The organism is Bacillus cereus group sp. N21 (assembly GCF_016483395.1).
Classification (GTDB): Bacteria; Bacillota; Bacilli; order Bacillales; family Bacillaceae_G; genus Bacillus_A; species Bacillus_A pseudomycoides.
This window is the reverse complement of the sequence record NZ_JAEHBX010000004.1, coordinates 57,672-115,342: the sequence shown is the minus strand read 5'-3', so window position 1 is coordinate 115,342 and position 57,671 is coordinate 57,672. Positions and strand designations below refer to the sequence as shown.

Sequence of the window (57,671 nt, the reverse complement as noted above, 5' to 3'; positions counted from 1 at the left end):
AAAATTATTTACAACCAACAATACTTCATTATCTAACGTGCGTGTATACGCCCAAATATTTGGATGCTCTATATCTAAAACTGCATATTTACCTTCTGTAAGAACGTCATATGTTTTTCTAAGTTCAATTAGCTTTTTATAATGATAGAACACAGACTCTTTATCCTGTAGCGCTTTTTCCACATTTATTTCTTTTGCATTCTCCGCAACTGAAATCCAAGGTGTACTTGTTGTAAAACCACCATTCACTTCTCCATTCCACTGCATAGGCGTGCGCGAATTATCACGAGATTTTTGTTTCAGGATACCTATAATTTCTTCACCTGACATCCCTTGCGCCTTCTTCATCTTATAAATATTTAAAGATTCTACGTCACGATACTTACTAATATCATCAAAGTCCGGATTCGTCATCCCAATTTCTTCACCTTGATAAATATAAGGTGTCCCCTGTAACATATGCATCGCTGTTGCTAACATTTTTGCAGATTCATTTCGGTGCCGTTTATCATCACCAAAGCGAGAAACAATACGTGGTTGATCATGATTACACCAAAATAATGCATTCCACCCGCCACCCTCTTGCATCTCGGTTTGCCACTTCGACATGATTTTTTTTAATTTCAAAAAATCAAAATCCGCTTTCGTCCACTTGTCACCATTTGGATAATCTACTTTTAAATGGTGAAAGCTAAATGTCATACTTAATTCCTTCCGCTCTGGATTCGAATACTTGACACAATTCTCAATTGTCGTAGATGACATCTCTCCGACTGTAATCACATCTTTTCCTTCAAACACTTCACGATTCATCTCTTGTAAATATTCATGAACACGCGGTCCATCTGTATAATATTTACGTCCGTCGCTTGTAGCCGATGTTCCTTCATCATCTAAAAAATGCTGTTCTTTTGAAATTAAGTTAATGACATCCAGCCTGAATCCTCTAACACCTTTTTCAAGCCAAAAACGCATCATGTCGTATACTTCTTCTCGAAGTTTTTCATTTTCCCAATTTAAATCAGCTTGTGTTTTATCAAATAGATGTAAATAATATTGCCCTGTCTCTTCATCATATTCCCAAGCCGAACCGCCAAATTTAGATTGCCAATTATTCTTTTCATCACGCCATATATAAAAATCACGATACGGGCTATTTTTATCTTCACTCGCTTCTTTGAACCATTTATGCTCCGTTGAGCTATGATTTACAACGATATCAAGCATAATATCAATCTCACGTTTTTTCGCTTCTGCTAGTAGCTCTTCAAATTCCTCCATCGTTCCATAAGACGGATCAATAGAATAATAATCACTTACATCATAGCCATTATCATTTTGCGGTGATTGGTATACCGGTGTTAACCAAATGTAATCCACTCCGAGTTCTTTTAAATAATCTAGTTTCTCTGTGACCCCTTTTATGTCACCGGTCTCTGTGTTGTAGTAACTATTAAAGCTTTTCGGATAAATTTGATAGACAACGCTTTTATGCCAATCTTTCATACTAAGCTGCCTCCTACTTCTGTTTTACTCGTTTTGCAAATAACCTTGTTAAAACAAATGGTACCACTACTGCGATTATCATCCCAGCAACAAACATTGGAATCGATTTCGGAATGATAGAAATAAATGCTGGTAACCCACCAATTCCAATCGCTGGTGCTAATACACCATTTAACGTGATAAATACTGCTGCAATTGCCGATCCCGTAATAGCTGCATAAAACGGAAATTTTTTTCGTAAGTTTACGCCAAACATCGCTGGCTCCGTAATACCGAAGTACGCCGAAATCGCTGATGTAGACGCCATACTTTTATCATTTTGATTTTTGGAAATCCAAAACATTGCAAGCGCTGCACTACCTTGCGCAATGTTAGAAAGTGCAATCATTGGCCAAATAAATGTACCACCACTTTGCGAAATTAACTGTAAATCAATCGCAATAAACATATGATGCATACCTGTAATAACTAACGGTGCATATAATGCGCCAAATAATACTGCTCCCAAAGCAGGAACTGTTTCGTATACTCCCACTAATCCAGCTGTTAGTAAGTCTCCAAGATGACGTGTAACTGGACCAATGACTCCTAACGCTAATACACCAGTTACAACAATTGTTGTAATCGGAACAACTAATAATTGAATCGCATTTGGTACACGTTTTTTCAGGAAAATCTCAACTTTACTTAAGACAAATGCCGCTACTAAAATCGGTAAAATTTGTCCTTGATAACCTACTTTTTCAATTTGGAACAATCCTAAAATATTGAAGTACTCAATTTTTTGTCCCTCTAGCCCTGCAGCTGCTTTTCCATAATTCCATGCATTTAATAAATCAGGATGTACTAACATAAGTCCCATTACGATACCAAGTATCGGACTGCCGCCAAAACGTTTCGTTGCTGACCAGCCAACAAGTGCTGGTAAGAATACGAATGCCGTATTGGCCATCATATTAATTAAATCCCACAGTCCCCCTAAGTTTGGGTATACTTCTAATAAATTTTTGCCATCAAAAAATAAATCCTTTGCACCTAATAAGTTATTAATTCCCATTAATAAACCAGCTGTTATAATCGCCGGTAAAATCGGCATAAATACGTCAGAAAATACTTTTACAAACTTTTGAAGCGGATTTAATTTTTGATTCCCTGAATCTTTTACATCTGCTACCGTGGATTCTTTCATATCTGCAAGCGTTATCAATTCAGCGTATACGCGATCTACATCTCCTGGACCAATAACGATTTGAAATACCCCAGCGTTATGAAACGCACCTTTTACTAAAGAAATCGATTGCAGTTTTTCGCTATCTATTTTACTTTCATCCTTCAAAGCGATGCGTAGTCTTGTTACACAGTGCGCTGCTTGTTCAATATTTTCTTTCCCACCAATATATTGCAGCACTTCTTCTGCTATCTTACGATAATCCTTCCCCATATTCCGTCCCTCTTTTCTTTTTTTGATACCGTTTACAAATACATATTAACTCGTATATATAAGCTAGTCAACACTCGTATATACGAGTTGGTGAGTTTTTTTTAATTTGTTCTCAAAATATACAAAATAAAGAGATGAAACACTGCACTGTTTCATCTCTTTATTTTCTCCGCGCCACATCAGAAAAATGAAAAATATCTAAACGGTGACGTGATTCTGTATATTCAAATTGACTACCATCATAAAGATGCGTAAAGTTTTTTACAACAACAACATAATCTGTTCCATTCAAATCCAAATAATTCCGATCATCATCTGTACAAGGTTGCACTTCAATAACACGCTGTGCATAACTAATATGTAATCCTAATTCCTTCTCAATGTATTTATAAATCGATTTCTCAGCAATTTCTTTCGTTAATCCCGGAATATGTTCAGATACGAAATAGTTTACATCTAGAATCACGTTTTCCCCATCAATATTTCGAACACGTTTAATATGATCTACCTTCGTTTTCGTCTTTACATTTAATAATTTAGCCATTTCTTTCGGTACTAACAATTGTTCCATCTCTACAACACTTGTTATACATTGACGCCCTAAACGTTCATTTTCCTCTTGAAAACTCACAATACCACCAAAGTTAAATTCAATATTTTTTCGCTTTAAAACAAAAACGCCTTTGCCATGTATTTTCTGTACATATCCACGTTCCTGTAATAAATCGACTGCTTTCCTTACCGTCCCTCTACTTGCTTCATACTGCTTCATCAATTCTGTTTCAGATGGGATTTTACATCCCTCTTTTAATTTACGATTATCAATCGAATCACTTATCTCCGTATAGATCTGTTCATACTTACTCATCATTTTGAATAACCCCTTGTCACCTTCTATTTCTACTTGTATTATAGCATGACAGAAAATCATTCCAATCTCTCACTTATTTTCCAATACAAGAAAGTATATATAAATATTTAGTCATCAATCCGCATTTTTATAAATTTTTTTCATATTTTTCTTTTCATTCTAAAAAACATGTAGTATACTAACTTCAAAATCAGAGGAGAAAGGGAGCAAAGAACTATGCTTACAAATAATACAACTGTAGTTACATTTGCACAAAAACATCATCATCATACGTAAACCCTTGAAACCTAGCGGAAAAATTCACGCGTAGGTACAAGGGTTATTCCCATTGTACCTACGCTTTGGCAAAGAGCCATGTAGGTATTTTTTATCTACATGGCTCTTTTTTATTTTCAAAAAACGTTAGTAAAAAGATGATGAATAAGCAAAACTACTACAAAGGAGATAGACAAACATGGAAACGAAAAAATGGGGTTTATGGATTTTAACAGCATTTGTTGTGGGAAATATGGTTGGCGGTGGCGTATTTATGCTCCCAGCAAATTTAGCGCAAGTATCAGGTCCAATGGGATCGACGCTTGCATGGACAATTACAGGACTTGGTGTATTTATGATTGCACTTGTATTCGGAAACCTTGCAGTGCGTAAACCGGAGTTAAAAGCTGGCCCACAAAGTTATGCACAAGCAATGTTTACCTCTCAAAAGGCAGGTAAAGTTGCTGGATATAGCATGGCATGGGGATACTGGGCTGCTAACTGGGCTGCAACTGCTTCTGTTATTATTTCCTTTGCAGGATATTTGTCTACATTCTTCCCAGTTTTACAAAGTAAGCAAGTTCTTTTTTCACTAAACGGGTTTTCATTAGAACTTGGAAAAGGTTTAACATTTGCTGTATGTAGCATCATGCTATGGGGAATTCAATGTATCCTTTCTCAAAACATCGATAGAGCGGGCAACATGAATCTCCTTGCAACGATTGCAAAGATTATCGGATTTACAATGTTCATCGTCATTACATTATTTATTTTTAACGCCTCTAATTTTGGTGATGGCCAAACATTTATGAATGAGGCTGGACAATCGATTCCATTAGGCGGACAAATAAATGCTGCTGCTATTGCAACTCTTTGGGCATTTATAGGAATTGAGTCAGCAGTTATGCTGTCTAATCGCGCAAAATCACAGCGTGATGTGAAAAAAGCAACGATCTTTGGATTAATTATTGCACTTCTTATTTACATGGCAATTACCCTACTCACAATGGGTGCTCTTCCGCAAGATGCTTTAAAAGAATCACAAAAACCATTGGTGGATGCATTAAACCTAGCAATTGGTAATAAAGGTGCTTACATTATGGCACTACTTGCACTTGTATCATTATTCGGATCTACTGTAGGGTGGATTGTTGTTAGTTCAGAAGTACCTTATCAAGCAGCGAAGAATGGACTTTTCCCTAAGTTTTTTGGAAGAACAAATAAAAAAGGAAGCCCTTCAAAATCATTGCTTGTTACAAATATTATGACTCAAATTTTCTTATTTTCAACAATCTCTGGCACTGTTTCAGAAGCATATAATTTTGCCATTGTTGTTGCAACTTTAGCCTATTTAATTCCATACCTTGTTTCTACCTTGTATCAATTAAAACTAGTTGTTACAGGAGAAACATATGATATAACACCAGGATCTCGAGTAAAAGATGGAATCATTACCTTACTTGCATTTCTATATTCCATTTGGGTTATTAAAACTGGAACAGCTGATTTGAAAACATTTTTCTTAGGAATTGGATTATTTGTATTAGGGCTTATTCTTTATCCAATTTTGATGAAAAATTCGTCTACTCCCGTTTCAGAACAACCAAATAACAAAGCAAGCTAATACGAATACAAAAGAAGCTGTGAGAACCCTCCAAATACATTGGATTGTTCGCTCACAGCTTCTTTTATTTCTTGAATACTTATTAATTACTTTTATGTTGCTCCATATGATACTCTTTTCGAGTTAATAGAACCAAAGAAAATCCTCCCATTAACGTAAACCCAAGTAAAATGGTCGCTACTAATTGTTTATTTTTGAAATGTATTGTATATGCATTCCACATAGAGCGGACATGAAGCACTTTTTTCTTAGAGTTCATTGGAGTAGGTAATGTACGCCAAAATAAAATACTACAGATGACCGTAAGAATCCCAAGTAGTCCTAATGCGACTCTCCATGAAGATAAATCCGTTGCAATACCGATAAAAATATGACCAGTCATACCTCCAATCTCATTACCACAAATATAGAACCACAAAAACATTTAAAGAATCTATTATCGAATATTTTCAAAAACATACGATTTAATGATAAACGTCATAAAAATAAAAAAAGCAGACTGCAATCGTCTGTTTTTTACCATAGTTTTTTGTATGCTTACCTACGTCTTTTATTAAAATCCGCCATATGGATACTGCGTTGGATAGGTTACTGGGTAAGACACTGGATAGGATACCGGATATGGTGCTGGGTAATATCCGCCACCGCTCGTTAAAGCTCCTGCTGTAAGTCCCCCTACCAAACCACCCGCAAAACTTCCTGGAAAAAATGTGCTTCCTCCCCATGAGCTACCACCCCATCCGCCACCATGATGATGCCCTCCATCATGATGAGGATGATGTCCACCATGATGATGACCGCTATGATGATTGTGATGATATCCTCCATGATTTCTTATGTCATGCATTTTATCTTCATCCCCTTTTATACTGATTATTTACTACTATACGCAGAACAAATGAGGAAAACATGAGTACTTGTTCTTCCGCGTTCATCAATATGTGCTGTATGAATAATAAGGATAGTCCTGATAATCCGTATAGTATGGATAATCTGAGTAATATGGATAACCATATCCACCATGACCAAATCCGTCGACATGACCAAACCCACCAAACGGACGACTTACTCCGTTCATGTCATTCACACTCCTTTTCATATAAAAAATGGAACAATATACCTTATGTAGGACAAATGCGGAAGGCATGGGCAAAATGTCTAGATTGGTACAAAAAAATAAAACGTTTTATAATAGAAATGTTAGATTACAGCTTCCATATAAGAATCCTATATTTAAGAAAGAATAGGTGAGATTTATACAGATGAAAAATCCTATCGTTCAATTATTATTTGTATTTACACTTGTATCTATCGTACTTTTCCTTTTAGATACGTCCATTATTTCACTATACACCTTCGTTGGTGCTTTATGGTCTATCACAATTGTAGGAATTTCTTTCGTTATTTTTATTGAAAACCGTTCCCCACAAAGCACATTAGCATGGTTTTTAGTATTGGCTCTTCTTCCTGTTGTCGGTGTACTTTTATACTCTATTTTTGGCCGAAGTCGCTGGAGAAGAAAAAAACATCTTCATCGTTCAGAAGAGCAGCGAAAATTATTCCGTGAAATTTTAGAAGGAAGGCAGCTAGATGTATCATCTATTTCTTCATTAAGTGAACACTCTATGCATTTAACAAAAGTGGTACAAAAGTTTGGAGGTGGCCCTGTCGCCGATGCAACAACCACAAAACTTTTAACTAACGGTGAACAAACATTTCCAGAAATTTCACAAGCGATTGAACATGCAAAACACCATATACATATTCAATACTACATTTATCGAGCAGATGAAATTGGTACACAAATTCGAGACGCTTTAATAAAAAAAGCAAATTCCGGTGTAATTGTACGGTTCCTTTATGATGGACTCGGAAGCAATACGTTGCGAAAACGCTTCTTACAGCCTATGAAAGATGCAGGAATTGAAATTGTGGAATTCGATCCTATATTTTCAGCGTGGCTACTTGAAACAGTCAATTATCGTAACCATCGTAAAATCATCATTATCGACGGAGAAATTGGTTTTACCGGAGGGCTCAACGTTGGTGATGAGTATCTTGGTCGTTCTAAAAAATTCCCAATTTGGCGTGACAGTCACTTACGAATAGAAGGGAAAGCATTATACAAATTACAAGCAATATTTCTTGAGGATTGGCTCTATGCCTCTAGTGGTTTAAATACTTATTCTTGGGATCAATTTATGAATACAAAATACTTTCCAGGTAAAGAAAATTCTCATGCAGAAGGTGCTGTTCAAATTGTAGCAAGTGGACCAAGTTCAGATGATACAAGCATTCGCAATACTTTACTTGCTGTTATAGCTTCTGCTAAGAAATCAATTTGGATTGCGACACCCTACTTCATTCCGGATCAAGAAACATTAACATTACTTCGTTTAAGTGCACTGGCTGGAATAGATGTCCGCATTCTATATCCAGGTAAGAGCGATAGCATCATTAGTGATCAAGCATCTCAATCATACTTTACACCACTCCTAAAAGCAGGAGCTTCAATTTACAGCTATAAAGATGGTTTTATGCACGCTAAAATTGTACTTGTTGATAATACAATTGCAACAATTGGCACGGCAAATATGGATGTCCGCAGCTTTGAACTAAATTATGAAATCATTAGCGTACTTTATGAATCCAAGACAGTTCTTGATATTAAACATGATTTTGAAGAAGATTTTAACCATTCAACTGAAATTAGATGGAAATCATTCCAAAAAAGAAGTATTAAAAAACGAATACTAGAATCTCTAATGCGTCTAATTTCCCCTTTATTATAATTACAAAAAAGTAATCAAAGTCATTTTGGTTACTTTTTTCTTTTATTATGGTACATTCTTCTCCCTCTCCTTTTCTTTGCATACCATATTAAAACAAGTTATCATAAGATGTATTGTTTACTTTATGAAAATAATGTTAGGTGGGAAATACATGTTAGAACAATTTCATATACATGCTGATTTAAAGCAGCAACTGGCAACAATTCACGAAAAAAACAAACAAGCAGCTGGTGAAAATGGACATTTAATCGGTACAAAAATGTACAAAGCATCGGATAATAGCATTATTGAGGATGCAATTACAGCACTTCTGCTTGGTAAAAATATTCTACTGAAGGGACCAACCGGAAGCGGAAAAACAGTCCTTGCAGAAACTCTATCTTCCTTATTCCAAAAACCAATGCACAGTATTAACTGTTCGGTTGATTTAGATGTGGAAGGTATTTTAGGATACAATACATTAAAAACAAAAGACGGGGCATCTGAAGTTTCCTTCGTTGACGGTCCTCTTATGAAAGCAATGAAAAATGGGCATTTCCTATATATCGATGAAATTAATATGGCAAAACCTGAAACACTTCCACTTCTTCACGGTGCATTGGATTACCGTAAAATGATTACAAATCCATTTACACAGCAAGTTGTATATGGTGATGAAGAATACCGTGTAATTGCTGCAATCAACGAAGGTTATGTTGGAACAAGTGAATTAAATGAAGCATTAAAAAACCGTTTTGTTATCATTGAAGTTCCTTATATTCAAGGCGATACATTAAAACAACTATTATTATCTGAATCAAAATTGAAAGACATTGCAACAATTGAAAAGTTTGTGGCATTCGCAAGTGACCTCATGCCACTTGCTCGTGATGGACGTGTAAGTGAAGAAGCAGCAAGTATTCGTGGTATTATCGATGCATGTGATTTAGGCGTATATATCCCTGTTATGCGTGCGATTGAGCGAAGCATCATCGCGAAATTAAATGATGAAACAGAACAAATGACTGTCCGTGAATTAGCCGAAAGCTATTTCTTTGAGGGATAATTCATGAGACAAATTTTTAGTGACAAAAAAATTGATGCGTCGCTGTTTCTTCAAATGGAAAATTTAATGTATGCTCTTCTAAAAGAAGATGATGCTTACTTAGAGTATGGCTATAAAGCTTATTACGACGAAGTTGAAAAAAAGGTTGTCATTAGTCACTTTTGGGATGATCGCAAAGAAGAAGATACAGTAATCGGATTAAAAAGCGAAGTGTTTTTAAAAGCACTTGGCAATAAACATTACTCAGACATGAAGTTAATTCGCTCTTATGCGATCGAATTACAAGAGTCCCCTCTTAAAAAGTTTTTAACACAATTATTTGTTCTGTTAGAAGATTTACGAGTTGAAGAAATTGTAAAAAGCCTACGTCCTGGAACGAAACATATCTTTAGACGACGCAAGGAAATGTACCGAAATTATTTTGGCTCACAAAATGAAATAAATCGTGTTCGTAACTATCATGGAGATCGTCTATTTTGTCTATGCTATCTTTCACTAACAAGCGATAAATATGAAATGTTTAACAACGAATATTTTGAGCAAATTGAAGCTATTTTACATGAAGCATTTCAGGCTCGTAATACGGAAGATACAATGTATATTGTTGAAAAAATCCGTTATCGCTTAGAAGGTTTTCTTGAAAATGATATGATTAATAACTACTTTGGACATGCGCCGCTCTATTTATCTGTTATTGCAGAAGAAAAAGATGGGCGCGTAGAAGATTTAGCAAATGATGATGTCCAAATCGTAGATGATGACGATAATAAGAGCAAAATTAATGAAAGCTTCTCTACATGGCATCGTGAAAATAAAAATAATGAAAATGAAAACTTCTTACGTTTTGAATTAGAAAGTGGTACGAAAACAAATATGATGGGCGATACGGCTCGTGAGTCTGAAGATGGTGATCAAGCACTCGGTTCAGTACAAGGTACTTCGCAAAAAAGTACACAGTCGAATTTTGATGGCGCTGATACTGAAGATGCGAGAGCTTCCCATGCTTCTAGTCAAAATGAGGGCATATACGGTAAATATAACGTTGGTGCGTCACATACATTTAAAGAAGCTCGTAAGCCAACCCCTGACGATAAGAAAGACTATCAAGCCATCAAGTCAGTCATTAATAAAGACGTAAAAGAATTAAAGAAAATTATTGAAAAAACGATTGAAAACAAAACAAACGCGAATAGCGATAAATACTACGGAAGACTTCGTAAAAAATTTCTACGTATTTATACAGAAAAGCAACCACGTATGTTTTATAAAAAAGGACAAGAATCACAAGAGCTTGATGTTGCCTTTCAGTTATTAGTGGACTGCTCTGGCTCTATGTATAATAAAATGGAAGAAACAAAGAAGAGTGTTGTTCTGTTCCATGAAGCATTAAAATCGTTAAAAATCCCTCATGCGATTAGTGGTTTTTGGGAAGATGCTTCTAGTGCAACACCAGAAGATAAGCCAAACGTAATTCATGAAGTTGTAACATACAAAAATTCAACGTTACCAAACGTTGGTCCAGAAATTATGCAGCTTCGTGAAGAGGAAGACAATCGGGATGGTTACATTATCCGCATCGTTTCTGAAAAGCTTGCAAAAAGGCAAGAGAAACACAAATTCCTGCTCGTCTTTACAGACGGTGAACCATCTGCATTAGACTATCAGCAAGACGGTATTTTAGATACACACGAAGCGGTTAAACTTGCTCGTAAAAGCGGTATGGAAGTCATCGGGATTTTCATCGAAGAAGGCGAAGCAAAAGAAGCAACATATCAATTAATGAAAAATATTTATAACCATCACTTCTTAGTGGCGAATCATGCTGAAGATTTACGCTTAAAGATTAAACCGTTATTGAAAAAATTATTACTGAAGACGATTGAATAGGAAACAGGAGCTGATTTTAGCTCCTGTTTTTTAGTTGAAATATATCTACCGGTCGATATATTTGAAAAAGCGCTGATAAAAGGAAATGAAAAATTCATAGAAATCTTTTTGGGTATATTAAAGAAGAAGTCTACTATCAAATATACTTGAAAGGATGTTTCATTTGTCCCCAAAAAAGGATGAACAATATACAGATTTTACAGCTGCTGAAGCAAGACATCAATATGTCATTCCCGAAGAGTTTCCTGAGGGCCCTTACGGTTCTTCCACTAACAGAAAGTTAGGAAAATCGACTCCTTGGGAGAAAGAACAAAAAGCGCATAAAGCATTTAGCTACGAATATGAGAAACAATATGAAGAAACGGAACAACAATACCCTGAATCTAGCACCGAACCAGGAAGTCTAGATACGAATAAGGTAAAGTCTATATAACGAAAAAACTTATTTCTTCCCTAGACTATGTTTAGGTATGCTGACAAAAAGAGCCGATTCAAAAAATTGAATCGGCTCTTTTTTCATTAGCTAAGTACTAACTCAGCTTCTAATTTTTTTTTTAATTTAGCAAGCATATCAGCTGTCATTTTATCTAAATCATACTCCGCTTTAAAGCCCCACTCTTCTTTCGCTGCTGTTGCATCAATTGAGTTTGGCCAGCTGTTAGCAATGGTTTGACGAGCTGGATCCACAGCATAATCCATTGTAAACGTCGGAATATGCTTGCGAATTGCTGCTGCAATTTGTTCTGGCTCGAAGCTCATTGCGGTAATATTAAAAGCGTTACGATGTATCAACTTACTTGGATCTGCTTCCATTAATGAAACAATTGCTTGCAGTGCATCTGGCATATACATCATATCCATGTATGTGCCTTCCGCAATGTAAGAGGTGTAAGCACCTTTTTTAATTGCTTCATAATAAATTTCAACTGCATAGTCCGTCGTACCGCCTCCTGGAGGAGCCACATAAGAAATTAAACCTGGGAAACGGACCCCACGTGTATCAACACCAAATTTTTGATAATAGTAATCACATAACAATTCTCCTGCTACTTTGTTTACCCCATACATTGTAGTAGGACGCTGGATTGTATCTTGCGGTGTATTATCTTTTGGCGTTGTTGGACCAAACGCACCGATTGAACTTGGCGTAAAAAATTTACAGTTTAACTCACGTGCTGCTTCTAATGCATTTACGAGCCCACCCATATTTAAATTCCACGCAAATAACGGATTTTTTTCTGCAGTTGCTGAAAGTAAAGCTGCTAAATGAATAATTGTATCCACTTCATTCCGTTTCGCAATATCATGTAGTTTCTGACCATCAGTTACATCTAATGTTTCAAATGGACCAGATTTTACAACATCACTATCTGTTTCACGAATATCTGTCGCAATAACGTTTGATGCACCGTATACATCGCGAAGTTTCATTACAAGTTCAGAACCAATTTGCCCTAAAGAACCGGTTACTAGAATTTTTTTCATTTTCCCCACTCCTCATTTGCAAGCTTTCAAAAGATGTAATTGTGTTAAATGATTCCCATTTCTTTTCCCACTTTTTCATACTTACGAATTGCTTCATCAAGCATCTCTTTCGTATGAGCCGCTGTTGGCATGTTACGAACACGACCTGTTCCTTTTGCTACAGTTGGGAACACAATTGATTTTGCGTATACGCCTTCTTCATTTAAACGTTTACTAAACTCTTGTGTTAATACTTCATCGCCAATAATACAAGGTGTAATTGGTGTTTCACTTTCTCCAATGTTAAAGCCTAGCTCTTTTAAACCTTGTTTTAAATAACGGCCATTTTCCCATAAACGGTCATGTAGTTCTGTACTTTCCATTAAAATTTCAATAGACCTCATACAAGCCGCCGCATCCGCTGGTGTTAAAGCTGTTGAGAACAAGAATGGACGTGAACGAACTTTTAACCAATCAATTAAGTTTTGCTTCCCTGCTACATATCCTCCAATTACCCCAATTGCTTTTGATAATGTACCAATTTGGAAATCTACTTTATCAGAAAGGCCAAAATGTTTTACAGTCCCTGCACCTTGTCCAAGTACGCCTGAACCATGTGCATCATCTACATATGTCATTAAATCTAACTCTTCTGCAATCTCAACGATTTCTGGTAGTTTCGCAACATCACCATCCATTGAGAAAACGCCATCTGTAATAACCATTAATTTATTATAAAGACCGGATTCTTTCGCTTCGATTGCTTTTTTGCGTAAATCTTCCATATCAGAATGTTTATAAACGATAATTTTTGCTTTCGATAAGCGGCTACCGTCAATAATAGACGCGTGGTTTAATTCATCAGAAAGAATCGCATCATTTTTATCCATAACAGCTGAAATCGCTGCCATATTACAGTTAAATCCTGATTGATATGCAATCGCTGCTTCTGTATGTTTAAACTTTGCAATTGTTTCTTCTAATTTGATATGCAAATCAAGAGTACCATTAATTGTACGTACCGCCCCTGCACCAACACCATATTTATGAATTGCACCAATTGCTGCTTCTTGCAGACGATTGTCTGTTGCTAAACCAAGATAGTTATTTGAAGATAAGTTAATATATTCTTTCCCGCCAATTGTAATGATTGGTCCATTTGGACTTTCTAGCGGATCAATTACGTTATAAAGCCCCTTTGCTTTTAAATCCTCTAAATTTTCTTCTAAAAAGTTTGCGAGTGTTTTACTAGACATCGTGAAGCCTCCCTATCGTTCATGTAAGCGGATTATTATCTTAATAATGCTAATAATCCCTCTACTAGCTTAACACGTTTTCGAAATTTATTATAGAAAAATAGCTTAAAGAAAACGCTTACAACTTTTAATTATATAGGATTAAATACAAGAAATCTATGATTTACTTCAATTGTTTGATAGAATGAAAAAAATGTTTTTAGGAGCTAAGAAAATGGCATTTACAGAATCTGAAGTATATAATAACGATTCTTTTTTTGAACAGTACATGAAGCGTAGATATCGAAATGATAATCCAAATGATACAATCGAAAAACCAGCCTTATTGCAGCTCATTGGTGATGTGAAAGAAAAGACAATTCTTGATCTAGGATGTGGTGATGCCCAGTTCGGTGTAGAATTATTACAAAAAGGTTGTTTATCCTATACCGGTATTGAAGGCTCTCACCTTATGTATACAGAAGCTATAAAACAACTAGAAAATAAAAATGGAATCGTCCATTTTATAAACCTCAAAGACTATACATATCCCTCTTCTACTTTTGACCTTGTTACATCTAGACTCGCTCTGCACTATATTGAACATCTCGATATTATTTTTCAAAATGTTTATCAAACTTTAAAAAACGACGGCATCTTCACTTTTAGCGTTCAACATCCTGTTATTACTTCTTCATTCGAGAGTTTACAAACTAGCGGTAAGAGAACAAGTTGGCTTATCGACAATTATTTCAAAACTGGAGAGCGTATTGAACCATGGATTGAACAGGATGTCATTAAATATCACCGCACCATCGAACAATATTTTACACTCTTACAACAAGCTGGATTTACAATTACAGATTTACGAGAAGCAATACCAAAACGAAACCATTTTCAAAGCGAAGAAGAATATACACGCCGATTGCGTATTCCTCTTTTTCTCTTGTTTTCTTGTAAAAAATAAAAAAGCGATGAAATTTCATCGCTTTTTTCATTTCACTACCTGCGCTGCTTGTGGAAGTAAACATCTTCCTCTTCCCTGCGGAATACAAAGCGGCGTTCCAAATAACGGATCGGTTATGATTTGACAATCCATCCGAAATACATCACGAACTAATTTACAATCAACAATTTCTTCTGGTTTACCTTGCGCATAAATTTGTTTATCTTGAATGGCTACAATGTTGTCTGCATAGCGGCACGCTAAGTTTAAATCATGTAGTACCATAACGATTGTTCTTTGCTCTGTTTCATTTAATTCAAATAATAAATCTAGCACTTCAATTTGATGTGTCATGTCTAAGTATGTTGTCGGCTCATCTAACAGAATAATATCTGTATCTTGTGCAAGCGTCATAGCAATCCAAGCGCGCTGACGTTGTCCACCTGAAAGAGCATGAACATCACGTTCAACAAATTCCGTCATACCTGTTGCAGCAAGCGCTCTTTGTACCATTTCCTCATCTTTTTCTGACCATTGCTTCAGCCATGTTTGATATGGGTAACGTCCTTGTTTCACAAGTTGCAGTACAGTAAGTCCTTCTGGAGCTTGAGGTCCTTGTGGTAAAATTGCCATTTGACGCGCAATTTGCTTCGTTTGCATATTTTGAATTGCATTATCTTCTAATAAAATATCACCCGATGTCGGTTTTAATAAGCGAGCAAGCGAACGTAATAAAGTTGATTTTCCGCAGCCGTTAGAACCGATAAAAATCGTAATCTTTCCTTTTGGAATCTCTAGGTTTAACTCATTAATTATAGTTGTTTCACCGTAAGACAATGTTAACGATTTAGTCTCTAGTGCTTTTTGCATGTTCATCTTCCTTTACCCCGTTTTTTATAGACAGAAAATCATCTATGTATTTTTTTACCTTTATGAATTTCGACTTTTATAAAGTAAATAAATAAAATACGGAGCACCGATTGCTGATGTAAATACACCTGCTGGAACTTCAAGCGGAGCAAAGACTGTGCGCCCAATTAAATCGGCAGCAAGTACTAAAATCGCACCGACAATAGCTGCTACTGGAAGTAATGCACCATATAAAGAACCAACTAATCTTCTTGAAATATGCGGCGCCATTAAACCAACAAATCCGATTCCACCTGCAAAAGCAACCGCTCCCCCAATTAACGCCGTACTTAGGAGTAGCAGGAAAAAACGTGATTTTGTTAAACGAATCCCAAGTCCGGCAGCAATATCATCACCAAGTTCTTGTGCATTTAAATGTCTCGCCGATATAAATGCAACCACTGTTAAGATAAGAACCCAAGGTGCTAATACCCCTACGTTTTGCCAAGAAGATCCGTAAACAGTACCGGTAATCCATACATTTGCTTGGCTCGCTTGATAGATTGGCGCTAACAGCATAAATAATGTTGTCGCTGCCTTTGTCAGTGCCCAAAATCCGACACCTATTAAAATAAGACTAACTGCTGATAATCCATCATTTCTCCATGCGAATAAATATACAAAAAATGCGACGACAGTTGCACCAATAAATGCTGCTAGCGGCATATAATGAATGCTTACTGTTAATGCATTGTTCTTATCACTAAATAAAGCAAGAAATAATACAACCGCTACACTTGCACCACCTGTAATTCCAATAATATCAGGCGAAGCAAGCGGATTTCGAACGAGTCCTTGTAAAATACAACCTGCTACAGCAAGAGCTATCCCTACAAGAATTGCAATTAAAATGCGCGGCATACGGAACTTATTTACAACCATATTAGACATCGCATCACCGTTTCCAGTAATTGCTTGCCATACATCATATGGGGCGATCTTCATCTCCCCCATACCTGCGCTTGCAAAGAATAATCCTATTAAAACAACGAATAAACCTAACAAGACGAGACAAGCTCGTTTATACATTAAAAACGAGAGGCCGTCTTTTCCTATACGAAACGGAATATACTTCTTCATTTGCTAAGCCCTCTCTTACGTGCAATATAAATAAAGAATGGTGCACCAATAAATGCTGTCATAACCCCTACTGGAACTTCTTGTGGCATAATGACATATCTTGCAGCAATATCTGCAAGTAATAACAAAATGGCACCTAACAACCCACTATACGGAACTCTCCAGCGATGATCTACACCGACAAGAGCTTTTGCAAAATGAGGGATAATAATTCCAACAAAACCAATTGGACCTGCAACAGCAACAGATCCACCTGACAATAAAACAATAATAAGTAGTACAAATGCCTTCATCATCACTGTTCGTTGTCCTAGCCCTTTTGCTACATCTTCTCCCATCATGAGTGTATTCACTTTTCCTGCCATCATAAGAGAAGCAATCCAGCCAACTAATAAATATGGAAATACAGATTGTAATACTTCTAACTTTCTCCCTTGTACGGAACCAGCTTGCCAAAATAATACTTCTTCTAACGCCTGCTCATTTAATACAAGCAACCCTTGGGTTAAAGAAGAAAATAAGGCACTTATCGCTACTCCTGCCAAAGTCAATTTGAGAGGCGTTGTCCCTTCTTTACCTAAAGAACTAGAAGCAAATACAAGTGCTGCAGCAACTGCTGCACCGAAAAAAGCAATCCACGTAAACGCTGACAAAGATGAAATCGAAAAAACAACGATGGCTACAACGATGAAAAACGCAGCACCTGAGTTTAATCCGATAAAATCCGGAGCAGCAAGTGGATTCTTAGTTAAAGTTTGCATAAAACAACCAGCGATGGCTAAACTAGCACCAACACTAGCAGCGATAAGCGCACGTGGAAGACGTACGTTTTGAATAATAATATGTTCATTCGAACCATTAAAATGGAAAAAAGCATCCAATGCTAGTTTCCAACTCGTATTTGTATATCCGAAAATAATACTCCCCCAAATACAAGTAATAACTGCAATGATTCCAACAAATAATCCAACCCATTTTGCTTGATTTGTTTTTAATAACATGCAGCGTTTCTCCTTTAATGCATAATGATACGTTGTTAGTGTATTGTAACTTAATTTGCATTGTCAATGATAGTAATAATTATTTTCAGTTGTAGCGATAATGATTGTAAATTATTACTATTGACAATATATTCATAAAACCGTAATATCAATTTTGATAATGAAAACTATTCTCAATATGTAGGGGGATACATAATGAATTTCATCAAACAAAAATCGTTTGCGTTATTTGCATTCGTACTATCATTTTCACTCCTTTTAGGTGCATGTAGTAACTCATCTAACAAGGCAGAACCTAAAAAAGAAGAAAAGAAAGAAATGATTACTGTAGAACATGCAATGGGTAAAACAGAAGCTCCTGCAAATCCAAAACGCGTTGTTATTTTAACAAATGAAGGAGCAGAGGCTTTACTTACTCTTGGTGTTACACCAGTAGGTGCTGTAACGCCACCTACTACTGGCGACTCATGGTATCCACATATGAAAGATAAAATGAAAGATGTAAAATCTGTCGGTAACGAAAGTCAAGTCAATGTCGAAGCAATTGCCGCATTAAAACCTGATTTAATTATCGGTAACAAAATGCGTCAAGAAAAAATATACGAGCAGTTAAATGGCATTGCTCCTACTGTTTTCGCAGAAACACTACGCGGTGAATGGAAAGATAACTTTAAATTTTATGCAAAAGCATTGAATAAAGAAAAAGAAGGTCAAAAGGTATTAGCTGATTACGACAAACGTATCAAAGACTTAAATGGAAAGCTTGGGGATAAAGTAAATCAAGAAATTTCTATGGTACGCTTTATGCCTGGTGATGTTCGTATTTATCACGGCGATACATTCTCTGGTGTTATTTTAAAAGAACTTGGCTTCAAACGTCCTGGTGATCAAAACAAAAATGACTTTGCAGAACGTAACGTATCTAAAGAACGTATCCCTGCAATGGATGGCGATATCATCTTCTACTTTACTTACAATCAAGGAAATGAGAAAAAAGGCTCTGAACTTGAGAAAGAATATATAAACGATCCTTTATTCAAAAACTTAAATGCTGCAAAAAACAACAAAGTATATCAAGTTGACGATGTAATTTGGAATACAGCTGGCGGTGTAATGGCTGCAAACTTAATGCTAGATGACATTGAAAAACGATTTGTAAAGTAAACTCTTTATTCAAAACAGTTCCCCTTTTTGGGGAACTGTTTTTTATTTCATAAAAGTGTCACATTATTTCATTTTGTATTTTTATTCTCAATATGTTATATTATAATAACAAATAAAATATATTTTCTCTATATCAGAAGAATTGTTTTAATCTAAATTTTCTGATTAATCTTTATTTTATTTTCTTTTAGAATTCAAATACTACATTTGAAAACGCTTATTATCTCGTTTTCAGGGAAAAATACGATAACGGATAGAGATTCAATAGATTGTTTAAGAAATTTTCTTTCTATTTCCATATAATTCTATTGACTTCTAAATATTTTGTAAATTAAAATGATTACATAAATATCCGTTATACAGGATTAGGGGGAAGCAAAAATGGATGCAGCTTTAAAATTAAAAAAAGCTGAAGAACAACAATCACCAAAAAAACATCCACCTGGATTATATTTGTTGTTCTTAACAGAAATGTGGGAAAGATTTAGTTACTACGGAATGCGTGGCCTTTTAGTTCTTTATTTAACAACAACTGTTGTAAGCGGCGGTCTTGGATTCGACAAGGCTTTTGCAGTACAATTATACGGAATTTTTACAGCATTAGTATATTTCACACCAATTGCAGGTGGGTGGTTAACTGACCACTTTATTACAAGACGTCATGCAATTACCCTTGGTGGTATTATTATGGCAATTGGTAACTTTGTACTATTTTCAATGAATACAAAAACCGGTCTCTTTTTAGGACTAGGATTATTAGTCATCGGTAATGGATTCTTCAAACCAAATATTTCTACACTTTTAGGTGAACTATACGGTGAAAATGATTCACGCCGTGACAGTGCTTTTACAATCTTTTACATGGGTATCAACGTAGGGGCTTTCTTTGCACCACTAATTTGCGGATTCCTTGCAGAAGATTTCTTTAAAACAAGCGCTAATGGCGTTATGGTTATGGGTTATAAATACGGGTTCCTTGCAGCTTGTATCGGTATGATTGTTGGACAGATTTTCTTTAACCTATTAGCTCCTCGTTACCTTGGTAATGCAGGAACAACAGTTGTAGGTAAAAAGTCACAAGACAAAAATGCAAAAGTAATTGAGAAAAAACCTTTAACAAAACAAGAAAAGAACCGTACTTGGGCAATCGTTATTTTAACTTGCTTCGTAGTTTTCTTCTGGGCAGGTTTTGAACAAGCTGGTAGCTCTTTAACACTATATACAAACACATTTGTTGATCGTACAATTTTCGGATGGGAAGTTCCAACATCTTGGTTCCAATCTGTTAACCCAGCATTTATCGTACTATTAGCACCATTCGTATCTATGTTATGGATGAAACTATCTAAAACAAAAAATGGTGACTTAAAAGTTCCAACAAAAATGGCACTTGGTATGATTTTACTAGGCATTGGCTACCTTGTTTTAACATTAGCTGTTCTGAAAACTGGAAGCGATGAAGCACATATTGCTACTAAAGCAAACTTATTATTCATCGTATTCACATACCTGTTCCATACAATTGGTGAACTATTCTTATCACCAATCGGTCTATCAATGGTAAGTGCAATTGCTCCTGTAAAATTAGCATCCCTATTAATGGGAGTATGGTTAGCTGGTTCTGGTATGGCGAACTATCTAGCTGGCGCACTAGCTGCCTTCACACAATCTTTAGGATATCTAGAAGTATTCGCAAGCATTGGTATTATCGTAATCGTACTTGGGTTAGTACTTCTTATGTTCTCTAAAAAAATTGCACATATGATGGAATAAAAAAAGCGGAGAAAATTCTCCGCTTTTTTTATTGCTCTTCTAGCGCTGTAACATCTACTTGTACTGTTTCATTTGGTGATTTCACATCATGTACATTTGCAACCCCACGTCCCTCATCACAACTTTCAATCCAAACCGGTACACCATGATAAGTTACATCGATTCTACTCGAAGATGATAAAATTTGTTTTACGCGCTTTACATCCATCCTTCATTCCTCCTTTTACTTACTACACTCTTATTTATCTTCTCATTTCTCTTTGAAATATATTCCGTGAAAACTCCTGTCACTTATCTCCTTCAGATCTTAAAGTGGGGTTTTCACGCCTATTTTTATAGAAAAAAGACGTGCATTTCCACGTCTTTTTTCTATAATATTCAATTTTATGAAAATAATGTCTTTACAACTTCACTTACTTTCTCATTATGCACTTGATAATATACTTCTAAGCCGCGTCTTTCAAAACGAACAACTTTATTCTGCTTTAATTTCGTTAAATGCTGTGAAACAGTAGATTGCGGAATTTCTAATACTTCCTGCAATTGTGTTACGTTACAAGTTCCACGCCCCATAAGCTCCATTACAAGGCGAAGACGGAGCGGGTGAGCTAACGCTCGTAGCATTTGTACATCCTCTTCTGAAATACGACAATCAAATTGATTTTGATTCATAAAGTTCCCCTCATTTTTTCATTTTTATTTTCTCTTTATTTATTTTTATATATTTGTTTTTATATTTCCTGTTACGACACAACTTTATCAACCTAAAATAAAAAAAATATTTCCTCCTTTTATCAACATACAATTAAGGGCAGAAACCCCTGCTGATTTTGAATATTATACTACACAGCTTAGTGAAAAAGCAAAAAATACAGATCGGAATACTTTGCTTCTAAATGCTGTTTTCTCAACCTTTTTGTTATATTTTTTCACTCACAATATTTACCGTAATAATATTGTAAAATATTGTTCTTAAATGATATGTGAATGTAATCTTTTTAGTTATTCGACCTATAAAAATTGCTTTGTTACGATGAAAAGAGTTAAATTTTGGTAAAGAGGAGGATCCACAATTAAAAAGCGGTTAATAATAGTCTTAATTAATATTGCACTTGACTATACAATTATCCAAAACTTCCTCCTTTATTCTTGATGACAAAAGAATTATTCATTTTAAACATGTAGGACCAATGACATATGAAAATATGGTTGAGTATATGGAGAGTCCATCAGTGGGGTTTTCTTCATCCCCACCTATCTTCCTCATTTCCCTCTAAATCTTGAAGTGTGGATCTTACTGCCCGTTAATGCGGGATAAATTAGGAATCGTGTACTTTAATATACACGATTCCTCTTTTTGTCTAGTTTATGAACAAAATGTAACGGAATTTTTACAGTTAACACTATCATGGAATAATTATACTTTTTTACGTTGACAATAGTGTTGAAGAGGAATATACTAGGCAATGTAAGTTGATTGTGAATTTTTTCACAAATAATGTGAATGTCTTCACATATTATAGATAGGAGTTGTCATTATTATGAATACTTGGACACAAATTTATGACCCGTTGAACAACATTTGGTTATCAGCACTTGTCGCTGCTCTTCCAATCTTATTCTTTGTTCTTTGTTTAACAGTATTTAAGATCAAAGGATATTTATCAGGACTTTATAGCGTAATTTTAGCAATCATTCTTTCCATATTCGTTTACAAAATGCCTGCAACTATGGCTGTATCATCAGCTGCATTTGGTGTAGCAGCTGGATTTTATCCAATTTGTACAATTGTTATTGCAGCTATTTTCCTTTACAAATTAACAGTAAAAACTGAACAATTTAATGTCATTCGCGACAGTATTTCAAGTATTACAAATGACCGTCGCCTTCAAGTGTTATTAATCGCTTATTCTTTCGGTGCTTTCTTAGAAGGTGCAGCTGGATTTGGTGTACCAGTTGCAATTACAGCAGCATTACTTGTAGGTATGGGATTTAACCCATTAAAAGCAGCAGGTATTTGTTTAGTTGCAAATATTGCTGGTGGCGCAATGGGAGCAATGGGTATTCCAGTTACAGTACCTGCTCAATTAACACAAATAGATGCCTTAACTGTCGGTCGTCAAACTGTAACATTATTACCTTTCATTAGCTTTGTATTACCATTCTTACTTGTTGCAATGGTAGATGGCTTTAAAGGAATTAAAGAAACTTGGCAAGGTATCCTTGTAAGTGGTGGTTCTTTCGCTATTACTCAATTCGTTGTAACATACTACCTTGGCGCAGAATTAACTGATATTTTCGCTGCAGTTGTCAGCATGGTTGCACTTGCATTATTCCTGCGTGTATGGCAACCAAAATCTTCAGCTCAAACTGAAGAACAAGTAGAAAAACATAGCTACACAATGAAACAAATTTTATACGCTTGGTCACCATTTGCATTCTTAACTGCATTCGTAACAATTTTCAATTTAAAAGCAATCAAAAGTTTATTCGCTCCAAACGGTGCGTTAGCAAACTTAGTATTTAATATCCAGATTCCTGGTTTACACAATCACGTTATTAAAACAACACCAATTGTAAATGCGGATACACCATTTGCAGCAATCTTCAAGCTAGATGTATTTTCATCTACAACTACTGCAATTGTACTAGCAATTATCGTATCTTTACTTGTATATCGCGCAAAAGGCCAATTGGTTAAAGAACTAACTATTGAAACATTAAAAGAGTTGAAAGCTCCAATTTATACAATTTGTAGTGTAATTGCATTAGCATATGTAACAAACTACTCTGGTATGTCTTCTACTCTTGGACTAGCTTTATCATCTACTGGTAAGGCCTTCCCAATCTTATCTCCAATCTTAGGTTGGATTGGCGTATTCTTAACTGGTTCTGTAGTATCAAGTGGTTCATTATTTGCACCACTTCAAGCAGTAACTGCAGCACAATTAGATATCGTACCTTCTACACTTGTTGCTTTAAACGTAGTCGGCGGGACAATGGCAAAAATGGTATCACCACAATCTGTAGCAGTTGCTTGTGCGGCAGTTGGACTAGTTGGTAAAGAATCTGTCCTATTTAAAACAGCAATGAAATATAGTTTGATTTTCTTAGTCATAATTAGTTTACTTCAACTTAACTCTATATTTAATATCTTTTAAAAGATGAAAACGATCCCTCACGTGGGATCGTTTTTTTATCTTCTTCTTTCTAACCATTCACTCATTCTTATACTTTGGTATAAAAAAATCCTAATACACACAGTATCAGGATTTTTTATTCTCCAATAGCGACGCACCAGCAATTTCGGGATGTGTCATTTCATATGGATCCAAAATAATATCAAGTTCCTCTTCTGTTAACACACCATGCTCTAAGCAAAGCTCACGAACAGATTTACCTGTTTCAATCGCTTCGCGAGCAATGCGAGATGCCGTCTCATATCCAATATGAGGATTCACCGCTGTAATAATCCCAACGCTTTTCTCAACATATTGTTTTAACAATTCTTCATTTGCAGTAATACCTTTAATACAATACTCACGAAATACGCGGAATGCATTATTCATAATACTAATGGATTGAATTAAATTAAATACTAACACCGGCTCCATTACATTTAGTTCTAATTGTCCTGCTTCTGATGCTAAACATATTGTATGGTCATTTCCAATAACTTGGAAGGCCACTTGATTAATTACTTCTGCCATAACTGGATTTACTTTTCCTGGTATAATAGATGATCCTGGTTGACGAGCTGGTAATTGAATTTCAGCCAATCCGACACGTGGGCCAGATGCCATAATGCGCAAGTCATTTGCAATTTTAGACATATTCATCATACATACTTTTAGTGCTGCTGATACTTCTGTATACGCATCTGTGTTTTGCGTTGCATCCACTAAATGTTCTGCACCAACTAGTGGAAATCCGCTAATACTGCATAAATGCTTTACAACTTGCTCAATATAAATTGGATTTGCATTTAATCCGGTCCCAACAGCCGTTGCGCCCATATTCACTTCATACAAATGTTGACGAGACTGCTTAATGCGTTTTATATCACGCCCAAGCACTCGGCTATATGCTTCAAATTCCTGCCCAAGACGAATTGGAACTGCATCTTGCAGATGTGTACGCCCCATTTTTATCACATGATCAAATTCTTTTGCTTTATCGGTAAATGCACGATGAAGTGCATCCATTGTAATAAGAAGTTCTTCTAACATCATAAGCGCCGCAATATGAATTCCTGTTGGGAACGCATCATTTGTTGATTGCGCCATGTTCACATGTGTATTCGGGCTAATGATTGCATAGTTTCCTTTTTCATGCCCCATTCTCTCAAGTGCACGGTTTGCAATAACCTCATTTGTATTCATATTAATAGAAGTCCCTGCCCCGCCCTGAATTGGGTCTACAATGAACTGCTCATGAAACTTCCCATCAATAATTTCCTGAGCCGATTTTGCAATTTCTTCCCCAATATTTGCGTGCAAATAACCTGTTTCCATATTTGCACGTGCTGCAGCTTTTTTAACCATTGCCATTGCTTTAATTAATGACGTATGAATACGATATCCTGTAATCGGAAAATTTTCTACTGCTCGTAATGTTTGAACACCATAGTAAGCTGCATTTGGTACTTCCTTTTCTCCTAAAAAATCTTTTTCAATACGTATCCCTTTCGTTGCTACCATTTTTCATCACCTATACTTTTCATTCTAATCGATGACCTAAAAACGATTTCTATAAAGATATGATTTTTGTAAGAGATATATTTCTATATCTTCCTTCAATATATAGCACCTTTTTTGAAAGCGCAAACAATATTGTTTTTCTGCAAAATCGATGACGCACTCATACTTCTAATTTATAAAGATTACGCAATTGCTGTATCTTCCGCTTCAACTTTCTTTATTTCTACTCGTTTAATTTGATGCACATCTTTTTCAAGAACTTTGAAAATCCAGCCATTCGTTTCAATGACATCACCTTCAATAATTGTCTGTTTTTGCATCATAATCCAACCACCAATCGTATCTACATCGTCAGCAAACAAATGTAAACCGAGCAAATCATTTACTTCACTAATGAGTACTTTTCCATCGATAATTTTATACGTTTCGCTTATATGTTCGATGGGTGGATGTTCATCTTCATCATATTCATCCCGAATTTCACCAACTATTTCCTCTAAAATATCTTCAAGTGTTACAATTCCCGCCGTCCCCCCATATTCATCATATAAAACGGCAAGGGGAATTCTTCTTTTCTGCATTTGCAGTAACAAGTCATGGATTGGGATATTTTCCAAAACTTCAATAACAGGTCTCGTATACGGAATAATAGAACATTCTTCGTTTTGTCCACCATCCATATAGCGAATAAATAAGTCTTTTACATTAACCATCCCAATAATCTCATCTTTATCCTCTCCAAATACAGGATACCTTGTATACTTTTCTTGTCCAATCACTTTAATATGTGTTTCGAACGGTTCATCTTCATATAAACCAACTATTTCAGTGCGTGGAACCATAATTTCTTTTGCTAACCGATTATCAAATTCAAAAATATTATTTACATATTTAAATTCCGCCTGATTAATTTCTCCGCTTTTATAGCTCTCCGATAAAATAAGTCTTAATTCCTCCTCTGAATGTGCAACTTCATGCTCAGAAGCAGGGGATAATCCAAATATGCCAGTCACGAGGCGAGCTGAGCCATTTAGAGCCCAAATAAACGGATACATAATCCGGTAAAAATAAATGAGCGGCTGAGATAGCAACAAACTTACTTGCTCCGCTTTTTGAATGGCAAAGGTTTTTGGTGCTAGCTCTCCAATCACAACATGTAAAAATGTAATAACGACAAATGCAATAATAAAAGAAACAGTACTCGCAATTGCAGGTGAAAATTCAATTTTTAAAAATAACGGCTCTAATACATGCTTTATCGTTGGTTCGCCTAACCAACCTAGTCCTAGAGCTGTAATTGTAATTCCGAGCTGACATGCGGATAAATATTCGTCTAAATTTGAAATCACTTTCTTAGCTGCTAGTGCGCCACGTTTTTTTTCTCCTACAAGCTGATCAATGCGACTACTACGCACTTTTATAATCGCAAATTCAACTGCCACAAAAAAACCAGTTAATGCAATAAGAATAACAACCATGATTAATTTAGCAATTTCCAAAGAACACCTTTAGCTTTTCTTAGCTAAAGTTACACCTCCTTTTTAAAAGAAGTTTTCTCCCAATCAAAGAAGTTGATTGAATGAAAAACGAATGGAAGTTTCACTTTGTTCTTATTCTCTTCATTTGTCAAAAAGCAAACCTATATAAATTTCCCCAATTTTAGTCCTCATATAACTCCAATGGTAAACAATCAGGATCTTGAAAAAACACAAACTGTTTCCCTGTTATTTCATCAACACGTATTGGCTCTGTCTCTATTCCACATCGCTTTAGATGCCCCACTGCTTCATGTATATCTGTAACTGCAAATGCTAAATGTCTAAGACCAGCTGCTTCAGGAAAACTTTGCCGCTTTGGAGGATTTGGAAATGAAAATAACTCAATTTGATACTGTCCTCCTACACATAAATCTAATTTATACGAATCCCTTTCTTCTCTGTAAACTTCATTCAACACATTAAATCCCAATATATTAACATAAAAATTTTTAGATATTTTGTAATCAGAACAAATGATTGCAATATGATGCACTCTAGATATATTCATACTCTACTTCATTCCTCTCTTTACCTAACATGCATATTCTCCCTTGAAATGAAAAACCTATATAACAGAACATATCATAAGGAGGCTTATTATGAAATTTGTTACTTTTTTTCTCGGTCTTGCCGTTGTTTTCTTTCTTGCCTTCATTGCAAGTAACAATAAAAAGCATATCAAATTCAAACCGATTTTCATTATGCTTATTATACAGTTAATTTTAACCTTTTTACTATTAAATACAGAAATCGGCCTCATACTTGTAACCATGATTTCTAATGTATTTACGAAATTATTGGCCTATGCTGCATCTGGGGTAAACTTTGTATTTGGTGGTATTACGAATAAAGGTGAAATGCCCTTCTTCTTAAATGTACTCTTACCAATTGTCTTCATCTCCGTCTTAATTGGTATTTTACAACATTTTAAAATATTACCATTCTGTATTCGTTGGATCGGTTTTTTCCTTAGTAAAATAAATGGACTCGGAAAGCTTGAATCTTATAATGCTGTCGCTTCTGTCATTGTAGGCCAATCAGAAGTATTCATTACCGTAAAAAAACAGCTTGCGCAAATTCCAAAGCATCGTCTCTATACACTATGCGCCTCCGCCATGTCGACCGTATCGATGTCAATCGTCGGTGCTTATATGACAATGATTGAACCAAAATATGTAGTAACTGCTCTTGTCTTAAATTTATTTAGCGGCTTTATTATCGTACTTATTATTAATCCATATGATGTTAAAGAAGAAGAAGATATTTTAGAAATTAAGGGTGAAAAGCAAACCTTTTTTGAGATGCTTGGAGAATACATTCTAGATGGATTTCGTGTTGCTATTGTTGTCGGTGCTATGCTGATTGGATTTGTTGCCTTAATTAGCTGTATCAATGATTTATTCCATATTATTTTTGGAATTACATTTCAGCAATTACTTGGTTATGTTTTCTCTCCTATCGCTTTTCTTATTGGTGTGCCAAGTAACGAAATTGTCGCAGCAGGAAGTATTATGGCTACAAAGCTTGTAACGAATGAATTTGTAGCCATGATGGATCTCAGTAAGCTTGCAAACAGCCTCACTCCTCGTACAGTAGGCATTATTTCAGTTTTTCTTGTATCCTTTGCAAACTTCTCTTCTATAGGAATTATTTCTGGTGCCGTTAAAGGATTAAATGAAGAACAAGGAAATGTCGTTGCTCGCTTCGGTTTAAAACTGTTGTACGGTGCGACACTCGTCAGCATTTTATCTGCAATTATTGTAAGCATTATGCTATAAGAAGGTAAAATTTAATCCTTTTCTTATTCATACTTTTTGTATACAATACGAATAGATGTCTCATAAATACTCGAGACATCTATTTTTTTATACATGTACAACAACATCTATTTAGCGTACAATGTCTTTTATGTGTCTCGTCTATGCATTATAAGATAATATGCAAATTGAATGATTTAAAGGAGAACTAAATAATGAAATCTGATGTAGAAAACACGAATAGAACCTCAAAGAGGCGATTTAAAAAAAGACGCCTACTATGGTTTATTCTCATTCCATTACTTATTGTAACAATTGGTGGCGGAAGCTATTCCTTCCATATATACAGTAAAGCAAAATCAATTGTAAATAATGCATATTCTAAATTAGATAGAGGAGATAAATCGGATAAACGAGAAAAAGCTGTTAAGCCGATGACGGACAATGTTTCTGTCCTTATTATGGGTGTTGATGAAAGTGACCTCCGTGAAAAATCTTACGGCAAAGCAACGCGTACCGATGCATTATTACTTGCAACAATTAATAAAAATGATAAATCAGTAAAACTTGTTAGTATACCACGTGACTCTCTTGTATATATTAAATCACGCGATAAACAAGATAAGATTACGCATGCTCACGTATTTGGAGGCGTAGATAGTACAATTGATACAGTCGAGAACTTTTTAAATGTTCCTGTTGACTATTATGTTAAATTTAACTTTAAATCCTTTATAAAAATTGTAGATTCCCTTGGTGGCATCGATGTTGATGTTCCTGTTGAATTTACAGAACAAAATAGTAAGGACGAACCAGGTGCAATCCATCTAAAAAAAGGGCGTCAGCATTTAAATGGTGAAGAAGCACTTGCTTTAGCTAGAACTCGTCATATCGACAGCGATTATATGCGTGGTCAGCGTCAGCAACTTGTTTTGGAAGCCATTGCTCAAAAAGCGCTATCCATAAATTCCATTAATAAAATTAGCAGCTTATTAGATGCTGTTGATCATGATTTAAAAACAAACTTAACATTTGATGACATGATGACAATTACAAAGAGCACAATGGGCTCAAATCTAAAGATGGATAAACTCCAAGTAAAAGGTGAAGATAAATATATAGGTGGCATCTACTACTACATTCCTGACGAAAAGAGTGTACAGGACATATCTAAAACATTGAAACAACATCTCGATGTTACGAATAAAACTGAACATAAAAAATTATAATAAAAAGGCTGCTAGGACTTTCCCAGCAGCCTTTTTATTATAATTTTCAACAAAATACTTTCATTTTCTTTCGCAAATAATGACAAAAAGAGACAAATGTTACAAAATTGTAACGTTTTTTATAAAAATATTACACCCGCAATTAAAATAATAGTATACTAGTACATACATAATACTATTTTTATCATTCATACATTAAAAATGAATACATATGACCTTATATATTAATTTTTTGGGGGGAAGTAAATGAAGCTACGTAACTTACTGATTGGTTCTGCTGTCACTGGTGGAATATTACTATGTGCAGGTGGGATTGGTGGTTATCAATACGTGTCTAAATTGAATAAACAGCTTGATATAAATGTATTACCACATACTACATTTGAAGGCACTTCTCTTGATGGTAAAAGTAAAAAAGATGTTCAAGAAATTATTCAACAAAAAATTGATGAATCAAACAAAAAATCTCTTAACTATACATTCCAAGGCAATACACAAGCTTATACGTGGAAAGACTTAGGTGTTGAATATAAAGAAACGGAAATTGTCGAAAAAATCTTTAAAGAGCAAAAAGGAAATGTGATAAATCGCTATAAAATGCGAAAACAAGCTGAAAATGGCGAGTTAAAACGTGAATATAAACTAACGCCACAGTTAAATACAACTACTTATGAAGCCTTTATAAAAGAAAAATATAATGAAACCTTAGAGGAACCTGTAAATGCTGAATTAAGTATTTCCGGAACAACAATAAATATTAGTCAAAGTCAAAATGGCGAAAAAGTTGATAAAGATAAATTAAAAGAATTAACAGCAAAAGCAATTACTGCTGGTACACAAGATATTCAGCTCCCAATTGCCTCCATAAAGCCCGAACGCTCTACAGAAGATATGCAAAATATGGGGATTACACAAGTGATTGCTGAATATTCTACTCCTATGGCTGGTCGAAACGGGAGCCAATCCTTTAATGTAAACAAATCTGCTAATACTTTAAGCGGAGCAATTGTAGCACCTGATGAAACATTTAGTTTCAATGAACGCGTTGGTATTACAGATGCTGCGCATGGCTATAAATCTGCTGCTGTATTCCTACAAGGAAAAGTTGTCCAGAGCGCCGGTGGTGGGGTTTGCCAAGTGAGTAGTACCCTATATGGGGCAGCATTACGTGCTGATTTAGGAGTTGTTGCTCGTAGTAACCACTCTATGCCTGTTCATTACTTGCCACTTGGTCAAGATGCTGCTGTAGCAGATTATGGCCCAGATTTAAAATTCAAAAATAATACTGGCAAATATATTTACATTCAAGCGTTTTCCAATGGTAGCAGCATAACTACACGTATTTTCGGTACACCTACTGGCAAGAACGTAGAAGTTTCATCAAAAGTAATTGGCGAGACTGAAAATAAAATTACGGCTGTCACATATAAAAAAGTAACACAAAACGGTCAAGTCATCTCAAATGGCCAAATTTCAAAAAGCGTATACAAAAAGGCGTGATGATTCACGCCTTTTTATTTTGCAATAAACGTACAAATGTCCCCATATGTTCCCTCGTCTCTTCTAAAGACCATATACGGCTTCCTTGTTTAGCTACTATTAAACAACCTTCTTCCCATGCCTCTGTCTGCTTTATATGTAATAACTCGCTTTTTAATTTTTCAATTGTTTCCTGATCCTCTTGTTCTAGAAACTCAGTCATTACATTTATTATTTCATCCTCATACACACTTAACGTGCAATATGCTCTTAAGAAATATTGAAGTGTCGGATACATGCTTCCCCCCCTTTCTTACTTATCTGATGGATAGGAAGTAATGATTTTAAATCCTAATGCCCCTGATTTATCTCTCGCCAAAACGGTAACTGTATTCATAAGCTTATCTTTTACACTCATATCTCGCTTTAATACCGTTTTTCCAACAGGAAATGAATGCTTCGTATTTAATACAAGACGATTTTCTTTGGAGTTCTTTAACCATTTCTCAATTTCCTGCTCATGTTGCTTTAAGCTATCTTTTACAGCTTTTGTTGCTATCTCTTTATCATAATATGTACTTGCAGCTGATACTTTATCTGTCTGCAACCGCTTCTTTAGCTCATCTTCTGTTTTCCCAACATGTCGTTCTATCGTATGGCCATTTTTCGGTGGTCCTTCCATTTCATCTAAAATCGTATCTTTAATTTTTTCTACTGATGTTGAATTATTTTCTTTCAGGTTCGCTTTGTTTTGCTCTTGTCCCGCACAACCGCTTAAGATAAGAACCATTGCAAACAAGCTACTCAAGAAAGTACCCCATAATCGTTTCATCATATCACCTCTTTCATGATTATTATCGTAACTTCACAAAAAGTCAATTTCACATATAAAAAAAGCGTGTAGAATTCTAAAACCCTACACGCTTTGTCTTATTTTTTCTACATGAACATTTGCCTGATTGATAACAATTTCACTTTATACAATATCGTATCCTTGCTCTTCAATGGCATCTTTTAACTGCTCTATATTCACTTTTGCTTCATCATATTCAACAGCTACTGTGCCCGCTTGCAATTCAACTGCTACGCCATTTACTCCGTTTAGTTCTTGCAATGCATTTGTCACAGCCATTTTACAATGATTACATGTCATTCCTTGTACATTCAATGTTACAGTCATTTCCAATTCCTCCTTAATTATAAATCTTTTATTTATTATTTATGAGCAGCATAACCTATAATAAGGTGTATTGCTCGTAAAAACATTGGCTTCACTTTATATTTTAACACGCTTCAAACGCAAAGCGTTCGTTACAACCGAAACAGAACTAAATGCCATCGCTGCTCCAGCTACCCAAGGTTCTAACAAGCCACTTGCCGCAATGGGGATACCAATCGCATTATAAAATAATGCCCAAAATAAATTTTGACGAATATTTTTCATCGTTTTTTGGCTTAAATCAATTGCTTGTGGAATATGCCCTAAATCTCCTCCAACCAATGTAACATCAGCTGCTTCAATTGCTACATCTGCACCTGTTCCAATCGCCATCCCTATATCCGCTTTCGCTAGTGCTGGAGCATCATTAATACCATCACCAACCATTGCTACTTGCTTTCCTTTTTGCTGTAATTGTTCTACAATATTTGCCTTTTGCTCTGGCAATATTTCTGCATATACATGATTGATACCAACCTGTTTTGCAATTGCTTCAGCAGTTCGTTTATTGTCTCCTGTTACCATATAAACATCAATTCCCGCAGATTGCATCGTATGAATAGCTTCTTTTGAACTTTCTTTTATCGTGTCGGCAACAGAAATCATTCCTGCAAACTGACCCGCAATTGCTACAAGCATAACCGTTTTTCCGTTTGCTTCATGCTCAATCATTACATTCTCATATTCCGCTATATTGACGCTGTGTTCACTCATTAATTTTCGAGTCCCAATGATAACTGATTTCTCTTCTATAATCGATTCAATTCCATGCCCAGGTACTGCACGAAACGTTTCTACAGGTAGTAAAGAAACTTGATTTTGTTTTCCATATTCTACAATTGCAGAGGCTAGCGGATGTTCAGAAACGTTTTCTGCGGAAGCCGCAAATAAAAGCATGTCATCTTGCAGGATCATTACGTCTGTTACTTCTGGTTTCCCTTTTGTAACCGTACCCGTTTTATCTAATAAAACAGCATTAATTTTATGCGTTGCTTCTAAATACTCTCCACCTTTAAAAAGAATTCCTTTCTCTGCACCTTTCCCTGTTCCAACCATAATAGAAGTTGGTGTTGCCAGTCCCAGTGCACAAGGGCAGGCAATTACTAATACTGCTATAGCTACTTCAAGAGATTGCGGTAAATTTTGCGGAGTAATGGCAAAGTACCAAATTAAAAAGGCAACTGCTGCAACAACAACAACGATTGGAACAAATATACCAGAAATTGTATCTGCCATGCGCTGAATTGGTGCTTTAGACCCTTGCGCTTCTTCCACAATTTTAATAATATTTGCAAGGGCTGTATCTTTTCCAATTTTTTCAGCACGCATTGTTAACGTACCGTTTTTATTAATTGTTGCACCTATTAAAGCATCACCGACCTGTTTATCCATGGGGATTGATTCACCGGTAATCATTGCCTCATCAACTGACGAAATACCTGATAAAACAATACCATCTACAGGTATCTTTTCACCTGGTTTTACAACAATGGTATCACCAATAACAACACTTTCGATTGGAATTAACATGTCACGTCCATCACGAATGACCAATGCCTCTTTTGCTTGTAGACTTACTAATTTTGAGATCGCTTCCGTTGTTCTTCCTTTCGCAACAGATTCGAAATATTTTCCAACAAGAATTAATGTGATGAGCACTGCACTCGTTTCAAAATACAGCTGCGGTGAATACGATGGATTTTGTAATGTTTTCAAACCTTCATATAAGCTATAAAAATACGCGGCTGATGTACCAAGTACAACAAGCACATCCATATTCGCACTTTTATTTCGTAAAGAACGGTATGCGCCAATATAAAATTGTGAACCGATATAAAATTGTACTGGTGTTGCAAACAATAATTGCACCCACGGATTCATTAAAAAATGCGGCATCCATACCCCCGTTTCAAATGGCATATGCGCTACCATTGTATAGAGAAGCGGTAATGATAACAGAATAGAAAGAAATAGCTGTTTTCGTTTCCCTTTTAATTTGTCTGCTTTTTTATTTGGTTCAGTCTCTTCTTGGAGCTTTCCTTTGTAACCGAGTTTCGTTATTTTTTCTAAAATAGATTCTATAGTAATAGGGCCATCTTTATATACGATTGTTGCAGTGTTCATCGCCAGATTAACAGTAATACTCTCGATTCCCTCCATTTTTCCAATTACTTTTTCAATCCGATTTGAACATGCGGCACACGTCATTCCATCAATATCTAGACTTACCTTTTTCGTCCGAACTTCATAACCAAGTTTCTCAATACGATTTGTGATTGACTCTGCAGATTGCGCGTCCACATCGTATTGAACCGTTGCTTGTTCCATAGCTAAATTTACATTTACTTCTACACCTTCTAACTTATTTAACACCTTCTCAATTCTGGCTGAACAAGCTGAACATGTCATCCCATCAATACCAACCGTGATCTGTTTTGTCTGACCCATACAGTTCGTCTCCTTTCTATTTTGAGAACTGTTTGATGACTTTCATTAACTCTTGAATAGACTCATCTCCATTACCTTCTTGAATCGCTTTAGCGACACAATGATTTGTATGTCGCTCTAACAATGAAAAACCGACTTTATTTAACGCTGCTTGCACCGCAGAAATTTGAATCAATACATCTACACAATAACGATTTTCTTCAATCATTTTTTGTATACCGCGCACTTGACCTTCAATCCTTTTTAAGCGTTTTACAACCTTCTCGATCTCTTCGTCCGTTCGCGGAACCATCTTTTCTTGATTTGAACAATGGTTCATCTGTATACCCCCTCCTTTATATACATTATACCCGTAAGGGGTATAATGTTGCAAGTTTTTAACTGTGAAAATTTATATTTTTTAATTAAAATCCACACTTGCCTATATTGACCAAATATGGTGTAATGCTAAAAAAGACAAAGGACTATAACTATATGCAAGAAATGATTCACAATTTACTCACAGAGCATCACACGATTGCAATTCCACTCAGTATTCTATTCAATATCATCATCAGCTTGGCAGGATTTATTCCAAGCATATTTTTAACAGCCATCAACATACAACTTTTCGGTTTAACAGATGGAACAATTATTTCAATCGCAGGCGAAGCATTGGGAGCAATTGTCTCATTTTATTTCTATCGACTAGGTTTTCAAAAATTGACTCATAACAAATTAAACAATTATCCAAAAGTAGAACGCCTTCTTTATGTACAAGGTAAAGAAGCCTTTTTACTCGTTCTATCATTTCGGCTTGTTCCATTTATTCCGTCAAGCATTATCACCTTATTTGCAGCATTAGGAACAATATCGTTATTCTCTTTCAGTATTGCAAGTACACTAGGAAAAATACCGGCATTACTCATTGAAGTGTATTCTGCATACCATGTCATGAACGGAACAAGTGAAGCAAAGTGGATTATCACGATTGCCGGTTGCATCGGAGTATTATATACATGGAAGAAGTGGAAGAAAAAATAAAAAGGAGCATCTGCTCCTTTTTATTTTTTCTAAAGAAGAATGGACCTTATTTTACACCAACTGCATCATATGACTGCTTCACCGCTGTAACTTCAGCAGAGTTCGCACCATATAAATCCGCAGCTGCTTGTACTAAGCCAGCACGCGCTTGACTAAACGTAGTAGATTCAGTGAAATATTGTGTATTTGCACGATAATAGATTGCGCCTGCTTTATCTTTACCAATGCCATTTACTGTTACACCGTAATGCGTACCACCATTTGCTAGTAAGTAAGCCGCTTTATTAATAATACCACTGTTCGTATGAACACCACCGTTATCACTTGAACCAGTATAACGTTTAGAATAATGATCTGGATCGCCATATTTCGCTGGATCACTCATAGAGCGAAGCGCATCTCCCGATTTGCCAGGCGTATAAATATCCTCACCAATTTCCCAATCTGGATTACGATTATCATAGTATTCTACTAATGTACCAAAAACATCAGAAATCGCTTCATTTAACGCACCTGACTCATTTTGATAAATTAAATTCGAACTATTTTCTGTAACAGCATGCGTTAATTCATGTCCAATTACATCTAATCCACCTGAAAGTGAAGTGAATGTAACTCCATCACCATCTCCATATACCATTTGTGAACCGTCCCAGAAAGCATTATTGTAATTACTTCCGTAGTGGACCGTTGATTTTAACGGCGCCCCTGCATCATTAACGGAGTTTCGATTAAACGTATTTTTATAATAATCATATGTTACACCCGCATAATAATGAGCATCTACTGCAGCTGCATCACGGCTTGCATTGAAAACATTATCTGTATCTGTCCATAATGTCCCTGGTAATGTAGAGCGATTTTTCGCATCATATGTGAAAATCGTTGCTCCACGTGTATTATCTTGTAAATAATAAGTAGATCCAGATAGTGTTGTATTAATAGATTTTGTATCTCCTAGTACACCTTTACCTGTTCCAACTTTATTTGTCCCTGTAACAGGTTTTACAACTGCTTTACCTTCCTGTTTAGCATTTTCTTGCTTAAGTGGTGCTTGATTTTCACCATTCACATGATCAATTGTATTGTATTTATTTAATACTTTACCACTTTCTGCCTCAATGAAATAATAATAGTTTCCTGGTTTTGGCTCTAAGAAGTTTAATTTCACAACATATGCATAAGTTGTGTCCTCACCATTTTGATATACATATAAATCTGCTGATGGCTCTACCTCATATTTTGGAGTTAATCCTAAGTCTTGCTGTGCAATTGCAATTGCTTTTTTGCCTTCAATCTTATTTTTATTTTTTAATTTTTCCTTTTTATCTAAATCAGGTACAACTGTTCCAGATAAAACTTTCAATGAACCATCTTTACTAACATGAGCTAGTTGAGTAGACCCCCATACTGGTGTACCTTCATATACTTGTTGCATACGTACCACTGTTGCATCAGTTACAGAATCTTTTTTCACTTGTTTCACTTTGAAAGAATCCTCTGCACTCTTTTCCCCTAACTTATACTCTCCTTTTGCTGCATTTAGATAATCAAATACAACAGATTCTGCTTTCTTTCCAGTTGCTCCAGTCAAATCTCCAGAGATAAACTCAGGTGACTGTACTGCTTCATTGTACTTTTTCGTAGAGAGCACATTCTTTGAATCTGCAAATGCAGAACTTGTCCCTCCAAATGTTGTAACTGCCATTCCTGCCGCTAATACAAATGCTAAACTCTTCTTTTTCATATAACCTTCCCCCTAATAAAAAATTTTTTGAAAAAGAGTAATTTTATATTAGCATTAGGTTTCCAATATTGATATACTGAAAATTCAAAAAAATCTTTTCTCAAGTTTTGTAGAATTTTGGCGAACAATTATTGAGAAAGGCCCTTTCCGTTTGGAAAGGGCCTTTCTTGGTAATTTATTATACATTTACTGTTTCTGCTGCATTCGTTTCTTGACCATAGTTATCTGGTTTCCAAGCACACTGCACATCGAATGCTACCGCTAAAACCGTTATAATTACAAAGGTTCCTAAGATTATCTTTTTCATACTATAACCCCTCCTTCTTCTTCTAACAACATAATTGCTAATTTATAATATCGATTACTTTCTTGAAATTCCGATGATTCTTCAAAGTATTCCGCTAATTCTAAGTATACCTTCTTTAAATCTTTCATATTTTTTTCACCCTTAAAGAAAGGCACTGCCTCTATTTCTAAAAACTTCTTATATACCTCTTTTTTTCCATAATACTTATATTGAAGAATTAATAATAAGTGCAACATACTTTTATATCTGTCATCTTTTCTTGCAGCAGAAATTCCTTTTTCAATCCAACCTCTCGCTTCTTCAAATTCTTTTAACTGAATGCATTGCAAAGAAATCTCATACATAGCATCAATATAATTTAAATCTTCTTCTTTTTTATACTGTAGACCCTCCAAATAATATTCTTTTGCTTTTTCATAATTATTTTGACGATAATATAAGTACCCCATATTATTCAAGGCAATTGACATGATATTATCTTTATCCGCAAAAGAATCAGCCTCTCTTAAAATATGATTATAAATTCCCATAGCTTCACTATACTGTTTTTTTCGTATATAACTGAAAGCGATTAAAAGTTGACAGTTGATTACATGCCGAAACTTATATTCATTTCGAAAACCTTCTAACGCAACATTCGCAAAGTACAATGTCATATGATCGATTTCCATCTGACTATACGTAAGTGCTAAATTATAATATATCCCCGTTTCATAATAACCTTGTTCTTTCGCCATAGACTCTGTTTTTAACAAATGCTCTAATGCCTGTTTATATTTATATTGCATGCAATATAATAAAGCCCTACTATACGTATACAGCAACTTCTGAAACGGAGAATACTTCTTATACATCTTCTTTAATTTCTCTAGTTCTTCTTCAAGCGCAGGAAGATCTCTTTTCATAATCAAATAACGTGTATACAGCAGATTATAATAATTTATAATTTCAAAATCTAAGACATTTTTCATTTCAGACTGTAATTCGTTATATATGCGTTCAACCTGTTGCTTGTCCAAATGAACTAATGCATTTAACCAATCATCTAATTTCTCTTTCACTTCTTCTTCTACATCTCTCAAATCCGACACGGCAATCTCTAACCTCGCGCAGAGCAACTGCAAGATTTCCTCCGATGCTTCTATTTTTCCATTTTCAATCTTACTTAAATATGAGACGGAACAAATGCCCTGACATAATTCTTCTTGTGTCATTTTTTGCTGCAGCCGCTTATAAAAAACTTGTTTGCCGATTTTTTCTAAAGTTTGTTGCATTGTCCTCCTCCATTCTCATTTACCCCCACTACTTTAATAATACATAAAAATGCCAAAAATATAAATTGATAAATGTAAATTTTCTAAAAGTTTTTCGATAAATTTGTTTTATTCCAATTGAAGTAGCTAAATTTCATGCTAAAAACATGTTATATCACCTATATTACCAAACATTAAAATCACTCTTTCTTATTAGAAATGGATTCTTTGGCATAAACTAGAAAAAACGATATAATATAACCAAATTACGGAGGTGTTTTCACAATGAATCATTATAAAGATGATAGTTACGCCTTACATACAGATTTATATCAAATCAACATGACTTATACATATTGGAAAGACGGCATTCATAATCGCCGCTCTGTTTTTGATTTATATTTCCGAAAGCTTCCATTTAAAAATGGTTATGCCATTTTTGCTGGTCTTGAAAAAATTATAGAATACATAGAGAATTTTCGTTTTACCGAAAGTGATATCACTTATTTAAAAGAGCTACAATTTGAAGAAGAGTTTCTACAATATTTACAAAACATGAGGTTTACCGGGACAATTCGTAGTATGCAAGAAGGAGAAGTTGTTTTTAATAACGAGCCATTATTGCGCGTTGACGCACCGCTTGGTGAAGCTCAAATTATTGAAACCGCCTTGTTAAACATTGTGAATTACCAAACATTAATCGCTACAAAAGCAGCTCGCATGAAACATGCAGCGAACAATGATGAACTATTAGAATTTGGCACACGCCGTGCTCATGAATTTGATGCGGCCCTTTGGGGTACACGCGCAGCCTTTATCGGTGGATTTTCTTCTACAAGCAATGTCCGTGCTGGAAAACGATTTGGTATTCCAGTTGCTGGTACGCATGCTCATTCCTTTGTCCAAGCATACCGTGATGAATATATTGCATTTAAAAAGTATGCTGAAACACATAAAAAATGTGTTTTTCTTGTCGATACATACGACACATTAAAATCTGGTGTACCAAATGCCATTCGCATCGCGAAAGAATTTGGTGACCGCATTGATTTTTATGGTATTCGTCTTGATAGCGGCGATATGGCTTATTTATCAAAAGAGGCACGAAAACTACTTGATGCAGCTGGATTTACAAATACAAAAATCATCGCTTCTAGTGATTTAGATGAATATACAATTATGCATTTAAAATCACAAGGGGCAAAAATTGATGTATGGGGCGTCGGAACAAAATTAATTACATCATTTGAGCAACCTGCCTTAGGAGCTGTTTATAAGTTAGTTGCGATTGAGGATGCGAATGGCACATTAAATGATACGATTAAAATCTCTTCTAATCCTGAAAAGATTACAACGCCAGGATTAAAACGAATTTATCGAATCATTAATCGCGTTAACAATCATGCAGAAGGTGATTATATCGCTTTAGAATCAGAAGAACCTGAGCAGGAAGAACGTTTAAAAATGTTCCATCCTGTCCATACGTACATCAGTAAATTCGTGACAAACTTTGAAGCACGCGAGCTTCATCATAACATTTTCAAAAATGGTAAAAGAACATATGAATTACCTAACATATTAGACATTCAAAAATACACAGAAAACAGCTTAGCACTATTTTGGGAAGAATATATGAGAACACTAAATCCCGAAGAATATCCTGTAGATTTAAGCCAAGAATGCTGGGATCATAAAATGAATTACATTCAAACCGTACGGGATCAGGTTGCAAAAAATATACAAAAATAAAAAGAGAAGCCTTCGCTTCTCTTTTTACCCCGCTATTTACGGGCAGTAATATCCCCCACCTCAAAGTTCAGCAAAAGAAGTTAGCTGGGAGATAAATTGCCCGTAAAAGCCCGATTCGTGAGGGCTAATAATCAGTGGGAGATATCCCCCACTGATTAAAGTTTCACTTTATTTTACAAATCTTTCACTCTAAGCACACGCATCGCATTCAATACAGCAAGTAGCGTAACACCCACATCTGAGAAAACAGCTTCCCACATTGTTGCAATTCCAAATGCACCAAGTAATAAGACCAGTCCTTTCACACCAAGTGCAAAGATAATATTTTGCCATACAATGTTCCGTGTACGTTTGGCAATTTTGACAGCCGTTGCGATTTTAGAAGGTTCATCTGTCATGATTACAATATCCGCCGCCTCGATTGCTGCATCAGATCCTAATCCACCCATCGCAATCCCGACGTCTGCTCTCGCTAATACTGGTGTATCATTAATACCATCACCAACGAACGCAACTTTTTCTTTCGCTTGTTTTGCACTATCAATTTTTTCAATTTCTTCTACTTTTTGTTGTGGCAATAATTCAGCGTGAACCTCATCTAAGCCAAGCTCCTTACCAACAGCTTCTCCAACTAATTTCGCATCACCTGTTAACATTACCGTTTTCTTAATACCAAGTTCTTTCAACTTTTGAATTGCTTGTTTTGAGTCCTCTTTTACTTCATCTGAGATGACAATATAACCAGCGTATGCACCGTCTACAGCAACGTGAACAAGCGTGCCCACTGTTTGCGGCTGTTCAAATGTAATATTTTCTTTTTTCATTAATTTTGCATTGCCCGCAAAAATTTCTTTACCTTGTACTTTTACAACTGTACCATGACCGGAAATTTCACTATAATCCTCAATCATATTTTCATCAATTGATTTTCCATATGCACTTCGAATAGATTGTGCAATTGGATGATTTGAATAAACTTCCGCAAATGCAGCATATTCAAGGAGTTCTTCTTTTGTAGTTGCTCCATTTGGCTCCATCTTCGTTACCTTGAATACACCTTTTGTTAATGTTCCTGTTTTGTCAAAGACGATATGTTTCACATCATTCAGTGCTTCTAAATAGTTACTTCCTTTGATTAAAATACCGTTTTTAGAGGCTCCACCAATACCGCCAAAGAATCCAAGTGGAATAGATACCACTAATGCACATGGACAAGAAATAACAAGAAACACTAATGCACGATAAATCCAATCAGAGAATGTAGCCCCTTCTAAAATAAGAGGTGGAATAAACGCTAATGCCGCTGCTGTAATAACTACGACCGGAGTATAGTAACGCGCAAATTTCGTAATAAAGTTTTCTGTTGGTGCTTTTCGGCTACTTGCGTTTTGTACTAAATCTAAAATTTTCGATACAGTTGATTCACCAAATTCTTTTGTTACTTCAATTGTTAACACACCATTTTGGTTCACAAAACCACTTAATACATCTTTCCCAACTTCTACTTCACGCGGTACAGATTCACCTGTTAATGCTGAAGTATCTACCATTGATGTTCCCTCAACTACTTTCCCATCTAATGGTACTTTCTCACCTGGTTTAACAATGATATAATCTCCAATTTGTACATCTTCCGGTGAGACTTGTTTTGTTTCATTGCCAACTTTAACGTTTGCATAATCAGGACGAATATCCATTAATGAAGTAATCGATTTTCGAGAACGATTCACCGCAATACTCTGGAATAACTCACCTACTTGATAAAACAGCATAACTGCGACAGCCTCTGGATATTGCCCGATTGCAAATGCTCCAAGTGTAGCGATTGCCATTAGAAAGTTTTCATCAAATACTTGCCCGCGTGTTATGTTTCTCACAGCTCGCCAAACAATATCTCCACCAATGAGTAAATATGCGATAACGAAAAGTGGAATTGTTATCATTTGTGGTAATCCTGCAAGTGCAGCGACTCCTGTTAAAACACCACCAATCGCTAAGCGCCATAGCATTTTCTTCACATTTCCTTCACCGTGATCGTGACTATGTCCATGATCATGACCTGTTTTTTCTTCACGGACAACTTTTACATCTGGCTCTAATTTATGAACAATATTTTTAATATCTTGTACTGTCGTTTCAAGCTCTTTTTTATTTGCCACTTCTATTTTTAATTTCTTCGATACAAAGTCAACAGCGGCCTCTGAAACCGTAGGCATCTCTTTTACCTTTGTTTCAATCTTCATTGCACAATTTGCACAATCTAGCCCTTCTAATACAAATACTTCTTTTACAACTTTTGTTTTCTGTTCATCCTTTACTTGAATGTGCGGTTCTAATTTCGTAACAAGCTGTTTCGCTTCAGCAACAACATTATTTTCTTTATTTTGTTCTGTTTCTAAAGTCATTGTCTTAGTTGCGAAGTTCATGGAACAAGAGGAGACACCTTCTAATCCTCCGACCCCTTTTTCAATTTTCATCGCACAGTTCGCACAATCTAATCCTTCTAACACAAGTTTTCGTTTCACTAGTGCTTCTGCCATCTTTCTCCCTCCTTGTGCTTTTATTTTCTATTCTTCCTCATTTACGTGTTCAAATGCTTGCTCAAAGATATGAATTACGTGATGGTCAGCTAATGAATAATACACAACCTTTCCTTCTTTACGGTTTTTCACAAGTTTTGCTTGCTTTAAAACACGCAACTGATGAGAAATAGATGATTGTGTCATGCCGAGTAAATACGCTAAGTCACATACGCACATTTCTGCTTCAAATAATACGTGTAAAATGCGGGTACGCGTACAGTCACCTAATACTTTAAATAATTCTGCCACTTTACTTAAACTTTCGTCAGCTGGAATCGTTTGTTTCACTTGATCAACAACTTCTCCATGGATAATTGTTTGAGAACATGCTTCTTGACATGTTTCTACTTTATTTTCAGCCATTATAGCTCACCTCTTCATTTGAACATATGAACAACCATTCATATATCTTATACTTTCATTATATGAGCGCCCATTCATATGTGTCAATAAAATCCGTAACAAATTTTCCGAACATTTTGTTCAAATTTAAAAACATATCACTTATTTTCCACATCCGTTATATTCTTCATACAAAAAGGATGTACGAAAGTTTCTATCCTTTCGTACATCCTTTTTTCTTCATTTATTCACCTTTCACTGCATCAACAATTAAAGAAACAAACCCTAACTTTCCATCCTGATTTCTATGATCAAAGCGTTTAGACCGATAAATAAATCCTTCTTTTTCATCCCAATCATTATAATGAAACTCTCCGCTCTCATCACAATACTCCAAAAGCTTCACCTGAAATCCTGCGCTCTCAAACATGGATATTATCGTTTTATAATTGTGAACAATTTTATGGCTCGCCGCTGGATGATCTAGTGGTCCAGGTCCCCCAACTTGTACCCCTTCTTGATATTCTTCATCCGGGAAAAAGCTATCCGGAACCGCACAGCGAATATAACCACCGTTCTTTAAAAATTCATAACACACTTTCGCTGCTTCTACACCTTCCTCATATGATAAATGCTCCCATACATGCTCCGCTAAAATTACCTCTAAAGAGTTACTATCAAACCTTTTTATCCAATCTTCTCTTTTTAATAAATTCAATTCATCTTCATTTGTATGTAACCATCCTGGGTTATTGTTAATTTCTCCTGCACCAACAACAATTTTTAATTCGTCTTTTACAACCATCATTTCATCCCTTTGAATATTTCAACATATAAATTCTACAAGATACTACTTTTTCCTCCTTTGACCAAAAGAAAAAACCTTGCGCGCTCCCTAGGCACACAAGGCTTACAATTTATTATATCCCCTTAATTAGCTTTTTCTAAGCTATCTTGCGAACTTGTATCTTCTTTTAAATGACTATGTTTTTTCGAATAAACAAAGTATACAACTACTCCAATTGCTAACCAAGCACCGAAGTACATCCATGTTGTTAATGGTAGATTGAACATTAAGAATAGACAACATGCGATTGAAATGATTGGTAAAATTGGTACAAGTGGTACCATAAATCCGCGCTTTAAATTCGGATGTGTTTTACGAAGAATGATAACAGATACACCAACCATCGCAAATGTTAATAACGCTCCAATATTCGCTAAATTCGACAATTCTTTTAAATCGATAAATCCAGCAATTAAAGCACTACCAATCCCTGTTAACCAAGTTGAAAATGTTGGTGCTTCTGTCTTCTTGTTAATTTTCGCAAAAGATTCTGGCAATAAACCGTCACGACTCATTGCAAAGAATACACGTGTTGTTGCGTAAATATAAGCAAAAATTACAGCCATAATACCAATTACGGCTCCAATAGCAATTACACCAGCTACTTTATCTTGTCCGACAACTTCTAGTACATAAGCCATTGCTTCTGGTACATCTAATTCTTTATAAGAAACCATACCAGTCATAACAAGACAAACTGCAACATAAATGATCGTACAAATAACTAACGAAGCAATGATACCAATTGGAAGGTCACGCTGTGGATTTTTTACTTCTTCTGCTGAAGTTGCTAATGCATCAAAACCTAGGAAAGCAAAGAATACTGCTGCTCCTCCGGCAAAGACTCCACTTAAACCGTACGGTGTAAATGGTACCCAGTTCTCTGGTTTTACGTAGAATACACCAACTGCAATAAATAAGACAACAATAGCAATTTTAATTAATACCATTGCGTTATTTACACGCTTACTCTCTTTCGTACCACGTGATAACAACCATGTTAATACGAGCGTGATGATTACTGCTGGCAAGTTCACAATACCACCTTGAGATGGAATCGTTAACAGCGCTTTTGGAATTTCCAATCCAAATCCACTTATCAGGTTATGGAAGTAACCTGTCCATCCGCCAGCTACGGCCGCTGTTGTTACAACATATACAGATAGTAACGTCCATCCCATTAAATGGGCTACAAACTCACCAATTGTTGCATAAGAATATGTGTATACACTACCTGAAACAGGAAGTGTCGAAGCAACTTCCGCATAACATAATGCTGCAAATCCACAAACAATTGCTGCAATCATAAATGAAAAAATAACTGCTGGACCAGCATCTCTTGCTGCCACTAATCCAGTTAATACAAGAACTCCTGTACCGATTATCGCACCAATCCCTAGCATTGTTAGGTCAAATGCCCCTAGTGTTTTCGTCAAAGTTTTACTTTGACTTTCCCCTAACAGTTGCGTAACGGATTTCTTTTTAAATAGGTTGGCCACGATGTATGCCCCCTTTGACTAAGAAGAGCTAAGAGGTCTTCTCTCTTAGCTCTTATCATGTTGTATTAAATATTGTTCGATTTTTAGTTTGTATTATGCTTCAATTAGCAAGATACAGTTTCTGCTTCTAATAATTCTTTTGCACCTTTGTATTCTACACCGTGAGCTTCTGCAACTGCTTCGAATGTTACATAACCAGCTAATGTATTAATACCTTTTAATAATGCAGAGTTGCCTAGGCAAGCTTCTTTGTAGCCTCTGTTTGCAATTTGTACTGCGTATGGTACTGTTACGTTTGTTAATGCAAGAGTTGATGTACGTGGAACCGCACCTGGCATGTTTGCAACTGCATAATGAACAACGCCGTGTTTTTCATAAGTTGGGTTATCATGAGTTGTAATACGATCAGTTGTCTCGAAAATACCACCTTGGTCAATTGCGATATCTACTACAACAGAACCTGGTTCCATTGATTTAATCATTTCTTCTGTTACAAGTTTTGGCGCTTTTGCACCTGGAATTAATACCGCACCGATTACAAGATCAGACTCTTTTACAGCTTCTGCGATGTTGTAAGGGTTAGACATTAGAGTTTTCACTTGGTTACCGAAAATGTCATCTAATTGACGAAGACGTTCTGCACTTAAGTCGATGATTGTTACATCCGCACCTAGTCCAACTGCAATTTTAGCAGCATTTGTACCAGCTTGTCCACCACCGATAATTGTTACTTTACCACGTTTTACTCCTGGAACGCCTGCAAGTAAGATACCTTTGCCGCCTTTGTTTTTCTCAAGGAATTGTGCACCAATTTGTGCAGACATACGACCAGCTACTTCACTCATAGGTGCAAGTAATGGTAAAGAACGGTTTTCTAATTGTACTGTTTCATAAGCGATTGAAACAACTTTCTTTTCAATTAATGCTTTTGTTAATTCTGGTTCTGGAGCTAAGTGTAAGTATGTGAATAAGATTAAACCTTCGCTAAAGTGCTTGTATTCGCTTTCAATTGGTTCCTTAACTTTCATTACCATATCCATGTTCCAAGCTTCTTCAGCTGTATCAACGATTTTTGCACCTGCTTCAACGTACTCAGCATCTGTAAAACCAGATCCTATACCTGCACCCTTTTGAATGAATACTTCGTGATTGTTACGAACTAAATGTACAACACCAGCTGGTGTCATTGCCACACGGTTTTCGTTGTTTTTAATTTCTGTTGGTACCCCAATACGCATAATGAAATGCCCCCTTATAATTAACAGAAAAAAGGAATTCTTTTTTCTTTTTTTAATAATTAATAACTTATGTCCTTATTCTAGCATAACTTAAAAGTTATGAAAACGCTAACATACTAGATTTTAAAAGTTTTTATATTTTGAATAGTGTAAATATAAAGAACTTTATTTTTCAGGGGAATTTCTCATATTCCGTTTATCTATCACTCTCTTTTTATTATAACCTTTGCAATCCAACGTTATCCTTTTATTATTCAACAATAATATAACAATGTGAAAAAACAATACAAATCGCATACATATGCAATTAAAATCCCCTGTAACATTTTAGAAGTATATTCTTTTTTATATAAATCCATTTTAATTTTTCAACATATAAATGACTGCTATGAAGAGAAGAAGGTGACTTTACACTCGGTTGTTCTTGGCATGGGGCTAAAAAAGACTCTGACCGCTTCTATACATGGCCGGATGCTCTCTCCCACCTGAAAATTAGATTTTATGTCGGTTTTTCAATTTGTACTTATATAATAAAAACAGCTACCGATATTTAACCGGCAGCTGGATAACCTATGAATAACTTTGAAAATAAATCTTCCGTTGTTTCTGTAATCTTATCAAACACATCTGTTTCACTTTCTTCTTGCTCTTTCATCATTTTAACGGTTTCTTGTGCATCCACAGGGTAGTCTGTAACAATCCCATCGACATTAAGCTTATAATATTTTTTAAAGCTTTCCATATCATTTACAGTCCATACATAAATTGACTTATTTAACTTTCGTGCTGCTTTTACTAAGCTTTTATTTAACATATATTCTTCTGCAACATAAAAATCTGCTTGAAGGTATTTTAAATTTGCTCTACTTGCATATAAAATATATCCTACCTTTATGTTTGGATTTGCACGTTTAAATTCTTTAATGAGCGGATAATGCAATGTTTGAATGACACATTGTTTTTCAAAGTCATTTTCCTTTATTGTTTTCAATACTTTCTTTACAAAATCTTTTTCATTTCCGTGCAGTTTCACTTCTATATTGAGTTTTATCTTGTTTTTCGCAAGCTTAATCATCTCATCAAGTGTACTAATTCTTCCCGTGAATCCATCTTGATGAAGAGTAAGCTTTCGAAGCTCATCCATCGTCAAATCCGATACTTGTACATTGGCATTCGCAAGACGCTTTAAGTTCAAATCATGTATCACTGCCAATTCACCATCTTTTGTTTGCAACACATCAATTTCAGCATACTCTGCTTTTGCATCAATCGCACCTTGCAAGGCCTCTTTCGTATTCTCTACTCCTTTGGAAACATATCCACGATGCGCCATAATAACGGGTTCTTTATATGAATTCGTAATAAACGTCACAATAAAAGCAACAACCACGCCCACGGTGAAAATACCAACAATATATACACCAATAAACTTCAAACGATGCTTTTTAAAAAAACATTTATCTGCTTTTGTTTTGGAATAATCTAAGCCTTCTTCTAATAAAACATCTTCAACTGGAACCTTTTGTAAATAAAGTCTTGTCAATGCCATAATATAAAACGGCGTTACAATAAAACTAAATAAATATAATGTACTCGTCAAAAATACAGATAGGGTAGATTCCGCTAATAAAGCAAATGTTCCTTTTGGATTCGTAAATTCATACACACACCATAAAAGTAATAAGTACAGACCCATAAATAAAACGAACATAATCCCTATCGAGATAAAAAGTCCGACTAAAAAGAATAAGACTTTAAAAAAGCTTTCTTTTACCAACTTTGCACTCTTACGTGCAGCTGTGCGAAATGGTTTTTCTTCTAAAACAATAATAGGAAAAACAAAAATCCATCTCAAATTTAAATACGCAACTACAGCAAAAAAGGTATAATACCCTACTTGCCCCATTGTCGTTTTAAACAATTCCCCTGTAATAAAATTAGGAATTTGAATTTCAGGGATTAGTGCAGATTTATAACCGACGCTTAAAAGAGGTAACAAGATTACCGCATACAAAATAAATCCTGGTAAACAATATGTGAAAAGAGAAGGTAAATACGTTACCGTTTTATACAGAATCGGACGCAATTTTACCCTTTGTCGTTTATGTGCAAAATACGAAATAATGATAAGTACCGCAAATTCCGTAAAAATGAGAAAAAGTGCCAATATCGATAAAATGAAAATAGCTGCGATACCATATGGAGTTTTCAAAAAAGCTAGCAATTCATCGTTTGTCGCATTTGCATAGCCGCCCCAATACAACAACTTATTAAAAATCATACCGAATAACGGTATAAATACAATGGCTGCTAATAGTTTATAAACAAGCTGAAACGCCAACACATTCCAAAAAGCAAATTGTACTGTTTGAAAGGAATGTTTCATGACTCCTGGTATAGATAGTCTTTTACGGTGTAGCATAAATTCCTCCAAATTCTAACACTATATTTGAGATGGATTCCATATTTCTATTTCAAATCCATCTTTTTTATAATAATATATTCCGCTTAATACGAACACTCTTATACATCCCAAAAAGAGTGACAGGCACACCCCCATCACTCTTTCTCATTTTCACCACACTATTGACGGTCAGTAAGACCCCCACTGACTAAAATTTTACCTTATTTTTTCTCTAATCCTTGTCCAAATGCTTTTAAAAAGCTAAATCCAAAAGTAATGGCTCTGTTAATATCCGGGTCTTTTAATACTTTAAAGAAGTCCATAACCTTTGTTTTCTTACCCTTTTTTAATTCGTCTGTTGCAAATTGTAATCCTGTAACTAAACTCGATGTCACCTGTTTTGTTACTTCTGGATCAACAGAAGATAGCGCTTCTCCTGCCCCCATCATATTATTTAATGCATTTTTTACCGGTTCACGATTTAATTGCTCAACAGCAATTTTAGAAACATCTTCTTTTGCAGCAAGCAAACTAATTGCTGCATCTAATATGCCAGCTTGTTGCAACTGTGCTAACAATTGCATCGTCTCTTCTACCGCTTCACGATTCTCAGCTAATTGGGTTAGCAGTTCATCTGATAACTGTTGTTTCTTTTCTGCTTCTGTAATGACCTTTTTCTGAATCAATGTAATTTCTTTTGCCACGTTCTTCGCCCCCTAGTTCTGATCCACAAGTGATACGTACTGCTTTCTCTGCCATTTCTGCTGAATTTCAACACCATTTTGCGGATGACGCTTTTTATCTCTTGGGTTTGAAGCAGGAAGTGGACGATTTCCTTTTTCACGTAGTACACGCATTTTCACCATCGTTTGTTTATAAGCCGGTGTACACGTATATAGGTCTGTCGCTGTTCCTGTTAAAATATTAATCGCTTCTTCATTTACTGTCGCATGCATCGGTAAATATAACTCGTTTCCAGTCACACGATCTGTAATAAGTGCCTGTACTTTGATTTTCCCAAACGGTGATGTCAGTTCTACAAGGCCACCATCTTTCACATTCCGCTCAGTAGCAAGCTCAGGTGAAATCTCAACAAACACCTCAGAAATTTTGGATAGAATCCCCACTGATTTATTTGTCATATTTCCTTCATGGAAATGTTCTAACATGCGACCATTATTTAATAATAAATCGTAGTCTTCTGGCGCTACAACTGGCGGCACCCATTCATCTAGTGAAAGACGGGCTTTTTTATCAGGGAAATTAAAACCATCGACATATAATAACGGTGTATCACTACCGTCATGACTTCCCCAGCATAAACTGTTCCATCCTTCTAAACGATCATATGTTGCTTGTGAATAGAGCGGCGCAAGTGATGCAATTTCATCCATAATTTCACTTGGGTTCTCATAATTCCAATCCCCACCAAGTACACGTGCTACTTTTTGTAAAATCCACCAGTCTGGTTTAGAATCACCAAGCGGTTTCATAACTTCATATAAACGTTGAATACGGCGCTCTGTATTTGTAAATGTTCCCTCTTTTTCTAAACTTGGTGCTGCTGGTAAAATAACATCCGCAAAGCGCGCTGTTTTTGATAAGAACATATCTTGAACAACAAGGAAATCAAGATTTGCTAAAATATGCTGTACATGATTTGCATTTGAATCTACTAAAGCCATTTCTTCTCCCATAACATACATACCACGCAATTTTCCTTCTTCTGCTGCAAGTAGCATCGCAATGTTATTTAGCCCTGGCTCTTTCGGAATCGTAGTTCCATATGCTTTTTCAAATTTCGCACGCATTGCATCATCCGATACCGCTTGATAACCTGGAAGCCAGTTTGGTAATGTTGCCATATCACAAGCACCTTGTACATTATTATGTCCGCGGAGTGGATATGCACCTGCACCCGGGCGACGATAGTTACCTGTTACAAGAAGTAAGTTTGAAATCGCTGCAGATGTTGTACTTCCTCCTGTATTTTGTGTAACACCCATACCCCAAAGTATACAAGTACCATCTGCTTCATATACCATACGAGCCATTTCTTTTAATGTATCTTTAGAAATACCTGTAATACTTTCCGTATAATCAAGTGTATATTTTTCTAACATCTTGCTATATTCATCAAAATTCTTCACATTTTCATCTAAGAATTTTTTATCATGCCAATCTTGATCAATAATATATTTTGTTACACCAGCAAGCCATACATAGTCAGTTCCTTGGCGCGGATGAACAAACAAATCAGCACGCTCTGCCATTTCATGTTTGCGAAGGTCCGCTACAATTAGTTTTTGTTCATGCAATTTGTGAGCACGTTTTACACGTGTTGCAAGTACTGGATGTCCCTCTGTCGGGTTTGCACCGACAACAATGACTAGTCCTGCCTCAGCAATATCTTTCACTGTCCCAGCGTCACCGCCCATACCAACAGTTTTAAATAAACCATCTGTTGCTGGCGATTGACAGTAACGAGAACAGTTATCCACATTATTTGTTCCATATATTTGACGAGCTAACTTTTGCATTAAATAGTTTTCTTCATTTGTTACTTTTGAAGAAGAGATAAAGCCAAATGCATCACTACCATGTTCCGATTTAATATGTTGCATATTGGACGCAACAACTTCTAATGCTTCTTCCCATGATGCTTCAACGAACATATCCCCTTGACGAATCAAAGGCTTCGTAATACGGTCTTCACTGTTTACAAAGTCCCATCCGAACTTTCCTTTCACACATGTAGAAATTCCGTTTACTGGTGCGTCTGATACAGGTTGTACTTTTAAAATTTGACGATCCTTCGTCCACACTTCAAACGAACAGCCTACACCGCAAAATGTACAAACTGTTTTCGTCTTATTAATCTTCGTTGCACGCATTGCAGATTCAACTTCTGAAACTGCTAAAATACTACTATATCCAGGTTCTACATCCTTTACAAAATCAATCATTGGGTCTAAAACATTTGGTTTCAATCCAGTCATGAATCCAGCTTCCCCAAGCATAGATTTTTCCATTAATGCGTTACAAGGGCAAACTGTTACACATTGTCCGCAACTAACACAAGAGGAATCGTTAATACTCACCCCATTATCCCAAATAACACGCGGACGATCTAAACTCCAATCAATCGATAATGTTTCGTTTACTTGTAAATTCTGACATACTTCTACACATTGTCCACAAGCAATACATTGATTGGGATCGTAACGATAAAATGGATGAGTCATATCCACTTCTTTTGCACTAACTTTCGGTTCATATGGATATTTCTGTTCTTCAATTCCCATCATATGTACCGTATTATGGACTTTACAGTTCCCGTTATTATTATCACATACTGTACAATACAATAAATGATTCTCTAATATTCGATCCATCGCTTCCGTTTGTGCTTCTTTTGCGCGCGCTGATTGTCTTTCGATATGCATACCATTTTCTAATTTCGTTGAACAAGCACGCATTAATTTTCCATCCACTTCTACAATACATGTATCACAAGTTTGAATTGGATCAACCTCTGGTACGTGACAAATTTGTGGGTGCTCTAAATTACTTTCGTTAAATAATTGCAGTATCGTCTTTTCACCAGATGAAAGAAATTCCTTTCCATCTACGGTTACACGAACCGTTTGTTCTGCCATAGTTTCCCCTCTCCTTACAACTAACTGTACAATATAGTTTTGAATCCGTTTTCAAAACTATATTGCTGTACATTTTTTGAAACGCTCTGTTGAAATCCTATCTTAGAAGTCGATTCTTGATGCTATAAGGTATACTACAAAAGCCTAAAATGACACTATTCTACTACTCTATTATATCTCACATATACAATAATCACCAAATAATCTTCTGATAATATAGATAACGGATGCTTTTATATTTTCAATGTTTTATGATGAATAGGAAGAAAAATACATACGAAGGGGAAAATAGTATGGAGCCTGTCCAAGAAACATATAAAATGATACGTTATCAAGGAGGAGCCTTTTCCGAACGAGAAGATGAAGTTGTTACAGAATCCCCTGTAACAATTAAATTAAACGGAGAAGAATATGTAACAGTTGTATGCACTCCAAATTATATTGAAGATATGATAATAGGTTTTTTAATTTCTGAAGGAATTATTGCTTCTTATGAGAACATTGATGAGTTATGGATACAGAAAGACAAAGGGGTTGCTCATGTAAAAACATCACAAATCAATCCACTCTATCAAACGCTATATAACAAACGATATGTCACTTCTTGTTGCGGCAAAAGTAGACAAGGGTTTGTTTTTGTAAACGATGCAGCAAAAGCAAAAACTTTACATGATATACATGTAACAATTACTCCAGAAGAATGCTTTCATTTAATGAGCACCTTACAGCAATCTTCTACTACGTTTCGTCAAACAGGCGGGGTTCATAATACCGCCCTGTGCGATCGAAATACCGTTCTCATATCAAGAATGGATATTGGAAGACATAACGCATTAGATAAAATATATGGTCATTGTTTACGTAATAACATATCTGTCAAAGGAAAAATCATCGCATTTAGCGGTCGTATTTCATCTGAAATTTTACTCAAAGTTTCTAAAATCGGTTGCGAAATTGTTCTTTCTAAATCAGCTCCCACAAAATTAGCATTACAGCTCGCTCATGATTTAGGCATTACTGTAGTTGGGTTTATTCGTAATGACTCCTGTAATATTTATACTCATCCAGAACGAGTTGAAGGATATATACCAGAAACAAAATGATTCCTGCTAAAGGGATCGTTTTTTAGTTATAAAAATGGAATATATTTATTTGTTGAATAGTTAATAAAGTTAATATATAATTTCATTACATAAAGTGAATTACTAAAAAACAAATGAAGACACCTGTCTTCCTCGCATATATCTTCTTATTCTTTTACAAATTAAGAAAGAATACGTACAGAATATGTTTATGAATACACAGTAGATGTTCTATCAATATAATCATCAGACCCTTACGGATTACAAATTTCTTCTTTAAATATTAAAGCAGATTATTTATTTTCCTATAAAGCAGGATAAACTGAGGAGGTTACAGCTATGGAAATTCGTTTATTAACAAAAGAGGATGCAAAAATTTATTTAAAAGTGTGTATGGAAGGATTAACACAAAATCCAGAAGCCTTTAGTTCCTCTTATGAAGATGTATTAAAACATGAGGATCCTGTTGCTGCAATGGCAAAACGGTTAGATAACCCTAATAAATATACAATTGGTGTCTTTAAAGATAATGATTTAATTGGAATTGCTACATTAGAAACAAAGTCATTTATTAAACAAGAACATAAAGCAAAAATCGGCTCTGTTTATGTCTCTCCAAAAGCTCGTGGTCTTGGAGCTGGACGTGCATTAATAAAAGCTATTATTGAAAATGCATATAAACTACATGTTGAACAGCTCATGCTTGATGTTGTTATGGGAAATGAAGCTGCGAAAAAATTATACGAATCGCTTGGCTTCCAAACGTATGGCGTACAAGAACGTGCCTTAAAGCACAATGGACAGTATTGGGATGAAGAACATATGGTTTTATTTTTAAATGACTAATTGTATAGCATCAATTTATATAAAAAACACCTTTCGATAAAGGTGTTTTTTCTTACAACAATATAATGTTCCCGTCATCTTATTGAATGGTTCTATTCCCTCCTCTTCGCTATACTAAAAGTACGAAATCACAACAAAAAGACATGAGAGATGAAAAAATAATAGAAGTAATAGAATGAAATCAGTAATTGGAGGAATAACAGATATGAAACAGCACAAACATCTTATTTTGTTCATTTTTGGTACAATAATCGTCACTTCAGGATTAGCAATTCTTCCTTGGTTTATTGTATAAAGCTTCTATCATTTTTTGATTCCTTCCTATACAAAAATCCCCTGTACATAGCATACAGGGGATTTTTACGTACAAATAAAAAAGCTCATTGTTTCTCAAAATGAAACAATGAGCCTTTACATCTATTATAGAATTCCGAAAAATTTATTAGCACACGTCACAATAATTAGCATAGATACGGCAATACACATCACAATAGCATTGCGCTCTTGTTTATCTTTTTGTAAACGTTCTTCTTTTTTACTCACGTGTATAGTCCCCTTTATAACAATAAAAAAAGTGTGAGATAGGAGATTTTCCTTATCCGATGCGAGGTGAATACGAAATTCCTCACTATCTCACATACACAATAGAATGGAATTGTCATTTTATAAATAAAATGACATGACGTTATGTCGCAACATAGGGTATTTTGTGTCGCTACGCTTTCTATTATAAAAAAGAGTTGTGCAAAAGTAGTGCATTTTTTATGTCAATTGCCTTAGTAGAAAAAATACACTACAATTCAATCACGTAAACAGAGTTTTTTATTATTTTCATGTAAACTATACAAAGTAGAATGAATGTTTTGAGGTGCACAAGACTATGATTAAAATCTTATTAGTAGACGATGAAGAACGCATGTTGCGATTGTTAGATTTATTTTTGAGCCCACGTGGTTATTTTTGTATGAAAGCCAATTCAGGTATAGAAGCTCTTGAACTAATTCAACAAAAGAACTTCGATATCATTTTATTAGATGTGATGATGCCCAATATGGATGGATGGGATACATGTTATCAAATCCGTCAAATCAGCAATGTTCCAATCATAATGTTAACAGCTCGTAATCAAAACTACGATATGGTAAAAGGACTTACAATGGGAGCAGATGATTATATTACAAAACCTTTTGACGAACAAGTACTAGTTGCACGAATTGAAGCTGTACTGCGCCGAACAAAAAAGGATGGTTTTATAAGCTTCAATGGCATTGAATGGGATAAAACAAAACATACTGTTACTGTTTACAGCGAGAAAATTCCCCTTACACCTATCGAGTTTTCATTACTAGGACTGTTTTTACAAAATACAAACCGAGCTTATAGCCGTGATGATTTAATTGAAAAAATATGGGGTTATCAAACAGATATTGAATATCGTACTGTTGACTCACATATTCGCAATATCCGTGATAAATTACGAAAAAAAGACTTTCCTGTTGAAAAATACTTAGAGACTATCTATAAAGTGGGATATAAGTGGAAAAGCGAATGAAAATAATAATGCGAAACTTTTCTAAGTGGGACATGACTCACCTCACACTTAGAATTAGTTAAACAACACGTGATAAAACTTTGGTCAGTGGTGAGATTTCTTCCGCTGGCCATTAATGTGAAATAAAGGTATGGTGAAAAAATGAACAAACTTTCGCTCAAAATTGGTACATATTTCT

General features: G+C 35.5%; 51 protein-coding genes (2 of these 51 cut by a window edge). 18 read left to right on the top strand and 33 right to left on the bottom strand.

The window, feature by feature from the left end; genetic code table 11:
• The 3 genes from treC to treR form a co-directional block, all read right to left on the bottom strand.
• Nucleotides 1-1,506 carry the 5' portion of an alpha,alpha-phosphotrehalase gene (gene treC, locus JDS96_RS03635; RefSeq protein WP_199666055.1) on the bottom strand. It extends 156 nt beyond the left edge of the window, so only the first 1,506 of its 1,662 coding nucleotides appear in the window; its start codon is at nt 1,504-1,506; its stop codon lies off the left edge, out of view.
• A gap of 13 nt (nt 1,507-1,519) precedes the next feature.
• The gene (gene treP, locus JDS96_RS03630; protein WP_199666047.1) at nt 1,520-2,947 is read right to left on the bottom strand and encodes a PTS system trehalose-specific EIIBC component; all 1,428 of its coding nucleotides are present in this window, start codon (nt 2,945-2,947) and stop codon (nt 1,520-1,522) included.
• A 160-nt stretch (nt 2,948-3,107) separates the two neighbouring features.
• Nucleotides 3,108-3,818 carry a trehalose operon repressor gene (gene treR / locus JDS96_RS03625; protein ID WP_006093523.1) on the bottom strand — a complete coding sequence of 237 codons (711 nt, stop codon included), beginning with the start codon at nt 3,816-3,818 and terminating at the stop codon, nt 3,108-3,110.
• A gap of 454 nt (nt 3,819-4,272) precedes the next feature.
• On the opposite strand from treR, the gene JDS96_RS03620 reads away from it, so the two are divergent.
• Nucleotides 4,273-5,697: an amino acid permease gene (locus tag JDS96_RS03620; RefSeq protein ID WP_003195241.1), complete on the top strand. Its 1,425-nt coding sequence runs from the start codon at nt 4,273-4,275 to the stop codon at nt 5,695-5,697.
• 82 nt (nt 5,698-5,779) lie between these two features.
• Here JDS96_RS03620 and JDS96_RS03615 read toward each other — a convergent pair whose 3' ends face one another.
• The 3 genes from JDS96_RS03615 to JDS96_RS03605 form a co-directional block, all read right to left on the bottom strand.
• Nucleotides 5,780-6,121, bottom strand: coding sequence for an MFS transporter (locus JDS96_RS03615; RefSeq protein WP_374220974.1), 342 nt, complete (start codon nt 6,119-6,121; stop codon nt 5,780-5,782).
• Between the two features lie 129 nt (nt 6,122-6,250).
• On the bottom strand, nt 6,251-6,544 hold the full coding sequence (locus tag JDS96_RS03610) for a hypothetical protein (protein WP_199666041.1): 294 nt from the start codon (nt 6,542-6,544) through the stop codon (nt 6,251-6,253).
• 87 nt (nt 6,545-6,631) lie between these two features.
• Nucleotides 6,632-6,775 carry a hypothetical protein gene (locus tag JDS96_RS03605; RefSeq protein WP_199666040.1) on the bottom strand — a complete coding sequence of 48 codons (144 nt, stop codon included), beginning with the start codon at nt 6,773-6,775 and terminating at the stop codon, nt 6,632-6,634.
• Between the two features lie 184 nt (nt 6,776-6,959).
• On the opposite strand from JDS96_RS03605, the gene JDS96_RS03600 reads away from it, so the two are divergent.
• The 4 genes from JDS96_RS03600 to JDS96_RS03585 all read left to right on the top strand — a co-directional run bounded on the left by JDS96_RS03600 (nt 6,960) and on the right by JDS96_RS03585 (nt 11,854).
• Nucleotides 6,960-8,489 carry a cardiolipin synthase gene (locus tag JDS96_RS03600; RefSeq protein ID WP_097795449.1) on the top strand — a complete coding sequence of 510 codons (1,530 nt, stop codon included), beginning with the start codon at nt 6,960-6,962 and terminating at the stop codon, nt 8,487-8,489.
• 151 nt (nt 8,490-8,640) lie between these two features.
• Nucleotides 8,641-9,534, top strand: coding sequence for an ATP-binding protein (locus JDS96_RS03595; protein ID WP_018765567.1), 894 nt, complete (start codon nt 8,641-8,643; stop codon nt 9,532-9,534).
• A 3-nt stretch (nt 9,535-9,537) separates the two neighbouring features.
• The gene (locus tag JDS96_RS03590; protein WP_006093517.1) at nt 9,538-11,421 is read left to right on the top strand and encodes a vWA domain-containing protein; all 1,884 of its coding nucleotides are present in this window, start codon (nt 9,538-9,540) and stop codon (nt 11,419-11,421) included.
• A gap of 154 nt (nt 11,422-11,575) precedes the next feature.
• A complete protein-coding gene (locus JDS96_RS03585) occupies nt 11,576-11,854 on the top strand; it encodes a hypothetical protein (protein ID WP_199666039.1) in 279 nt (92 codons plus the stop codon).
• A gap of 86 nt (nt 11,855-11,940) precedes the next feature.
• Here JDS96_RS03585 and JDS96_RS03580 read toward each other — a convergent pair whose 3' ends face one another.
• Together JDS96_RS03580 and JDS96_RS03575 are read right to left on the bottom strand one after the other, a co-directional pair.
• Nucleotides 11,941-12,915 (bottom strand): L-threonine 3-dehydrogenase, encoded by a 975-nt coding sequence (locus JDS96_RS03580; protein ID WP_003205847.1) that lies wholly within the window; start codon nt 12,913-12,915, stop codon nt 11,941-11,943.
• Nucleotides 12,916-12,950: 35 nt separating this feature from the next.
• Nucleotides 12,951-14,141 (bottom strand): glycine C-acetyltransferase, encoded by a 1,191-nt coding sequence (locus JDS96_RS03575; RefSeq protein WP_016113089.1) that lies wholly within the window; start codon nt 14,139-14,141, stop codon nt 12,951-12,953.
• 214 nt (nt 14,142-14,355) lie between these two features.
• Between JDS96_RS03575 and JDS96_RS03570 the strand changes: the two genes are divergently transcribed.
• Nucleotides 14,356-15,087 (top strand): class I SAM-dependent DNA methyltransferase, encoded by a 732-nt coding sequence (locus JDS96_RS03570; protein ID WP_033795873.1) that lies wholly within the window; start codon nt 14,356-14,358, stop codon nt 15,085-15,087.
• A gap of 27 nt (nt 15,088-15,114) precedes the next feature.
• On the opposite strand, the gene JDS96_RS03565 is transcribed toward JDS96_RS03570, so the two are convergent.
• The 3 genes from JDS96_RS03565 to JDS96_RS03555 are packed head-to-tail and all read right to left on the bottom strand — an operon-like array spanning nt 15,115 to nt 18,056.
• Nucleotides 15,115-15,942, bottom strand: coding sequence for an ABC transporter ATP-binding protein (locus JDS96_RS03565; RefSeq protein WP_199666038.1), 828 nt, complete (start codon nt 15,940-15,942; stop codon nt 15,115-15,117).
• Between the two features lie 54 nt (nt 15,943-15,996).
• Complete coding sequence (locus JDS96_RS03560) at nt 15,997-17,055, bottom strand: FecCD family ABC transporter permease (RefSeq protein ID WP_018781929.1); 1,059 nt, start codon at nt 17,053-17,055, stop codon at nt 15,997-15,999.
• A complete protein-coding gene (locus JDS96_RS03555) occupies nt 17,052-18,056 on the bottom strand; it encodes a FecCD family ABC transporter permease (protein WP_199666037.1) in 1,005 nt (334 codons plus the stop codon). Before JDS96_RS03555 ends, JDS96_RS03560 begins: the two co-directional genes overlap by 4 nt.
• A 195-nt stretch (nt 18,057-18,251) precedes the next feature.
• Between JDS96_RS03555 and JDS96_RS03550 the strand changes: the two genes are divergently transcribed.
• Nucleotides 18,252-19,220, top strand: a complete 969-nt coding sequence (locus JDS96_RS03550; protein WP_199666036.1) for an ABC transporter substrate-binding protein — start codon at nt 18,252-18,254, stop codon at nt 19,218-19,220.
• Between the two features lie 381 nt (nt 19,221-19,601).
• On the top strand, nt 19,602-20,993 hold the full coding sequence (locus JDS96_RS03545; RefSeq protein WP_003195104.1) for a peptide MFS transporter: 1,392 nt from the start codon (nt 19,602-19,604) through the stop codon (nt 20,991-20,993).
• A 28-nt stretch (nt 20,994-21,021) separates the two neighbouring features.
• On the opposite strand, the gene JDS96_RS03540 is transcribed toward JDS96_RS03545, so the two are convergent.
• Together JDS96_RS03540 and JDS96_RS03535 are read right to left on the bottom strand one after the other, a co-directional pair.
• A complete protein-coding gene (locus tag JDS96_RS03540; RefSeq protein ID WP_199666035.1) occupies nt 21,022-21,201 on the bottom strand; it encodes an acid-soluble spore protein H in 180 nt (59 codons plus the stop codon).
• Nucleotides 21,202-21,377: 176 nt separating this feature from the next.
• Nucleotides 21,378-21,665, bottom strand: coding sequence for an ArsR/SmtB family transcription factor (locus tag JDS96_RS03535; protein ID WP_003195107.1), 288 nt, complete (start codon nt 21,663-21,665; stop codon nt 21,378-21,380).
• Nucleotides 21,666-22,534: 869 nt separating this feature from the next.
• On the opposite strand from JDS96_RS03535, the gene JDS96_RS03530 reads away from it, so the two are divergent.
• Entirely contained in the window at nt 22,535-24,154 is a 1,620-nt protein-coding gene (locus JDS96_RS03530; protein ID WP_003205851.1) for a lactate permease LctP family transporter, read from the top strand.
• 105 nt (nt 24,155-24,259) lie between these two features.
• Here the strand turns inward: JDS96_RS03530 and aspA are convergent, their stop codons facing one another.
• From aspA to gloA2, 3 genes are all read right to left on the bottom strand, one after another.
• Nucleotides 24,260-25,693: an aspartate ammonia-lyase gene (gene aspA, locus JDS96_RS03525; protein ID WP_199666034.1), complete on the bottom strand. Its 1,434-nt coding sequence runs from the start codon at nt 25,691-25,693 to the stop codon at nt 24,260-24,262.
• A gap of 182 nt (nt 25,694-25,875) precedes the next feature.
• Complete coding sequence (locus JDS96_RS03520) at nt 25,876-27,192, bottom strand: hemolysin family protein (protein ID WP_199666033.1); 1,317 nt, start codon at nt 27,190-27,192, stop codon at nt 25,876-25,878.
• A gap of 160 nt (nt 27,193-27,352) precedes the next feature.
• A complete protein-coding gene (gene gloA2 / locus JDS96_RS03515; protein WP_199666032.1) occupies nt 27,353-27,739 on the bottom strand; it encodes an SMU1112c/YaeR family gloxylase I-like metalloprotein in 387 nt (128 codons plus the stop codon).
• A 91-nt stretch (nt 27,740-27,830) separates the two neighbouring features.
• Here gloA2 and JDS96_RS03510 point away from each other — a divergent pair, with 91 nt between their 5' ends.
• From JDS96_RS03510 to JDS96_RS03500, 3 genes are all read left to right on the top strand, one after another.
• On the top strand, nt 27,831-29,009 hold the full coding sequence (locus JDS96_RS03510; RefSeq protein ID WP_199666031.1) for a NupC/NupG family nucleoside CNT transporter: 1,179 nt from the start codon (nt 27,831-27,833) through the stop codon (nt 29,007-29,009).
• Nucleotides 29,010-29,200: 191 nt separating this feature from the next.
• On the top strand, nt 29,201-30,217 hold the full coding sequence (locus tag JDS96_RS03505; protein ID WP_199666130.1) for an LCP family glycopolymer transferase: 1,017 nt from the start codon (nt 29,201-29,203) through the stop codon (nt 30,215-30,217).
• Between the two features lie 246 nt (nt 30,218-30,463).
• Complete coding sequence (locus JDS96_RS03500) at nt 30,464-31,717, top strand: VanW family protein (RefSeq protein ID WP_199666030.1); 1,254 nt, start codon at nt 30,464-30,466, stop codon at nt 31,715-31,717.
• A 4-nt stretch (nt 31,718-31,721) separates the two neighbouring features.
• Here the strand turns inward: JDS96_RS03500 and JDS96_RS03495 are convergent, their stop codons facing one another.
• From JDS96_RS03495 to JDS96_RS03475, 5 genes are all read right to left on the bottom strand, one after another.
• On the bottom strand, nt 31,722-31,994 hold the full coding sequence (locus tag JDS96_RS03495; protein ID WP_018765579.1) for a hypothetical protein: 273 nt from the start codon (nt 31,992-31,994) through the stop codon (nt 31,722-31,724).
• Between the two features lie 15 nt (nt 31,995-32,009).
• On the bottom strand, nt 32,010-32,528 hold the full coding sequence (locus JDS96_RS03490; protein ID WP_199666029.1) for an RNase A-like domain-containing lipoprotein: 519 nt from the start codon (nt 32,526-32,528) through the stop codon (nt 32,010-32,012).
• 144 nt (nt 32,529-32,672) lie between these two features.
• Nucleotides 32,673-32,876, bottom strand: a complete 204-nt coding sequence (gene copZ, locus JDS96_RS03485) for a copper chaperone CopZ (protein ID WP_003195128.1) — start codon at nt 32,874-32,876, stop codon at nt 32,673-32,675.
• A 96-nt stretch (nt 32,877-32,972) separates the two neighbouring features.
• Nucleotides 32,973-35,363, bottom strand: a complete 2,391-nt coding sequence (locus JDS96_RS03480) for a heavy metal translocating P-type ATPase (RefSeq protein WP_199666028.1) — start codon at nt 35,361-35,363, stop codon at nt 32,973-32,975.
• A 16-nt stretch (nt 35,364-35,379) separates the two neighbouring features.
• The gene (locus tag JDS96_RS03475) at nt 35,380-35,682 is read right to left on the bottom strand and encodes a metal-sensing transcriptional repressor (RefSeq protein ID WP_098206485.1); all 303 of its coding nucleotides are present in this window, start codon (nt 35,680-35,682) and stop codon (nt 35,380-35,382) included.
• A gap of 155 nt (nt 35,683-35,837) precedes the next feature.
• Between JDS96_RS03475 and JDS96_RS03470 the strand changes: the two genes are divergently transcribed.
• A complete protein-coding gene (locus JDS96_RS03470; protein WP_199666027.1) occupies nt 35,838-36,386 on the top strand; it encodes a TVP38/TMEM64 family protein in 549 nt (182 codons plus the stop codon).
• 46 nt (nt 36,387-36,432) lie between these two features.
• On the opposite strand, the gene JDS96_RS03465 is transcribed toward JDS96_RS03470, so the two are convergent.
• The 3 genes from JDS96_RS03465 to JDS96_RS03455 all read right to left on the bottom strand — a co-directional run bounded on the left by JDS96_RS03465 (nt 36,433) and on the right by JDS96_RS03455 (nt 39,714).
• Nucleotides 36,433-38,133: a M4 family metallopeptidase gene (locus JDS96_RS03465; protein ID WP_199666026.1), complete on the bottom strand. Its 1,701-nt coding sequence runs from the start codon at nt 38,131-38,133 to the stop codon at nt 36,433-36,435.
• A gap of 178 nt (nt 38,134-38,311) precedes the next feature.
• Entirely contained in the window at nt 38,312-38,440 is a 129-nt protein-coding gene (locus JDS96_RS03460; protein ID WP_018765584.1) for an NprX family peptide pheromone, read from the bottom strand.
• Nucleotides 38,437-39,714, bottom strand: coding sequence for a helix-turn-helix domain-containing protein (locus JDS96_RS03455; RefSeq protein WP_018765585.1), 1,278 nt, complete (start codon nt 39,712-39,714; stop codon nt 38,437-38,439). Before JDS96_RS03455 ends, JDS96_RS03460 begins: the two co-directional genes overlap by 4 nt.
• A 264-nt stretch (nt 39,715-39,978) precedes the next feature.
• On the opposite strand from JDS96_RS03455, the gene JDS96_RS03450 reads away from it, so the two are divergent.
• A complete protein-coding gene (locus JDS96_RS03450) occupies nt 39,979-41,442 on the top strand; it encodes a nicotinate phosphoribosyltransferase (RefSeq protein ID WP_199666025.1) in 1,464 nt (487 codons plus the stop codon).
• A gap of 173 nt (nt 41,443-41,615) precedes the next feature.
• Here JDS96_RS03450 and JDS96_RS03445 read toward each other — a convergent pair whose 3' ends face one another.
• The 8 genes from JDS96_RS03445 to fdhF all read right to left on the bottom strand — a co-directional run bounded on the left by JDS96_RS03445 (nt 41,616) and on the right by fdhF (nt 54,013).
• On the bottom strand, nt 41,616-43,982 hold the full coding sequence (locus tag JDS96_RS03445) for a heavy metal translocating P-type ATPase (RefSeq protein WP_199666024.1): 2,367 nt from the start codon (nt 43,980-43,982) through the stop codon (nt 41,616-41,618).
• A gap of 27 nt (nt 43,983-44,009) precedes the next feature.
• Complete coding sequence (locus JDS96_RS03440; RefSeq protein WP_199666023.1) at nt 44,010-44,387, bottom strand: ArsR/SmtB family transcription factor; 378 nt, start codon at nt 44,385-44,387, stop codon at nt 44,010-44,012.
• A gap of 223 nt (nt 44,388-44,610) precedes the next feature.
• Nucleotides 44,611-45,174, bottom strand: a complete 564-nt coding sequence (locus JDS96_RS03435; RefSeq protein WP_003205860.1) for a class I SAM-dependent methyltransferase — start codon at nt 45,172-45,174, stop codon at nt 44,611-44,613.
• Nucleotides 45,175-45,296: 122 nt separating this feature from the next.
• A complete protein-coding gene (locus JDS96_RS03430) occupies nt 45,297-46,712 on the bottom strand; it encodes an amino acid permease (protein ID WP_097786923.1) in 1,416 nt (471 codons plus the stop codon).
• 104 nt (nt 46,713-46,816) lie between these two features.
• Nucleotides 46,817-47,950, bottom strand: coding sequence for an alanine dehydrogenase (gene ald / locus JDS96_RS03425; protein ID WP_199666022.1), 1,134 nt, complete (start codon nt 47,948-47,950; stop codon nt 46,817-46,819).
• Nucleotides 47,951-48,500: 550 nt separating this feature from the next.
• Nucleotides 48,501-50,372 carry a glycerophosphoryl diester phosphodiesterase membrane domain-containing protein gene (locus JDS96_RS03420; protein ID WP_033795868.1) on the bottom strand — a complete coding sequence of 624 codons (1,872 nt, stop codon included), beginning with the start codon at nt 50,370-50,372 and terminating at the stop codon, nt 48,501-48,503.
• A 203-nt stretch (nt 50,373-50,575) separates the two neighbouring features.
• Nucleotides 50,576-51,058 (bottom strand): helical membrane plugin domain-containing protein, encoded by a 483-nt coding sequence (locus JDS96_RS03415; RefSeq protein ID WP_003194949.1) that lies wholly within the window; start codon nt 51,056-51,058, stop codon nt 50,576-50,578.
• 12 nt (nt 51,059-51,070) lie between these two features.
• Nucleotides 51,071-54,013 carry a formate dehydrogenase subunit alpha gene (gene fdhF, locus JDS96_RS03410; protein ID WP_003194950.1) on the bottom strand — a complete coding sequence of 981 codons (2,943 nt, stop codon included), beginning with the start codon at nt 54,011-54,013 and terminating at the stop codon, nt 51,071-51,073.
• A gap of 293 nt (nt 54,014-54,306) precedes the next feature.
• Here fdhF and fdhD point away from each other — a divergent pair, with 293 nt between their 5' ends.
• Both fdhD and JDS96_RS03400 read left to right on the top strand, forming a co-directional pair.
• On the top strand, nt 54,307-55,116 hold the full coding sequence (gene fdhD, locus JDS96_RS03405) for a formate dehydrogenase accessory sulfurtransferase FdhD (RefSeq protein WP_018765589.1): 810 nt from the start codon (nt 54,307-54,309) through the stop codon (nt 55,114-55,116).
• 318 nt (nt 55,117-55,434) lie between these two features.
• Nucleotides 55,435-55,941 carry a GNAT family N-acetyltransferase gene (locus tag JDS96_RS03400; RefSeq protein WP_003194954.1) on the top strand — a complete coding sequence of 169 codons (507 nt, stop codon included), beginning with the start codon at nt 55,435-55,437 and terminating at the stop codon, nt 55,939-55,941.
• Between the two features lie 420 nt (nt 55,942-56,361).
• Here JDS96_RS03400 and JDS96_RS32780 read toward each other — a convergent pair whose 3' ends face one another.
• Nucleotides 56,362-56,484, bottom strand: a complete 123-nt coding sequence (locus tag JDS96_RS32780; RefSeq protein ID WP_003194959.1) for a hypothetical protein — start codon at nt 56,482-56,484, stop codon at nt 56,362-56,364.
• Nucleotides 56,485-56,821: 337 nt separating this feature from the next.
• On the opposite strand from JDS96_RS32780, the gene JDS96_RS03395 reads away from it, so the two are divergent.
• Together JDS96_RS03395 and JDS96_RS03390 are read left to right on the top strand one after the other, a co-directional pair.
• Nucleotides 56,822-57,493, top strand: coding sequence for a response regulator transcription factor (locus JDS96_RS03395; RefSeq protein WP_003194961.1), 672 nt, complete (start codon nt 56,822-56,824; stop codon nt 57,491-57,493).
• Between the two features lie 141 nt (nt 57,494-57,634).
• Nucleotides 57,635-57,671, top strand: partial view of a HAMP domain-containing sensor histidine kinase gene (locus JDS96_RS03390; RefSeq protein ID WP_199666021.1) — the beginning only. It continues 1,340 nt past the right edge of the window; the window shows 37 of its 1,377 coding nt (coding positions 1-37); the start codon lies at nt 57,635-57,637; its stop codon lies off the right edge, out of view.

Bases quoted from the DNA above. Each gene is read 5' to 3' on its own strand.
- JDS96_RS03470 (WP_199666027.1), top strand. From the start codon at position 35,838: ATGCAAGAAATGATTCACAATTTACTCACAGAGCATCACACGATTGCA.
- copZ (WP_003195128.1), bottom strand. From the start codon at position 32,876: ATGACTGTAACATTGAATGTACAAGGAATGACATGTAATCATTGTAAA.
- JDS96_RS03400 (WP_003194954.1), top strand. From the start codon at position 55,435: ATGGAAATTCGTTTATTAACAAAAGAGGATGCAAAAATTTATTTAAAA.
- JDS96_RS03535 (WP_003195107.1), bottom strand. From the start codon at position 21,665: ATGAATCAAAATCAATTTGATTGTCGTATTTCAGAAGAGGATGTACAA.
- JDS96_RS03450 (WP_199666025.1), top strand. From the start codon at position 39,979: ATGAATCATTATAAAGATGATAGTTACGCCTTACATACAGATTTATAT.
- ald (WP_199666022.1), bottom strand. From the start codon at position 47,950: ATGCGTATTGGGGTACCAACAGAAATTAAAAACAACGAAAACCGTGTG.
- JDS96_RS03440 (WP_199666023.1), bottom strand. From the start codon at position 44,387: ATGGCTGAAAATAAAGTAGAAACATGTCAAGAAGCATGTTCTCAAACA.
- JDS96_RS03620 (WP_003195241.1), top strand. From the start codon at position 4,273: ATGGAAACGAAAAAATGGGGTTTATGGATTTTAACAGCATTTGTTGTG.
- JDS96_RS03570 (WP_033795873.1), top strand. From the start codon at position 14,356: ATGGCATTTACAGAATCTGAAGTATATAATAACGATTCTTTTTTTGAA.
- JDS96_RS03445 (WP_199666024.1), bottom strand. From the start codon at position 43,982: ATGGCAGAAGCACTAGTGAAACGAAAACTTGTGTTAGAAGGATTAGAT.
- JDS96_RS03585 (WP_199666039.1), top strand. From the start codon at position 11,576: ATGTTTCATTTGTCCCCAAAAAAGGATGAACAATATACAGATTTTACA.
- JDS96_RS03610 (WP_199666041.1), bottom strand. From the start codon at position 6,544: ATGCATGACATAAGAAATCATGGAGGATATCATCACAATCATCATAGC.
- JDS96_RS03530 (WP_003205851.1), top strand. From the start codon at position 22,535: ATGAATACTTGGACACAAATTTATGACCCGTTGAACAACATTTGGTTA.
- JDS96_RS03590 (WP_006093517.1), top strand. From the start codon at position 9,538: ATGAGACAAATTTTTAGTGACAAAAAAATTGATGCGTCGCTGTTTCTT.
- fdhF (WP_003194950.1), bottom strand. From the start codon at position 54,013: ATGGCAGAACAAACGGTTCGTGTAACCGTAGATGGAAAGGAATTTCTT.
- JDS96_RS03495 (WP_018765579.1), bottom strand. From the start codon at position 31,994: ATGTATCCGACACTTCAATATTTCTTAAGAGCATATTGCACGTTAAGT.
- JDS96_RS03615 (WP_374220974.1), bottom strand. From the start codon at position 6,121: ATGTTTTTGTGGTTCTATATTTGTGGTAATGAGATTGGAGGTATGACT.
- gloA2 (WP_199666032.1), bottom strand. From the start codon at position 27,739: ATGAATATATCTAGAGTGCATCATATTGCAATCATTTGTTCTGATTAC.
- JDS96_RS03455 (WP_018765585.1), bottom strand. From the start codon at position 39,714: ATGCAACAAACTTTAGAAAAAATCGGCAAACAAGTTTTTTATAAGCGG.
- JDS96_RS03600 (WP_097795449.1), top strand. From the start codon at position 6,960: ATGAAAAATCCTATCGTTCAATTATTATTTGTATTTACACTTGTATCT.
- JDS96_RS03605 (WP_199666040.1), bottom strand. From the start codon at position 6,775: ATGAACGGAGTAAGTCGTCCGTTTGGTGGGTTTGGTCATGTCGACGGA.
- JDS96_RS03575 (WP_016113089.1), bottom strand. From the start codon at position 14,141: ATGTCTAGTAAAACACTCGCAAACTTTTTAGAAGAAAATTTAGAGGAT.
- JDS96_RS03500 (WP_199666030.1), top strand. From the start codon at position 30,464: ATGAAGCTACGTAACTTACTGATTGGTTCTGCTGTCACTGGTGGAATA.
- JDS96_RS03475 (WP_098206485.1), bottom strand. From the start codon at position 35,682: ATGAACCATTGTTCAAATCAAGAAAAGATGGTTCCGCGAACGGACGAA.
- JDS96_RS03460 (WP_018765584.1), bottom strand. From the start codon at position 38,440: ATGAAAAAGATAATCTTAGGAACCTTTGTAATTATAACGGTTTTAGCG.
- JDS96_RS03420 (WP_033795868.1), bottom strand. From the start codon at position 50,372: ATGCTACACCGTAAAAGACTATCTATACCAGGAGTCATGAAACATTCC.
- treP (WP_199666047.1), bottom strand. From the start codon at position 2,947: ATGGGGAAGGATTATCGTAAGATAGCAGAAGAAGTGCTGCAATATATT.
- JDS96_RS03490 (WP_199666029.1), bottom strand. From the start codon at position 32,528: ATGAAACGATTATGGGGTACTTTCTTGAGTAGCTTGTTTGCAATGGTT.
- JDS96_RS03550 (WP_199666036.1), top strand. From the start codon at position 18,252: ATGAATTTCATCAAACAAAAATCGTTTGCGTTATTTGCATTCGTACTA.
- fdhD (WP_018765589.1), top strand. From the start codon at position 54,307: ATGGAGCCTGTCCAAGAAACATATAAAATGATACGTTATCAAGGAGGA.
- aspA (WP_199666034.1), bottom strand. From the start codon at position 25,693: ATGGTAGCAACGAAAGGGATACGTATTGAAAAAGATTTTTTAGGAGAA.
- JDS96_RS03435 (WP_003205860.1), bottom strand. From the start codon at position 45,174: ATGATGGTTGTAAAAGACGAATTAAAAATTGTTGTTGGTGCAGGAGAA.
- JDS96_RS03465 (WP_199666026.1), bottom strand. From the start codon at position 38,133: ATGAAAAAGAAGAGTTTAGCATTTGTATTAGCGGCAGGAATGGCAGTT.
- JDS96_RS03560 (WP_018781929.1), bottom strand. From the start codon at position 17,055: ATGAAGAAGTATATTCCGTTTCGTATAGGAAAAGACGGCCTCTCGTTT.
- JDS96_RS03565 (WP_199666038.1), bottom strand. From the start codon at position 15,942: ATGAACATGCAAAAAGCACTAGAGACTAAATCGTTAACATTGTCTTAC.
- JDS96_RS03480 (WP_199666028.1), bottom strand. From the start codon at position 35,363: ATGGGTCAGACAAAACAGATCACGGTTGGTATTGATGGGATGACATGT.
- JDS96_RS03545 (WP_003195104.1), top strand. From the start codon at position 19,602: ATGGATGCAGCTTTAAAATTAAAAAAAGCTGAAGAACAACAATCACCA.
- JDS96_RS03555 (WP_199666037.1), bottom strand. From the start codon at position 18,056: ATGTTATTAAAAACAAATCAAGCAAAATGGGTTGGATTATTTGTTGGA.
- JDS96_RS03540 (WP_199666035.1), bottom strand. From the start codon at position 21,201: ATGGATGTAAAGCGCGTAAAACAAATTTTATCATCTTCGAGTAGAATC.
- JDS96_RS03595 (WP_018765567.1), top strand. From the start codon at position 8,641: ATGTTAGAACAATTTCATATACATGCTGATTTAAAGCAGCAACTGGCA.
- JDS96_RS03510 (WP_199666031.1), top strand. From the start codon at position 27,831: ATGAAATTTGTTACTTTTTTTCTCGGTCTTGCCGTTGTTTTCTTTCTT.
- treR (WP_006093523.1), bottom strand. From the start codon at position 3,818: ATGATGAGTAAGTATGAACAGATCTATACGGAGATAAGTGATTCGATT.
- JDS96_RS03395 (WP_003194961.1), top strand. From the start codon at position 56,822: ATGATTAAAATCTTATTAGTAGACGATGAAGAACGCATGTTGCGATTG.